This is a genomic window from uncultured Candidatus Kuenenia sp. (genome assembly GCF_900696675.1).
In the GTDB taxonomy this organism is placed as follows: domain Bacteria; phylum Planctomycetota; class Brocadiia; order Brocadiales; family Brocadiaceae; genus Kuenenia; species Kuenenia stuttgartiensis_A.
The window spans coordinates 1-51,583 of record NZ_CAADGZ010000012.1 but is presented as its reverse complement, the minus strand read 5'-3'; the positions used below and the strand labels follow the sequence as shown (position 1 = coordinate 51,583).

Annotated in this window: 44 protein-coding genes; 40 read left to right on the top strand and 4 right to left on the bottom strand. The window is 39.9% G+C overall.

Annotated features, from left to right (window positions below):
• Window positions 1-588 precede the first annotated feature (588 nt).
• A complete protein-coding gene (locus tag QZT26_RS03755) occupies window positions 589-750 on the top strand; it encodes a hypothetical protein (protein ID WP_157820691.1) in 162 nt (53 codons plus the stop codon).
• 187 nt (window positions 751-937) lie between these two features.
• Here the strand turns inward: QZT26_RS03755 and QZT26_RS03750 are convergent, their stop codons facing one another.
• Together QZT26_RS03750 and QZT26_RS03745 are read right to left on the bottom strand one after the other, a co-directional pair.
• Window positions 938-2,239: a multiheme c-type cytochrome gene (locus QZT26_RS03750; RefSeq protein ID WP_164995292.1), complete on the bottom strand. Its 1,302-nt coding sequence runs from the start codon at window positions 2,237-2,239 to the stop codon at window positions 938-940.
• 40 nt (window positions 2,240-2,279) lie between these two features.
• On the bottom strand, window positions 2,280-3,074 hold the full coding sequence (locus tag QZT26_RS03745) for a cyclase family protein (protein WP_164995291.1): 795 nt from the start codon (window positions 3,072-3,074) through the stop codon (window positions 2,280-2,282).
• Window positions 3,075-3,417: 343 nt separating this feature from the next.
• On the opposite strand from QZT26_RS03745, the gene QZT26_RS03740 reads away from it, so the two are divergent.
• The 7 genes from QZT26_RS03740 to glgC all read left to right on the top strand — a co-directional run bounded on the left by QZT26_RS03740 (window position 3,418) and on the right by glgC (window position 12,095).
• Window positions 3,418-4,446, top strand: coding sequence for a DUF1573 domain-containing protein (locus QZT26_RS03740; RefSeq protein ID WP_295100750.1), 1,029 nt, complete (start codon window positions 3,418-3,420; stop codon window positions 4,444-4,446).
• Window positions 4,447-4,592: 146 nt separating this feature from the next.
• Window positions 4,593-5,954 (top strand): multiheme c-type cytochrome, encoded by a 1,362-nt coding sequence (locus QZT26_RS03735; RefSeq protein WP_099326426.1) that lies wholly within the window; start codon window positions 4,593-4,595, stop codon window positions 5,952-5,954.
• A gap of 49 nt (window positions 5,955-6,003) precedes the next feature.
• Entirely contained in the window at window positions 6,004-7,035 is a 1,032-nt protein-coding gene (gene galT, locus QZT26_RS03730; protein WP_099326427.1) for a galactose-1-phosphate uridylyltransferase, read from the top strand.
• Window positions 7,032-8,495: a glycogen synthase GlgA gene (glgA, locus tag QZT26_RS03725; RefSeq protein WP_157820692.1), complete on the top strand. Its 1,464-nt coding sequence runs from the start codon at window positions 7,032-7,034 to the stop codon at window positions 8,493-8,495. Before galT ends, glgA begins: the two co-directional genes overlap by 4 nt.
• Before the next feature lie 267 nt (window positions 8,496-8,762).
• Entirely contained in the window at window positions 8,763-10,472 is a 1,710-nt protein-coding gene (locus QZT26_RS03720) for an ATP-binding protein (RefSeq protein ID WP_099326429.1), read from the top strand.
• 23 nt (window positions 10,473-10,495) lie between these two features.
• Window positions 10,496-10,879 (top strand): response regulator, encoded by a 384-nt coding sequence (locus QZT26_RS03715; RefSeq protein WP_099326430.1) that lies wholly within the window; start codon window positions 10,496-10,498, stop codon window positions 10,877-10,879.
• Complete coding sequence (gene glgC, locus QZT26_RS03710) at window positions 10,863-12,095, top strand: glucose-1-phosphate adenylyltransferase (RefSeq protein ID WP_099326431.1); 1,233 nt, start codon at window positions 10,863-10,865, stop codon at window positions 12,093-12,095. Before QZT26_RS03715 ends, glgC begins: the two co-directional genes overlap by 17 nt.
• A 50-nt stretch (window positions 12,096-12,145) precedes the next feature.
• On the opposite strand, the gene QZT26_RS03705 is transcribed toward glgC, so the two are convergent.
• Window positions 12,146-12,469, bottom strand: a complete 324-nt coding sequence (locus tag QZT26_RS03705) for a hypothetical protein (RefSeq protein ID WP_157820693.1) — start codon at window positions 12,467-12,469, stop codon at window positions 12,146-12,148.
• A gap of 637 nt (window positions 12,470-13,106) precedes the next feature.
• Between QZT26_RS03705 and QZT26_RS03700 the strand changes: the two genes are divergently transcribed.
• The 32 genes from QZT26_RS03700 (at window position 13,107) to QZT26_RS03545 (ending at window position 50,717) form a co-directional block, all read left to right on the top strand.
• Complete coding sequence (locus QZT26_RS03700) at window positions 13,107-14,498, top strand: hypothetical protein (protein ID WP_295100742.1); 1,392 nt, start codon at window positions 13,107-13,109, stop codon at window positions 14,496-14,498.
• Window positions 14,499-14,615: 117 nt separating this feature from the next.
• Complete coding sequence (locus QZT26_RS03695; RefSeq protein ID WP_099326434.1) at window positions 14,616-16,043, top strand: FAD-dependent oxidoreductase; 1,428 nt, start codon at window positions 14,616-14,618, stop codon at window positions 16,041-16,043.
• Window positions 16,044-16,318: 275 nt separating this feature from the next.
• Window positions 16,319-17,986 (top strand): glycosyltransferase family 39 protein, encoded by a 1,668-nt coding sequence (locus QZT26_RS03690; RefSeq protein WP_099326435.1) that lies wholly within the window; start codon window positions 16,319-16,321, stop codon window positions 17,984-17,986.
• A 207-nt stretch (window positions 17,987-18,193) separates the two neighbouring features.
• A complete protein-coding gene (locus QZT26_RS03685; protein ID WP_099326436.1) occupies window positions 18,194-18,613 on the top strand; it encodes a carboxypeptidase-like regulatory domain-containing protein in 420 nt (139 codons plus the stop codon).
• A gap of 130 nt (window positions 18,614-18,743) precedes the next feature.
• Window positions 18,744-20,180, top strand: coding sequence for a carboxypeptidase-like regulatory domain-containing protein (locus tag QZT26_RS03680; RefSeq protein ID WP_197705241.1), 1,437 nt, complete (start codon window positions 18,744-18,746; stop codon window positions 20,178-20,180).
• A 162-nt stretch (window positions 20,181-20,342) separates the two neighbouring features.
• Window positions 20,343-21,329 carry a hypothetical protein gene (locus tag QZT26_RS03675; RefSeq protein WP_099326437.1) on the top strand — a complete coding sequence of 329 codons (987 nt, stop codon included), beginning with the start codon at window positions 20,343-20,345 and terminating at the stop codon, window positions 21,327-21,329.
• Window positions 21,326-21,655: a hypothetical protein gene (locus QZT26_RS03670; protein ID WP_099326438.1), complete on the top strand. Its 330-nt coding sequence runs from the start codon at window positions 21,326-21,328 to the stop codon at window positions 21,653-21,655. Before QZT26_RS03675 ends, QZT26_RS03670 begins: the two co-directional genes overlap by 4 nt.
• Window positions 21,656-22,199: 544 nt before the next feature.
• Window positions 22,200-22,727, top strand: a complete 528-nt coding sequence (locus tag QZT26_RS03665; RefSeq protein WP_295100737.1) for a cation diffusion facilitator family transporter — start codon at window positions 22,200-22,202, stop codon at window positions 22,725-22,727.
• A complete protein-coding gene (locus QZT26_RS03660) occupies window positions 22,687-23,175 on the top strand; it encodes a cation transporter dimerization domain-containing protein (RefSeq protein ID WP_295100735.1) in 489 nt (162 codons plus the stop codon). The genes QZT26_RS03665 and QZT26_RS03660 overlap by 41 nt, the downstream gene beginning before the upstream one ends.
• Before the next feature lie 72 nt (window positions 23,176-23,247).
• Window positions 23,248-24,333 (top strand): family 1 encapsulin nanocompartment shell protein, encoded by a 1,086-nt coding sequence (locus QZT26_RS03655; RefSeq protein WP_157820694.1) that lies wholly within the window; start codon window positions 23,248-23,250, stop codon window positions 24,331-24,333.
• A gap of 3 nt (window positions 24,334-24,336) precedes the next feature.
• Window positions 24,337-26,895, top strand: a complete 2,559-nt coding sequence (locus QZT26_RS03650; protein ID WP_099326442.1) for a multiheme c-type cytochrome — start codon at window positions 24,337-24,339, stop codon at window positions 26,893-26,895.
• A gap of 108 nt (window positions 26,896-27,003) precedes the next feature.
• Window positions 27,004-28,047 carry a lysylphosphatidylglycerol synthase transmembrane domain-containing protein gene (locus QZT26_RS03645; protein WP_157820695.1) on the top strand — a complete coding sequence of 348 codons (1,044 nt, stop codon included), beginning with the start codon at window positions 27,004-27,006 and terminating at the stop codon, window positions 28,045-28,047.
• 74 nt (window positions 28,048-28,121) lie between these two features.
• Window positions 28,122-28,439, top strand: a complete 318-nt coding sequence (locus QZT26_RS03640) for a DUF2325 domain-containing protein (protein WP_099326444.1) — start codon at window positions 28,122-28,124, stop codon at window positions 28,437-28,439.
• A 411-nt stretch (window positions 28,440-28,850) separates the two neighbouring features.
• On the top strand, window positions 28,851-29,513 hold the full coding sequence (locus tag QZT26_RS03635; RefSeq protein ID WP_099326445.1) for an HD-GYP domain-containing protein: 663 nt from the start codon (window positions 28,851-28,853) through the stop codon (window positions 29,511-29,513).
• Window positions 29,514-29,515: 2 nt separating this feature from the next.
• Window positions 29,516-31,807, top strand: a complete 2,292-nt coding sequence (locus QZT26_RS03630) for a hypothetical protein (protein ID WP_099326446.1) — start codon at window positions 29,516-29,518, stop codon at window positions 31,805-31,807.
• A 519-nt stretch (window positions 31,808-32,326) separates the two neighbouring features.
• Window positions 32,327-32,797, top strand: a complete 471-nt coding sequence (locus tag QZT26_RS03625; protein ID WP_295100724.1) for a hypothetical protein — start codon at window positions 32,327-32,329, stop codon at window positions 32,795-32,797.
• A gap of 175 nt (window positions 32,798-32,972) precedes the next feature.
• Window positions 32,973-34,724 (top strand): FAD:protein FMN transferase, encoded by a 1,752-nt coding sequence (locus QZT26_RS03620; protein WP_295100721.1) that lies wholly within the window; start codon window positions 32,973-32,975, stop codon window positions 34,722-34,724.
• Entirely contained in the window at window positions 34,678-35,229 is a 552-nt protein-coding gene (locus QZT26_RS03615; protein ID WP_295100718.1) for a hypothetical protein, read from the top strand. The genes QZT26_RS03620 and QZT26_RS03615 overlap by 47 nt, the downstream gene beginning before the upstream one ends.
• Window positions 35,230-35,929: 700 nt before the next feature.
• The gene (locus tag QZT26_RS03610) at window positions 35,930-36,589 is read left to right on the top strand and encodes an RES family NAD+ phosphorylase (protein WP_295100715.1); all 660 of its coding nucleotides are present in this window, start codon (window positions 35,930-35,932) and stop codon (window positions 36,587-36,589) included.
• A gap of 118 nt (window positions 36,590-36,707) precedes the next feature.
• The gene (locus QZT26_RS03605) at window positions 36,708-38,399 is read left to right on the top strand and encodes a class I SAM-dependent DNA methyltransferase (protein ID WP_295100714.1); all 1,692 of its coding nucleotides are present in this window, start codon (window positions 36,708-36,710) and stop codon (window positions 38,397-38,399) included.
• Window positions 38,396-39,424, top strand: a complete 1,029-nt coding sequence (locus tag QZT26_RS03600; RefSeq protein WP_295100712.1) for a PDDEXK nuclease domain-containing protein — start codon at window positions 38,396-38,398, stop codon at window positions 39,422-39,424. Before QZT26_RS03605 ends, QZT26_RS03600 begins: the two co-directional genes overlap by 4 nt.
• Window positions 39,425-39,427: 3 nt before the next feature.
• Window positions 39,428-39,859 carry an ORF6N domain-containing protein gene (locus QZT26_RS03595; RefSeq protein ID WP_295100710.1) on the top strand — a complete coding sequence of 144 codons (432 nt, stop codon included), beginning with the start codon at window positions 39,428-39,430 and terminating at the stop codon, window positions 39,857-39,859.
• A 12-nt stretch (window positions 39,860-39,871) separates the two neighbouring features.
• Entirely contained in the window at window positions 39,872-40,015 is a 144-nt protein-coding gene (locus QZT26_RS03590) for a hypothetical protein (RefSeq protein WP_295100708.1), read from the top strand.
• A gap of 44 nt (window positions 40,016-40,059) precedes the next feature.
• Window positions 40,060-40,524, top strand: coding sequence for a hypothetical protein (locus QZT26_RS03585; RefSeq protein ID WP_295100705.1), 465 nt, complete (start codon window positions 40,060-40,062; stop codon window positions 40,522-40,524).
• A complete protein-coding gene (locus QZT26_RS03580) occupies window positions 40,517-41,650 on the top strand; it encodes a restriction endonuclease subunit S (protein WP_295100703.1) in 1,134 nt (377 codons plus the stop codon). The genes QZT26_RS03585 and QZT26_RS03580 overlap by 8 nt, the downstream gene beginning before the upstream one ends.
• A complete protein-coding gene (locus tag QZT26_RS03575) occupies window positions 41,647-42,783 on the top strand; it encodes a hypothetical protein (RefSeq protein ID WP_295100700.1) in 1,137 nt (378 codons plus the stop codon). The genes QZT26_RS03580 and QZT26_RS03575 overlap by 4 nt, the downstream gene beginning before the upstream one ends.
• Window positions 42,776-43,237 (top strand): three component ABC system middle component, encoded by a 462-nt coding sequence (locus tag QZT26_RS03570; RefSeq protein WP_295100699.1) that lies wholly within the window; start codon window positions 42,776-42,778, stop codon window positions 43,235-43,237. The genes QZT26_RS03575 and QZT26_RS03570 overlap by 8 nt, the downstream gene beginning before the upstream one ends.
• A complete protein-coding gene (locus QZT26_RS03565; protein WP_295100696.1) occupies window positions 43,234-45,252 on the top strand; it encodes a DUF3732 domain-containing protein in 2,019 nt (672 codons plus the stop codon). Before QZT26_RS03570 ends, QZT26_RS03565 begins: the two co-directional genes overlap by 4 nt.
• A 74-nt stretch (window positions 45,253-45,326) precedes the next feature.
• Window positions 45,327-45,464, top strand: coding sequence for a hypothetical protein (locus QZT26_RS03560; RefSeq protein ID WP_295100693.1), 138 nt, complete (start codon window positions 45,327-45,329; stop codon window positions 45,462-45,464).
• On the top strand, window positions 45,461-45,811 hold the full coding sequence (locus QZT26_RS03555; RefSeq protein WP_295100691.1) for a four helix bundle protein: 351 nt from the start codon (window positions 45,461-45,463) through the stop codon (window positions 45,809-45,811). Before QZT26_RS03560 ends, QZT26_RS03555 begins: the two co-directional genes overlap by 4 nt.
• Window positions 45,812-45,847: 36 nt before the next feature.
• On the top strand, window positions 45,848-49,912 hold the full coding sequence (locus tag QZT26_RS03550) for an HsdR family type I site-specific deoxyribonuclease (RefSeq protein ID WP_295100689.1): 4,065 nt from the start codon (window positions 45,848-45,850) through the stop codon (window positions 49,910-49,912).
• A gap of 619 nt (window positions 49,913-50,531) precedes the next feature.
• Window positions 50,532-50,717: a DUF6722 family protein gene (locus tag QZT26_RS03545; RefSeq protein ID WP_295100686.1), complete on the top strand. Its 186-nt coding sequence runs from the start codon at window positions 50,532-50,534 to the stop codon at window positions 50,715-50,717.
• A gap of 102 nt (window positions 50,718-50,819) precedes the next feature.
• On the opposite strand, the gene QZT26_RS03540 is transcribed toward QZT26_RS03545, so the two are convergent.
• A complete protein-coding gene (locus QZT26_RS03540; protein WP_295100684.1) occupies window positions 50,820-51,026 on the bottom strand; it encodes a hypothetical protein in 207 nt (68 codons plus the stop codon).
• Window positions 51,027-51,583: the final 557 nt, after the last annotated feature.

The window sequence follows — 51,583 nt, the reverse complement described above, 5'->3', positions numbered from 1 at the left end:
TTTCTTGACCTTCCCATCCTCACGGTACGATTCCCGCAGAAGGGTAGATCGATAGATTTTTTTACCGGATTTTGACTTGTTCTCTACAATATGCATGTCCACCATTGTACAGATAACAACCATTATCCGTCAAGTATATTGTCGGATAATAACAATATATTAGTGACTACATATTTATTAAAAATACAGCCTTAACAAACTATGTATTAAGCACTTATGCGTTTTGGCAGGGGTGAACATCCGTTGCATAAGCAGAAATGCTGCGTCTCAGTTTATTTGGTACAAAATCTCACATTATTTGAATTTAGAATTTTTTATTTGTTGTAAACGTCACCCCACCTTTAAAAAATGCATTTAATGATAAATTTATAACTATTCTAATTCAAACACTTTAGAGAAGAATTTTGTGTAGAGGCGCACAGCCGTGCGCCTCTATACAAATTAAATGTTAATTATAATTTCAAATTATTTTGTCATTAGAATCTGCTTCGGATTTCGTAATTTTATCATAGTACATAATTCATGGCATGCTGATTGCTCAAAAGAAAGGCCGTATTAATTATTTTTTTACAATTGTTTGGAGGAATTATGATGGGAAAGCATAAAAAGATTTTTTCAGAATATTATAACGATAATGACAGAGAAGAACTTTATGATACCCTGGATGCCTTACATGTTCTTATGGAAGGAGACAGGGAATTTAGATATGGCGACCTTCTCTCAGAGATGGATCAAATAAACAAGCATTAACGTAGGGGCTAAGCATGTATAAGTTTGGGTATGAACGCATTTGTGACAATTTATAGCAAATGCCTCATCCCTACATAGGGTTATATCGCAAGGTATAATAATTGGACATTACAATGACTTGTTTTGTGAGAAAATACGATACAACGTATTTTGAAACGCAGGTTTTGCATTATTGCGGATACACTCACTACCTGAGCTTGATCTTCATTTTTCGATTAATTTCCGCTTCCTGCCGTAGATTATTTGCCTCATTTTTTAACGCTCGTAAATCATTTAACATTTCCGGCCAACAATGAGAATACGCATAATTTACATTCATATGATGAAGCGCTTTTCCGGCAATAGCCGCATGGCGTTTTGTCAGACGTATAAAAATACCTTCCGCCTTTGAAACAGTGCTGTGCAAGGGGTATTCTCCTGTAAAATATGCATGCTCAGGATAACTGCTATTTAGCGGTATTGTCAATTCCGGTAAGAGTAGTTTCTCCCTGTAAAGATCCAGCATCAATTCTTCTGCCTCCTTTACGATCGGATTCAATAACTTCAGCGCATTTTTTGCGCTCACCAGCGCATCTTTTGAAAAAGCGGGGGAGTGGCATTTATTGCATAGTACCAACATATCATTTTTCTCTTTCCATGAATCTTCTTTATTGAAGCCTTTCTCTTCTTCTTTCTCTGAATAGGGTGATTTGCCGCCCATTTCGCCGGATAGTCCGAAGCGTGTATCATGTGTGCCGTCAGGCATATGGCACGTGACACAAACGGGTGATGATAAGTAAGCGGATTCGGAATAGCCCTCTTTTGCAGATCGAATAGCGGAACTCACCATACCGTGTTTAGAATCCATGTAGATTTCATACTGCGAATGATCAGAACCGGTGTGGCAGACGCCACAAACAGCGGGAGATTTTATGTGAGACTGTCCGGTTACATGCTGGGTATGGCATGAATTGCATTTAAATTGTATGGTATGACATGATTCGCAGGAAGTTAAAAGATCGTCCGATGAGAATGGAACATTTTTTTGAAAATCAACCACTGAATCCCAACTGGATGAGTGGCTGCTTTGCATGAACTCATTGTATTGTTTCATGTGACAGCGTCCACAAATCTGTGGAGATACCATACGTTGAACGCCTTTGTCAGAACAACTGGTTTCTTTTTTTTGAAATGACTCTTTTTCTGTTTCGTCAAATTCAGGAGAAACAGCGTGACAATCCTTGCAGCCGACATTCATTACGGCGTGTTTGTTAGTTTGCCATTCGACATTCAGATGATGAGCAACGTTGGATTTTTTATGACATGAGATGCAGTGTAACGACTCTTCTACGGCAAAGTTTTTTTCTTCTTTTTGTTTAACCACTTCAAGGGTTGGAACATTTGTATGTTCATGCTGTGTGGCGCAGCCCGGAAAGAAGAGCAAACAGGAAATAACAATGAGTGATGTTTGCAGATATATAAAAGTTTTAACAGGGATTGGAGCAGACATTTTTATTCTCCTTACAAATCATTTCGTAAAAATATGAAGATTATTCAGACAGCAATGCCCACATCCGGCATTGTCCTCCCGAACCTCCCTCTATTTTAATCGGTGCGAGGATAAGTATGGTGCCTTTTGGCGGCAATTTGTCGAGGTTTGCTACATTTTCAAGTATGTACTTGCCTGCGCCATTTATTATATGATGCACCTGAAAGTCCGAACACATACCGCAATCTCCGCTTAAGGTATCAATGCCAATGCCCTTTATCTCTCTTTGCTGTATTAAAAAAAGCGCCGCTTCTTTAGAATAACCGGGGAAATGCATCCTGTTGCAGTTGTCCATATTTTTGTATTGTTCATTATTATCCCATCGCTTGCACCATCCGGTATAAAGCAAAACAATGGCCCCCTGAGGAATTGTGCCGTGCTCTTTTTCCCAGTGCAGTATATCTTCGGCAGACAGGGTATAATCCTGGTTTCTTTTTACCTTTTCCTGTATGTTAATCACAATAGCGGGGCCGACTAATTGTTCGAAAGGTATTTGGTCTACGGAAGATTGATTCGGCTCAAAATGATTTGGCGCATCAATATGTGTGCCTAAATGTTCCGGTGTGCTGTATTTTCCCGAAAAGACCTTGTCTTTTCTTAATGAAGCGATTACTTCATATCTGAATGGTTCATATGCCCCTACAGGCCAGTGCGCATTTTTTTCGTTTAGTGGATAAGTTAAATCGATAATTGATGCCTTGCCGTCTATCACCTTCTCCAGAATCCCTGCGAATATGTCTGATGTAATGCAGGACAATGCAATGCTGGTAAAAAGGGGTATTAAAACCATTTTCATAACAAATTTCCTTTCAGGGAGTAAAGAAAATAAAAGCATGGGCGAAGCATTTGCTATAAATTGGCATAAATGCGTTCGTGCCTAAACGGGCAAATGTTTCGCCCATATTTTTTCAAAAAACTAAATTGTTACGAGAAAATTTGCACTATAATTCAATCAAAAACAAAAGTGAAGCATATCTTATCGATTCATACAGGCTGAGTTCAATAATTATCTTTTTTTATTTATTTTATGGTGTATATGTATTTAAATAACAAACAGTAGCCATGATTTTTATGAAAAAGAGATAATTCCCGGCAGATAATTTGTTATTTTTGAGTATTGGTTTTAGAGGATACTAATTATGCGTAAAATGGCAATGTATGGTTTTGTGTTATTATTGGCGCTTGTTGTGGGAAATGCTATTGATGGAATTGCAGATGATAAGATACAGGGTGATGGCAAATTAAAAAATGCTGAAAGCATTGCTCCGGCTATACAATTTGATGCATATACCCATGATTTTGGGAAGATTTATAGTGGTGAAAAAGTTATCCATAAATTTAAATTCAAAAATCATGGCGACGGTGAATTGATAATCGATAAGGTGAAGTCTGCATGCGGTTGTACGGCGGCATTAAGTTCAAAGAAAAATATCAAAAAAAATGAAGAGGGAGAAATCGAGGTAAAATTCAATTCCGGCAAATACGTTGGTAAAATAGCAAAATCAATATTTGTGCATTCAAATGACCCCGTTAATCCAAAGGTTAAATTGGTCATTGAAGTGAATATAATTGAAGAAGTAAGGGTTACTCCTAAGCGAATTAATTTTGGCGTAGTCAGAATGGGTAGTTCTTGTTCAGTAAATCTCGAAATAAAAACATTACCCGGTTCAAGGATAAAAATATTGAATGTTGAAACAAATTTTCCCTATATAAAACTAAAGGAGAAAGAGAAAAGTGTAGATGTTTGGAATTATGAGGTTGCGTTAAGAGGTGTTGAAGAGCTTGGAAAGTTTAACGGTTTTATTTTTGTTCATACAAATAGCGAAAAGAAACCAAAGATTGATATCCCTTTTAACGGCGAGGTGATAGGTGATATTACGTATTACCCGAATAAACTGTCCTTTGGAACAGTCAGGAAAAACCGGGAAGTTAAAAAAACGGTTATTGTTACCTTAGTGGATAAAAGTGTAGAAATTGAAAAAATAGAAATAGAGCCTGCATTTATGACATATAATATTTCTCCGCTGAATGATGATAGCCGGGTAATCAGTGTGCATATGAATCAGGGAGATTTTACCGGAACGGTAAACGGCAGTTTGTTGATCTATTCGAATAGCTCTCTTCAGCCTGAGATTTGTATCCCTATTTCGGCGACAATAAATGATTGAAGTGGTAAATAATTCTTACGGTAGTTTCTCAATAAGTTTTGGTAGGGGTTGTCAAAAAAATAAAAACTGCTCCCGTTTCCAATTAAGCTCCGGTTTCGGATAGAAAAAAGAATGTGTAACACTGTTACAAATGTTACAATATTTTTATGAAAAAATATTATAACGCCATATTTCTCCTTGTTTTCATTTCTCTGATCGCAAAAACCGGCAGTTCTTCCGATAGATTCGTTTTAATATTTTTCGGTGAAGAGCAAGGCGCCCTTGCCCCCTGCGGTTGTTTTGAGGGTCAATTGGGCGGTATCTCGCGAAGGGATACGCTTTTAAAGGATTACGAAACACAAGGCATTTCTGCGATAGCGGTAAGTACGGGCGATCTTATTAAGAGTCCTGAACGCCAGGAAGAGATTAAAATGGAATATTTGCTTGCTGCAATGAAAGAGATGGGGTGTATATTACACAATCTTGGCGAGAAAGATTTTGAAATTGGCCTGCAGGCTCTGAGTTTTGCTTCGCAAACAAATACGATAGACTTTCTTTGCGGCAATATTGAAATAAATTCGCCGTTCCCTTTAAAGTATAAAAAATACCTGTTAAAAGAATTGCCAGGATTCAACATTCCGTTAAAAATCGCATTTTTAAGCATTATTTCAGAGTCGCTGATCAAAGGGCATTTATTGGATTTTATAAGGGTATATGATCCTGTTCAATCATTAACGCCGGTAATAAACCAGATAAAAGGGAAAGCAGATCTTATCGTGCTTATATCGCACGCACCCATGGAGGAATCTGTTGAAATTGCCGAAACATTCCCGGAAATTGGATTAGTAATTACCGGACATGGTATCGAAGACCCAATAGAATCGTTAATGTATGTAAATAATACCCCTCTTCTCTCACATGGAACAAGGGGGAGATACGTAGCGGTTGCTGACTATGTTGTGAAAAGCGGCTCGATACGAAATACATCCGTTGATATAGTTCCCTTAGACGACAAATATGCTGCATCTGAAAAAATGCAGGTATTGCTGAAGCAATATCAGCAAACGTTAAAGGAGGAGGATTTGTTGAGCAACCTCCCGAAATTACCGTTGGAAGATGGAAATTTCTATATTGGGAGTTTGGCTTGCGGAACATGTCACAAGAAAATTCATGCCCATTGGAGTAATACAAGTCATCAAAAAGCATACACTACATTGTCCGATAGCGGACAACAGTATGATCCCGAATGTATACGTTGTCATACGGTTGGATTTGGATACGTCTCTGGTTTTGCAAATTATGATACAAACCGGAATCTTGCGCATGTCGGGTGCGAAAGTTGTCACGGAGCAGGCGGCAATCACATAAAAAATATCACTGATTCATATGGCAAGGTAAACGAAAATCGTTGCCTTGAATGTCACAATTTCGACCATAGTCCAAAATTTCAATACCCAAAATACTGGGAAAAAATTAAACATCCCAAAGAGATTCCTGAGGGCATGCCTGAAAATACACACGGCGGTTGACTAATGACTAACTTCATAATAATTTTGCGAATAACGGGAATTGATAATTATGCCAGACCTTAGAAAAGACCCTGTATCCGGTCGTTGGGTTATTATTGCGACGGAACGGGCTATGCGGCCTAACGATTTTAAGATAGAACCGCATGCCCCATTAAGTGCAGATGTGTTTTGTCCGTTTTGTGAAGGCAATGAAGACAAGACTCCTCCTGAAATTATGGCATATAGGGAAAAAGGCAGCTATGCAAATAAAAAAGGGTGGAGGGTGAGGGTTGTGCCGAATAAATTCCCGGCATTAAAAATTGAGGGGGGATTGAACAAACAAGGTGTGGGAATATACGATACCATGAGTGGCGTAGGCGCTCACGAAGTGATTATTGAAAGTCCCTTGCACATTACATCATTAACGGAAATGTCTATCTGGCAGGTGGAAGAAATATTGTGGACGTACAGGGACAGGATGATTGATTTAAAAAAGGACAAACGTTTCATTTACGGATTGTTGTTTAAAAATGTGGGAAGAGCCGCAGGCGCCTCTCTGGAGCACTCGCATTCCCAGTTAATTGTCACTCCGATTGTGCCTATTACGGTTATCCATGAAATGGAAGGATCGGAGGTATTCTACAAATACAGGGGACGTTGTTTATTTTGTGATATGGTCAGACAGGAATTAGCAACAGACGCCAGAATTGTAATGGAAGGAAAAAATTTTATAGCCTTTACGCCTTATGCCTCCCGTTTCCCCTTTGAGATTTGGATTTTGTCAAAAACGCATGCGTCTCATTTTGAAAACATACAAAAACTTGAGGTTGAGGAATTAGCAAAGATATTACAGAAAACAATATTAAAGCTGGAGGCATGTTTAACATATCCTCCTTATAATTATATTATTCACACAACGCCTTTTACCTATGGAGAAATAGAATACTATCACTGGCATATAGAGATTATTCCACGCCTGACAAACATCGCCGGATTTGAGTGGGGCAGTGGTTTTTATATTAATACGGTTACGCCTGAGACTGCCGCTGAATTTCTCAGGAATGCTAACATCCAAAACAACAATGAGGATATGAAATTGTGAATGTAGTATATTTATCATCTGAGGTCCTTCCCTTTGCAAAATCAGGAGGGCTGGCTGATATCTCGAGTGTAATACCAAAGAATTTAAATAAATTGGGCATCAACGTTATTGTAATAATGCCATTTTATAATATGGTGAAAGAATGTAATTGCACTATAGATAAGACAGATATCACCTTTACGGTAAACATCGGAGACGATGCAAAAACCTGCTGTGTATATAAAAGTTGTCTGCCCGGCACAGATATTCCGATATATTTTTTACACAACGAACACTATTTCGGGAGAAATGGCCTGTATAACTATCCTGGTACCATGCGCAATTATGAAGATAATTGCGAACGTTTTATCTTCTTTGCCCGAAGCGCCCTGGAATTAATGCTGCGTTTAAAACCTTGTCCGGATATTATCCATTGCAACGATTGGCAGACCGGGCTTATTCCTGTTTATTTAAAGACGATATACGGGAATAACGAATGTTTTAAAAAGACACGGACGATAATGACCATTCACAACCTTGCGTTTCAGGGATTATTCCCGGCTGATTGTATGAAATATACGGGGTTAGACTGGGGTCTTTTTCACCCGGCTTATTTAGAGTTCTATGGAATGATAAATTTTCTCAAAGCAGGCATTATCTTTAGTGATAGTATTACCACCGTAAGCGAGACATATGCAGAGGAGATACAGACGCAGGAATTTGGAGAACGTCTGGATGGTGTATTGAGAACGAGGTCAAAGGATATCTATGGCATTCTTAATGGAATAGATTATTCATTATGGAATCCTGAAAGTGATGCGCTTATAGCGGCTAATTATTCGTACAAAGATCTTTCAGGCAAGCATGTCTGTAAAAAGGCCCTGCAAAGAAAGCTGGGACTGCCGGAAAAGGCTGTTCCCATAATTGCAATGATTACACGCCTGACGGATCAAAAGGGTCTGGATTTAGTAATGAATATTTTTAATAAATTGCTTAGATTGGATATACAATTCGTTTTATTAGGTTCCGGAGAATCTGTCTATCAGGATTTTTTTAAACAGTACGCTAAAATTGTCCCTGCAAAGGTTTCAGCAAATATCTCGTTTAATGAGCCACTGGCGCATGAAATTGAAGCCGGGGCAGATATTTTTTTAATGCCGTCGCGCTATGAACCGTGCGGGTTAAATCAATTATATAGCATAAAATATGGAACGGTACCGATTGTAAGACATACCGGAGGTCTTGCGGACACGATTTTTGACGTTCGTCACGAAAAAGTTTATAAAGAAAAAGCAAACGGGTTTTCATTTAAAGAATATAATGCAGATTTATTGTATGCAACAATTATACGGGCGCTTGATTTCTATAAAAATCGTTCAGAGTGGACGAAACTTATGAGAAACGGAATGAAACAGAACTGGCTATGGGAGGAAAGTGCGCGAAAGTATATCTCTCTTTATGAAAAAATTTTGAGAAATTAATCTTATTTCCCCTGTAATTGCTATTTTGCCGGGCGGGATGAGAAAATGCAATTTCCCTGTTAAGTATACTTAGCAGTACTAACTTAACGTTTAGGAATTGCAATATTTATTTTTATTTAAGCAATGAACAAACCCACCCCTAACCCCTTCCAACAGGGAACTTGTCAAATTCCCCTCTCGGGAGGGGATTGAGGGGTGGGTAAAAAATGAACGCCGTTGGGTTTTGTCTTTTGGAAACCCAACTTAACTTAACCTTTGGCCAGATAAATGTTGCCGGATACTATAAAATTAAAACTGGAAGATATTATAAATAATATTTCAGATTCGGGAGTTGCCGGATTGGCATTGCTTGATCACGATCTTAATGTTGCATGGGCGAACCGCTCACTTTCTTCTATTTTAAAATTGAATTATGATCCGGTTGGAAAATCATGCCGTGAGATATTTGACTGTGAATGCAAAGATAAGAATAATTGCACAATACTCAAGGCTCTTTCCAGCGGCAGAAAACAGTACAGCGAGGTTCAGTTAAGCGCTGATAAAGATACAAGAAAATACCTGCAAAATGTATCGGTACCAATTAAAGATGAAAAGGGAAGCATAACACATTTATTAAAAATTACTACTGATATTACGTTAAAAGAAGAGAAGATTCATCAATATGATTTATTGAGAAAATTAGCTGAATTAATGCAGGGAACGCTTCAAATTGACCGGCTTCTTCATTTGATTCTGACGTGTGTGACGGCGGGAACTGCGCTGGGGTTTAACCGTGCAAGGCTTTTTGTTGTGGACCATGACCGCAACATTGTTTTCGGCAAGATGGCGGTAGGTCCGTCAGATGTTGCCGAAGCGAATAAGATATGGAATGAAATAGCACATAAATACAAAATGCTGGAGGATTTAATAAAGGCGTCGGAAGATAATTATCAATATGATTCCCCCTTGCACATGATTACCCGGCTGATGGCATATTCGCTGGATGACGAAAATGAGGTTATTGTTTCATGCATCAGAAAAAAGAAGGTTATCGTGGAAAAAAATGCATTTAACAATCCCAATATCAACAAGAATTTTGTAAATATGATTGGTTCAAACGAATTTGTCTGTGTTCCTTTGATTGTAAGAGATAAAGCGATTGGGGCTATTTGCGCAGATAATATATACAGCAAAAAACCAATAACAGATGAAATGGTAATGCTTTTATCCACATTTGCGAATCATGCAGCGCTGGCGATTGAAAACGCGGATGCGTACAAGAAATTAGAGAAAAAAATTATTCAACTGAAAGACGCACAGGAACGGCTGGTACGTTCTGAAAAGCTTGCGGTTATCGGTAACATGGCGGGTTATATTGCCCATGAAATACGAAATCCTCTGGTGACTATCGGAGGATTTGCCAGATCAATAGCCCGGGAAACAGCGGATAATAAAACAATAAAGAATAGCGCAGAAATTATTATTGATGAGGTAAGCAGGTTAGAAAAAATTCTTGCAGTCGTAATGGATTTTAGCAAAGTCGCTAAACCTGCTAAGGTGAAAACGCAGGTAAATGAAATAGTTGACAATACAATATCACTCATGGAATCATATTTTAAAAATATCGGCATAGATGTAGTAAAAAAATACGAATCAATGATACCGGATATTGTGGTTGATCAGGACCAGATACGGCAGGTATTTTTAAATATCTTTAAAAATGCCGCTGAATCGATGCAAAATGGAGGAAAACTGATTGTCGGAACAACGAAAGAGGATGAATATGTGAGAATAGATATTACTGATACAGGAGTGGGTATGGACGCGGACACTATAGAAAATATTTTTACTCCATTTTATACTAAAAAAAGGGAAGGGACCGGTATTGGTTTGGCGGTATCGCAGAAAATTGTAGATGATCATGAAGGCTTTATAAAAGTAAAAAGCGAATTAAATCAAGGCGCTACATTTTCCATTTTTCTGCCGCTAAAGAAATAATTATATATTGAAGGGAGTTTAAAATGGATACTATATTATTGGTAGAAGATGATAAAAATCAGATTTTGTTATATGAACAGGAACTAGCAATAGAAGGTTATAAAGTTGTTACGGCTACAAATGGGATAGAGGCTATTGAGAACGCGCGGCATTTTAAACCGGACTTAGTGGTAATGGACATAAATATGCCCATGATGGACGGCATTGAGTCTATGTGCAGGATTTTGAGTGAACATAAAAACATTCCTATAATCATTAATACGGCGTATAGCAACTATCAGAACAATTTCATGTCATGGTCGGCTGATGCATACATTGTTAAATCATCTGATCTAAAAGAATTAAAAGACAAGATTAAAGAATTGCTTAATAAAAGGAAGAAAAACGACAATGATAAAACCGTTTGATCATACATTGTATAGAAAAGTCCTTGTAATGCTGCTTGCAGGGGGCAAAGGGGAAAGGTTGTATCCGTTGACAAGAGACAGGGCAAAGCCCGCAGTCCCTTTCGGCGGGATTTACCGCATTATAGATTTCACCTTAAGTAATTGCATTAATTCAGGATTAAGAAAAATATGCGTTTTAACACAGTATAAGTCTTATTCATTAGACAGGCATTTACGGGTAGGTTGGAATATTTTCAATACCGAGCTGGATGAATTTATTGAAAATATCCCTCCTCAAAAGAGAACCAACGAAATGTGGTATCTGGGAACTGCCGATGCGGTATATCAGAATATATATGTTCTGGAAAGTGAACGCCCTGAGATGGTATTGGTTTTAGCAGGCGATCATATATACAAAATGGACTATGCTGAACTGATAAATTACCATATCACAAATGAAGCGGATCTGACGGTTCCCTGTATTGAGGTGCCGTTGGAAGATGCTACTCGGTTTGGCGTAGTAGCCATAGATAATGATTCCCGTATCATTGATTTTGATGAAAAACCTTCGAATCCCAAACCACTTCCCACAAATCAAAATGTCGCCCTTGTTTCCATGGGCATATATTTGTTCAATACCGAGGTGCTTGTAAGGCGCATAATAGAGAATGCAAAAAATGACACTAACAGAGATTTTGGGAAAAATATTATTCCAACTATGATTCAAAAAGACCGGGTGCTTTCATTTGTTTTTAATGGCAATGAGCATAACACGTCTAACTATTGGAGAGATATTGGCACTTTAGATGCATATTGGGAGGCGAATATTGATCTGGTTAAAAAAAACCCCGACTTTGATCTTTTTGATAATAGGTGGCCTATCCGAACATATAATAAGCAATATCCTCCCGCAAAATATATATTCGAAAATGAGAAAAACGGAATGATAAAAGATGCATTGATATCAAATGGATGCCTGATCAATGACGCCAGCATCGTGAAATCCATTATATCTCCCTGCGTTACAATCGGAGCTCAATCATCAGTGATAGGTTCCATTATAATGGAAGGTGTAAGAATCGGGGAAAACGTTAAGATTAAAAATGCAATCATTGATAAACATGTAACAATACCGGATGGGATGAAAATGGGATATGATTTGCAGGATGATGGAAAACAATTTACGGTAACCGAAAAAGGCATCGTTGTTGCGCACAAGGAAATGCATCTGATATGAAACATCCATGCCGGTGTTCGACTGTAATGTTTACGCTGAATAGTTACATTTTATTTTCGGTCTTGATTTTTTTTGTAATGAATGTTGGATGGTGAGTAACCGTTTGCTTGCAGAAAATGGAGAAGTTTTTTACTTGCCTTCTGTTCTCTTGAATAGTCTGGCAGCCAGAATTTTGTGGTATCAATCCCGCTGACGGTTTTGTTCCTGGAATTTATAACGTAAGTTTTTTGTTCAGAAGTAGCACTCTGGTATTTGACAAGGATGATACCGTCATTCGGGTCAAAATCGACTTCAATACGCATACCCTCATCGTCGTATATCTTTCCAATAGCCTTCACTATATCAACTAATTCATCCAAAGAGTTTCTCTTCATATTTTATAATGCAGCAAAAAGCTGCAACCAAAAAGAATTTAACCACGAATCCGCCTTACCTACCCACAAAACATAAAAAATCTTTTAGAACCCAACCTAACTGGCATGGACGGAACCAAACAAGGACGAAATACGAAATTCTAAGTACGAAATACGAAACAAATTCCATAATCCACCCCTGCACCCCCGCCAGCGGGGGACATTCTGCCTCCTTTGTAGGGGATTAGGGGGAGGATATTTAGGATTTCACCAGTAAATATTTTGCCAAAAAATGCAAGGAAATTACCTGCTTAATTCTCATTGCAATTGTACAGGAATCTTCATTTTATGAAAGCGTTTTTATAGTGGTGTTTCCAGAAGTCAAAGATTGAGGCAGGCATCAAAAAATTATAGCAAAAGTCATGCGGAGAAAGCGATGTTACGGTTCTTTACACGATTGGCGTGATTTGAATGCAAAAAATAATAAATAATAATTGACAATATTGTTTTTTATTATACAATCCTAGACGTGTGAGATTGAGTCTCAATATAGTTTTTAGGATGGAGGTGTGATGTGAGGTATGTGTGTTTAATTGTTGTATTTGGAGGTATAGGGGTTTTTACTCCGCAGGCATTTGCCCAATCAGGAGATACGGAAATGTTAAATAACCGTGTGCAGGCGCTTGAAAACCAATTACAAGAGATTAAGGAACTATTGAAAAACCAAGTATCGAGAGACATGCAGAAAGATGAAGAGATTGCTGACTTGAAAAAACAATTAGCTGCGCAAGCGGATGTGGTAAGTAGTAAGGCAGAGAGTGTTCCTGCGGCTTATGCGGGCATGGATGATCAACAAATCACTGCAGGACAGGAAATGGAAAAGGACTTTTATCTGGCAAAAAAGAGTTCTGAAATGGTGGATAAAGACCTTGGGTCTGCATTTGGAGGGGTTTACACAAAGCCCTTTTTGAGACGATTCGGCAGGAATACGTATCTTGGAGGATATATGGATTTTGAATTCAGGGCGCCGGAAGATGAAGACGCCGCACACGGGTTTACCCAGAAAAGATTCATACCGTTTATCTATTCAGACATATCTGACCGTGTAAAACTGGCGACGGAAATTGAGTTTGAGTTCGGCGGCGTTGGCGGCGGCAGATCCGGCGAAGTGATTCTTGAATTTGGAACTATCGATTTCCTGGTAACCGAATGGATCAACTGGAGAGGCGGCTATCTTCTTACGCCTTTAGGAAAGTTTAATCTTGTCCATGATTCTCCGATACAGGACCTCACTGACCGACCACTTGTTAACCAGTTGATTATTCCAACCACGCTTACCGATCTGGGGATGGGCTTTTTTGGCTCGCTCTATCCAACGGAACTGAGCAAGCTCAATTATGAAATTTATGTTACGAATGGTGCGTTCAGGGGGCTGGATAAAGATGGCGATATAAGTATCGGAGAAATGAACGGATTAAGAAGCGCAAAGGGGGGGTATAATAATGATAATTATAATAAAAGTCCCGCCGTTGTCGGGCGTGTTTCTTTTAGTCCGTTCATCGGGCTCGATTTGGGGGGATCTGCGTATACAAGCAGGTATGACGAAAATAACAATAACCAGTTGACCATTTCCGCCCTTGATTTTACCTATCAAAGGGGTGCATTTGAATTCCTGGGTGAGGGCGCATATGCATTTGTTGAGACGGATGATTTTGCAAAGGATTCAGGGATTACTGATGATATGTGGGGATATTACCTTGAGGCTCGTTACCACTTTATGCCGTCTTTCCTGAGAAACATGTCCCCAACACTGTTTGGCGATAATTCAACATTTACCGGAGTAGTGCGATGGGATCAGGTGCAGACGGCAGGCAGGGATGATGATTTTGCAAAAGTCCATTGGCTGAGATCGAGGGTTACGCCGGGCATTAATTACCGGTACACAGAGGACACGGTATTTAAACTGGATTATCAAATCAACATGGAAAATAAAGATATGCCTGACGAAGCAAATAACGCATTTCTGTTTTCTGTGGCAACATATTTTTAATAAAACATTTAAGGAATTTACATGAAACGCTGATGGATACCGTTTTGTTTGAGCAATGAATATTCGATTTGCAAATGTTCAGAAAAACCGGCGTTTTTGTGAGAAGGAGTAAGATTTATGAAAGGAAAAGTGCTTGTTTTAGGGGGAGGCCCATGTGGCTTGTCTGCCGCATGGGAATTATCCAAACATGGATATAACGTTACTGTGCTGGAGAAGGGCTCAAAAGTGGGCGGATTGTGCATTACCAATGAATATAACGGTTATCGGTTTGACCTTGGCGGGCATAGGTTTATTTCTAAAAACAGGGAACTGGTAGAAGATGTTCGCACAATGATGGGAAGTGAACTTTTGACATCGTCGCGGAAAAGTGTGATTTTGCTGAAGGGAAAGGTCTTTGAATATCCCCTTTCCGCAAAGGATATATTCCTGAAAATGGATATGTGGACAAATGCAAAGGCATTTATGTCTTATCTTATCGCTGCATTTTCACGTATGTTCGTTCGCAAAAGGGAGGTGTCGTTTGAGGATTGGATTGTGCGTCGTTTTGGACGTACTCTTTATAATTTGTTTTTTGGCCCTTATACCGAAAAACTGTGGGGCATATCGCCCGGGGAGATTTCCTCCGACTGGGCATCACAAAGAATCTCACTATTGAATCTAAAGGACGTCCTTTTTCATCTCCTTAAACTGAAGAGGAGGACGCCGAGAACCTATGCAAAGGGATATTATTATCCCAAAAAAGGCATCGGGCAGATGTTTGATATTATGGGTGGTGAAATAGAAAGTATGGGTGGCAGGATCGTCCTGAATGCAGAGGTCGTGGGTGTGAATATAAACAACGATGCGATAACCGGCGTGCGGTATCTGAAAGATGGCGTGGAGGAAACGATTGATTGTGATGCGGTGATTTCCACCATATCATTGCCGGATCTGATTAATACGTTTCCGGCACATTTGACTGCTGGCATGGAGAAACATATATCTCTGCTGAAATTCAGGGCGGTTCGTTTCCTTAATATTCTGGTGAATCTTCCGGATATAAGTGAAAACACATGGATGTATGTGTCCGAAGGAAAATACATCATGACACGCATCCAGGAACCAAAGAGAAGAAGTTCCTTCAGCGCCCCGGAGGGAAAAACGTCCATAATGCTTGAAATCCCATGCAATGAGGGTGATGAAATTTGGAGTTGCCCAAAGGTGGATTTGCTGGAGAGATGTTTGAAAGATTTAAAAGACCTTGGCCTCGATATAAGGGATAAGGTCGTCGATTATTTTACCACCGGCGTGACTCACGGATATCCTGTTTATACCCTTGATTACGTGGAGCATCGCCAAAAACTCTTTCAATTTTTAGAAAGATATGAAAATATAATCACGTGCGGCAGGCAGGGGACTTTCAGGTATATCTTTATGGATATTGCAATGGAAATGGGAATTGCCGCTGCCCACCATCTTATGCTGGATACAATGTCGAAGAAGGATGCTATTCATCACATGCGTTCTGAGGATGAGCTTATTGAAGTAAGCTCTGTGACATCCTAGGCGTTTAGCGCCTCGACATCGACAAAATTTTGTCGATATGTCAAAACGTTTAAATTCTAAAATCGAATATCGAAATTCGAAACAATACCGAAACTCAAAATTAAAATGTTCAAAACTAAAACCATGAGGTGTGTCCGTTTGCTGTGACCGTAAAACCAGCCTGTTTCATATTTCGTGCTTCGAATTTCGTATTTTTATTCCTGCTTGTCTGGTTCTGGCTATACCAGCTTGGAGTAATTTAGTTAATGTTAATAGTGCAAGGGTGTATAACGTAAATGGCAGAGCAAAATCTGACAGCTATCAAAAAAAAAGAAAATTTATTAAAGGGAAACATGTTTCCATTATGTGCAGTTGCACTATGTCTTGTGACAAGACTGTTGTTCTTTGGTAGATATGTTGACGAGTGGGATAGTGTTAACTTTGCCTTTGGTTTGTCAAAGGGATACGATATTTTACACGACCAGCCGCATTTCCCGGGGTACCCGGTATACATGTTTTTTAGCTGGATAGGGTATAAGATTATCGGTTCTGACATTAAGGCATTGATTTTTTCAGGTATTTTATTTAGCAGCATGGCGGTATTTCCCCTGTATGAACTGGCAAAACGGATGTTTTCCAAAAATGTGTCAATACTTGCTGTCATTTTATACATAGTAAATCCGCAAATATGGTTGCAGGCGGAAAAACCACTCTCTGACGCCTTTGGCTTATTTTTTGTGATTACTGCTGTTTTGTTTTCTTATCTTGCGTTAGAACGGGTGGCTATTTCAAAGGATATTCCGGAATATCTGGAGAGGAATGAAAATAATGCTTTGACATATCTGGCCTTCAGCGGGTTTCTGCTGGGTTTGGGGATTGGCGTAAGGGTTACATACCTCGCGTTAGCCCCTGTTATGCTTTACGTGGCTTTTCTGTTAAGGAATATCTTTTCTGTCCGAAGGATTGTCGCATGGGGCGGCCTTGGTTTTGCTGCCGGGGTCTCGTCATGGCTGGTCTATCTGATAATACATTTTACCCCTGGCAAGTTCTTTAAAAAATTTTTACGTCATGCTGAGTACCATTTTTATGAAGACGGCAATTCTATTGTTACAACAGACAGTTTTTTTGAAAGGGTGCATGATATCGCTTACCGTTTCATTGCCCATTGTATGGGGCTGTGGTGGCAGGATGCGTTTTTACTGCGCGTAGTGCCTACAATTATTGTGGTAGTCTCTCTGGTGTATTTCTTTAAAAAGGTGAAATGGTCTGAAAAGATACGGTTTTTATCGGTAGTTTTCCTCTTTTATGGTTTATGGGTTCTTTTTATTCAGGATGCTATACGTCAGATCATGGTGCTTGTTCCTTTTCTGGCAATGGTGATAAGCGCCGGATTGCTTTATTTTTATACGTATTATCTGAAGAATAAAAGATACGGAAGAATATCCTTTTATCTTATGACAGGGGTATTTATTTTATCACATGCGGTTGACTCCGTGAGGATTGTATCGATAAACAGGGATATAAAACCTCCCTCTGTTTCGCAAATAGACTATATAAAAGAGAATTATAAAAAAGAAGATACTAAATTCTACTGTCTGAATGACTGGCGGCTGTTCCAGTATTACGCCCCTGAATGGTGTGACAGGAAAAACACTCACGTATATTTTGTCTCACATATGAATGGGGTGAAAAATGACTTAAAACGGCTGAAGAAGAAACCGGAAAATGTGCTTATCTCCTCAAAACTTTTTGGACGCCACAAATATGCAGACAGGTTGAAGGAACTGGCAGTATTTGAAAGAGACGTTTATGGAGTTGCAGATTATAACTTGCTTGCATTGTATCGCTTTGAAAGCAAGGCGAAGATAAAAGAGCCTGTGGAAAGGAGAGATCATTCAAATAGACAAGGTATTGTTGAAGAACAGGAGGGCATGCCGTTGGTAAAATTTGATGAAACAAGATAAGAAATAATTGCTTAGCCGCATCCGTTAAGGGACTAGGTATTTTCTATTATACCGTAGCAGTTTACAGTTTACAGTCGGCTGTAGGCAAATTGCAGATTGAGGGCTGAGGACAGAGCTTCTCAAAAGGGGAATATAAAAAGTTTGACTCTTGGAACGATGCGTTCATAAAAAATGAGATTTTTATTTATTCAGGAAGGAGTGTGAAAGATGGTAAAAACGTTTTATTTGTCGTTGTGTTTTGTATGTGTTACAGGTGTGCTTGCTTCTTTAAGCGAGGTAAAGGCACAGTCCGTGGGTGGCGCGAGCGTCTCCGGCACGGTAACCAGCGAGCAGAATGAACCGGTAAAAGACGCAAATGTAGTATTGAAAAATAAGAAGACAAAATTCAAAGACAAGGGTACTACTGGAACAAACGGTGAATACGAATTTTCCAATCTTGATGCAGGAAAATATAAGCTAACCGTAAAAAAGTCAGGATATTCAAATGGGAAAAAGAGTTTTAAGCTTAAAGATGGACGGGAAAAAACGGTTGACATTACGTTGAAAACAAAAGAGAACGGAGGCGGTAGTGGTTCCGGTAATGGAGGTGGAAGTGGGGGAGGTTCTGGTTCCGGAAGTGGCGGCTGATAAAATGTCTCTCAACATGGCAGTATACTTAAGGGCGGCACAGACAAACAAAGTTTGTCTGTGCTTATCTTAAAAAAATTTTAAATTATCTGTGAGAGTGAGTCTCAGTATTATCAAGGAGGAGTATTTTATGTTGTTTAAGAAAGTATTGTTGTCGTTTGGTTTTATGGGAATTTTGTATGGTGTGCAGTCATTGCCGCAGGATCACTCAATGGTTTTGGCGGCATCTATCAACGGTATTATAGTAGATGAAAATGGCGTTGGGATAGAGAAGGCCGAGGTGACGATTAAAGGGAAAAAAGGGCATGATAAGAAGCAAAAAATAAAAACAGATTCCGATGGGCTTTATGAGTTTACTGGACTGAAAAAAGGAAAATACACGATTAAGGTGACGTCTGTTGGATATAAAAACGGGAAGGAAAAAGTAAAGATTGGAAATAACGCAGATGATGTCGAGGGTGATTTTACATTGAATTTTGATGAATACGTGAAGACAAACGACACTGAAACGATGGATGATGCCGTATCGGCTTTTCAGCAAATTGGCACATTGAGAAAAGAAGACCCTGTCAATATAGAAGAGATTGTATCTCTATATGAGGAATATTTACAGGATTTAACGCAGCAATTGGATAGTGAATATAGTCTGACCATGGACGAAGACCTGATTTCTGCAATGGGTGATATTGAAAATGATATTGACCCAAAGCTGGCAGGGCAGGTAATCGACAAAACGCTGCAACGGGTATTTTACCTGGCGATTTATGACAGAATTACAGAGGTCAACAATGATTTTGATGACGAAAGTACTTCATATCTGGGAACATTATGGGATGAGGCATATGCTGCTTATCAGGCATTGTTTAGTACGGCAGACAGGGAAAATAAGGTGCTGACGGAGGACCGTTTGTCCATAGAAACAGGGAGTAATCCGAATCTTGAGGATGGGGTTACTGTTGCATTTATACGGGGAAAAGCAGCGTTAAATAAAAAAGATTTAGACGAAGACGAGATTACCGTAGGGGTCCAGAGGCAGGTTATCCGGTTATCCCTTATCAGGTCTTTCTATATTGCAGTATTGAGGGAAGTGGAGAGCATTATCAATAATCGCGATACAGACCTTGAGAAGGCATTGGAATATCAGAAAGAAGGAGAAGTTTATTACAGAATCATCGAAGAATATGTTTCCCGTGATAATCCTTCCGGAAATGAGACGATAAAAAGCCAACTGACTGGCGATGTGTCGGAGGTAGATGCCGATACCATTGTAAGTGAAATGAGCAGGGGTTTTATTGGCCGGGTAGAAGGGGAGTTGGATGCTGCCGAATCCAACATAAGCGAAGGTGACCGTAAAGATGCCATGATTGTAGCTGAAGAGGCATTGCTTTATTCAGAAGTATTTCTGGAAGATTTGGGATTACGGTTGGGTGATGATGCTATGGATGATATGGAAGATGCGCTCCATGATTTGAGGAATGCCAGCGATAAAATGAAAGCATCATCTGCCGCATCCGCCATAGAAACAATCAGTTCACTTATTGAGAGTTACGAAAACGAATTGCTGTAGTTTAGGTTTTTAATCTGAACCCGCTTTATGTATTGTCAATGTAGCGTTGATTATCTCAGGCGTTATTATCCAAATAAACCACGTGGAAGCCCGCCAGGAAAATGGAAGTATGTTGTGAGTTTGGATTTTATTTAACGGTCTTTCGTGTAGCAAGGAGATTCTATGAACAGAAATAAAAAGATTTATTCGATACTTTTTTTTTTGATACTGGCAACAGGGATTTCTGTAACGGCTTATTACAGGTCCGGAAATGCAGAAGAGCATTCTCAATATGAACATGCAAAATCGGATGTAAAAAACAAGTTAGGTAAAAAAAGCAAAAAGATTAGCTTTACCAATGATATATTGCCGCTCTTTACTGAGCCACAAAAAAGAGGCGGTGAGGAATCGGTTGTATGCGTCAGATGCCATTTTACGAGTCTTACCATAGAAAGCAGCGGAATTCAGGAAAACGCCTTTGCAGAATTTAGCCTGGGGTCATATGCGGATATTATGGCAGGGGCTGACGCAGGTACAGAACCTATTATTGATATTGAAGATCCTGATATAAGCTTGTTGTTGCAAAGGCTGGAGGGAAAGGGCGATGATATGGCGGCGGGCGACGCGCGCATGCCATACGGCGGCCCGTTTTTTAAAAAAAATAAAATCAAAAAAATCCGCACCTGGATAGAACAGGGGGCAATTGATGATACTCCGGAACCTGATTTTAATCGTGATGTACTTCCACTGTTGACTAAATCGGTAAATGGCAATATTCCTTGCAGTCTATGTCACTATAATAATAATGATGCTAGTTCCAAAGAACGTTCGCCTGCTCAGGCATGCATGGATTTGACAAGTTGGGAGGGGATAATATCAGGTGCTGACGGGATTGAACACGAGGAACTTGTGGATAGAGAAAACCCATCGAATAGTTTACTAGTACGACGGCTGCGCGGTCAGGTAACGGAAGAGGAAAAAGAAAATGATCACAGAATGCCTTACGGAGGCCCCTATTTTAGCGAATATGAAATCCAGAAGATAGAGCGCTGGATAGCCAGCGGGGCAAAGGGGCCTAATGGTGAGGATCCCAGTGAGGCAGACATCAGCGATGCAGGGGTATGTCCCGAAGGAAGTGGCAGCGGCAGCGGAAGTGGAAACGATAAATGAATAGTGTACTTTCCGGGAAAACCGGCGGCAAAAAAAAAGAATGGAGGTGTGTTGTGTCAGCAATGGTAATAAGTAGTGCAGAGGGCTTTGCCGGTATGGCGAAACCACTCGAAGATTACGGTATTACAAATATTCATTTTTGTAGTGTTAAGGAGAGAACGGATTTGGACGCTACCGCAATTGCATTTGTGCCGTTTGTTGATTTTATCATAGTAGGGAGAGATGCCGGTGGTTCTCCCTACCTCAATACTATACTGAAAGAAGCAAAAGAACTTCAGATACCAGTATTGCAAGAGAGCTGCATAGCGGAGCAGGGGAAAAAATGAGCCCTGAATAAAACGGGGAGCAATTACCCTTTTCCTTGCTGCTATTGAATGGTGAAATCCGAAGTCATCAACACTCAATCTACAATCTACAGTCGGCAAATTGCAGATTGAGGACTGAGGACTAATGACTGTTTTTTTGCTTGTTTACTTCTGGCTATGCCAGCTTAGGAGGGAAAATAAAAAATGAGAAGGTTTGCATATTGGTATCTCTTTTCTTTGACGGGTTTGTTGGTTATAAGTATGTTGTACGCATTAGTTTGATTGTATAGAAATTATTACGGAGTTATTCATCATGTATTATGTTTTTAAATTGTGTAAGGTGCTCTTTGTAGTAACGATGTAGTTTTTTGAAAAATTCCAATAATAGCGCTGCTTGCCGCATAGTGTAGGGGAGAAGCATTTGTTATAATCGGTTGCTGCTCGTTCCTCACTTGATATCTACGCCCACTAAATTCATGTAGTGCGACGAACCTCGTCGCACTACAAATGACAATTTCCAGTTTCAAAAGACTAAAGTGTTACTCTTTGTAAGTAATAACAAACAATGACTTCCATTGAATCAGGCATTAAGGCCTCTGTGCTTGGTATAATTATTAATACAGCGCTGGCAATAATTAAAATCATTACCGGCATCATCGGGCATTCGTATGCATTAATTGCAGACGGCATTGAATCCACTACGGATGTCATCAGTTCTGTTATCGTATGGAGCGGCCTGAGAATAGCATCAGAACCTCCGGATGAAAAACACCCTTACGGGCATGGAAAGGCAGACTCTATTGCAGGACTGTTTGTTTCCATGTTATTATTTGGGGCAGCCTTGTTTATTGCAGTTCATAGTATTAAAGATATTCTGGTTCCCCATAAAACACCTGAATGGTTTACGCTTATCGTATTAGTGTTTGTCATTGTAACAAAAGAAATACTCTTTCGGTTTGTTATTTCCATCGGAGATTCAATAGACAGTACCGCATTGCAAGGTGACGCATGGCATCATCGGGCTGACGCACTTACTTCAGCCGCTGCATTAATTGGTATTTTCAATTGCTCTTATAGGCGGCAAAGGCTATGAAAGCGCAGACAGTTGGGCGGCTTTATTTGCATGTGTGATTATAACTTTTAACGGTATGAAACTTTTCAGGACAGCGCTCAATGAGGTAATGGATGCCTCAGCTCCGCAAACAATAAAAGATGAAACCATTAGAATGGCAAAACAGGTAGAGGGTGTTTTATCGATCGGGAAATGCAGGATTAGAAAAAGCGGAATTACGCTGCTGGTAGATATTCATGTGCAGGTTGAAGGTGAGATGAGTGTAATGGAAAGCCATGCGATTGCACACCTGGTAAAAGACGAGCTGATTAATAAAAATGTAAATATCCGCGATGTGGTAGTGCATATAGAACCGTACCATTCTGATAAAATAAATGTAAAAGAATACAATGGACTTTCATTTTTTTCATATGTAAGCTCAATTTGGTTTTTATTACTTTTATTTGACAAAAAGGAGAATACCATATGACTAATAATGCAGTATTTTATTGGTGGATTTTTTAAATAAACATTTATAAGAGGAAATTCGGGAGGGATGGTTATGGGTATTTTAAATACATTTAAAAAAGTATATGCAGTGACGGGTTTTTTTGCCTTGTTAGCAGTATTTTCTCTATCGCAGGTGGGGTCCTCTGCTTTTGCCGCGTGTGCAAAAGTAGATGATTGCTTTTCGTGTCATACCACACAAGAATTAAATGCAGTCCATAAAAATACTCCATACCAGGGACAAAGCTGTATTGTGTGTCACAAAGCTTTTGCTGCAGATGATACATGCTCAGACGCAAAAGATGGTAGATTCGCAAAAATTTCATCTGAAATAAACATCAACAAAGAAGATTGGAACAAAATTCAACGTGCAGTCCATGAGACAACAGAAAAGCATCTTGTAGGGAGAAAATTCTTAAACATTTACGGACCACTTGGAACAGGCGCCCAGAGTGTGCCACTTGATACGTATGGCCTGCCATCATGGGCAAGCATTGATATGCTGGGCGAGGGCAATGAGGCGATACATCCCCTTAAGAGGGAAATTGCTCAAATATACCTTATTTACAAAGACTTTTGGCTTTTCCGGAGAGATATTGAGTTCAGCAAAAAGTGTGAGACGCCCATTGATATAAGTGCTGCAATAGGAGCTGCGGTGTCTGTTTCCAGGAAAGAGGACGACATGGTTTTTAACGGTTTGTCTGAGATGGGCATTCCGGGGCTTTTGACTGCAAGCGGCAGGAATATAATGAAACTCAGTGATTGGTCAGTTATTGGAAACGGCTTTCAGGATGTTGTATTGGCAGTAGAGAAACTGACAAGCAGGGGTTTTAATGGCCCGTTTGCTTTGGTAGTGAGTCCAAAGTTGTATGCATATCTCCACAGGGTTTATGAGCGTACAGGACAATTAGAGATACAGGGGGTAAAAGAGTTGGTAAACGGGGGTGTTTATCAGAGCTACGTTTTTAATAAAGATGTGGCGCTCGTAATTGCAACGGGCAGTCTGAATATGGACCTTGCCGTAGGGAGCAATTATAAAGTAGAGTACTGGGGCCCTCAGGATCTGAACCACCGGTTCAGGGTTGTGGGGAGTTCTGTGCTCAGGATTAAATGTCCGCAGGCAATTTGTACATTGGAGTAGGTTATGCTTAACAAATCAGCGGCTTTAGTGCCTGTGGTGCTGGCTTTCCTTTTCCTTTTTCTGTGTTTTCAATGTTTATACGCTGACATCCGCTGTCTTACCGGTAAGGATGGTGCTGTGCATTTGGAGATGGAGGCCAAACCCTTAACAATAGAGCCAAGGCCCGGCGTGTTCTTTGATGCCTGGGGGTATTGCCTGAAAGGTGACGTACCCACCGTACCCGGCCCTGTCATAAAGGTAAGGGAAGGAACTAAGGTTAAGATTCTCTTCAGGAATAAACTGACAGTTCCTGCCTCTATCCACCCTCACGGAGTTAAATATACCACCGCCAATGTCGGCGTTAATATTGCCGGGAATCCAGCAAGTATTGTAGCGCCTGGGGATTCAAGGATTTTTGAGTGGGATACTGCCGGCACGCCAGGCACGTGGTTTTACCACTCCTACGTATTTGAGAGAGGCGGCGAAGAGGGATTATCCAGAGGATTATGGGGAGCGCTTATTGTGGAACCGGTTGGCGGTGATCCAAATCCTCCGGATAAAGAGTTTGTGGTATTTATGCATGCATTTAATGTAAACGGACAGGAATACTATGCCTTTAACAATAAATCAGGCGATATTGAGCTTATGAGGGGAGACAGTTCCGCATTTCCAGGAGAAACATGGAAGGCAAAAATGGGGGACAAGGTAAGGTTTCATCTCATAAATATTACGGAGGAAGCACACACTTTTCATACCCACGGGCATCGCTGGCTGGATAAATCTTGTGATAAGCTTATTGATACTATCGGGTTGAATCCATTTGACTCTTATGTCCTGGATTTCGTTGCCGGTGAAGGTGTGGGGAAGGGTAACTGGGCTTTTCACTGCCAGTCACAGGAACATATGATGAACGGCATGTTCGGTATTTTTATGGTTGAGGAAGGGAAAAGGGTCAATGCTGTGATTGCATCGTGCGATGAAGGTAGGAAAACACTCAGTGCGCCTGGCCAGGATAGACAGCCTCCAACGCTTGAGGGTTTTTCAGGTGCTTACATGTATCCGGAAATTACAGAGAAAAACATGTATGAATCATTTGCAGGCTTAGAAAAGGGTGACGGCATTTGGGGTGATTATTATAGCCCTATTCCGCTTTATACCTATTTTAATCCTTCACGGCATTATGTTCCTCCGGAAAGCGACGCTTATACAAATCTACTGGTGAAATACAGGCCGGATCAGTGCGTAGAATGCCATGAGGAAACAACACCTGGTATTGTTGCCGAATGGAAAATGTCCAACCATGCAAATCCAAAGAAAAACCCGCATGTATCCGCTGAGACGCAGGAGATAGAGGCATTAATCGGGAAAGAGCTGAACAACTGGCGGCCTGGCACAAAGGACGGTGTGTATTGTTCTTACTGCCATGGTTCCGATCATGAAAAACTCTTTATGCCCACAGTTGACAATTCATGCGGAGCCTGTCATCCAAAACAAGCAGCGGAATTTATAAAAGGGAGAGATCATGGAAGGCCAAACCACCCTCAAAGCTGGGAAGGGAATGTATCTACTCCATGGTATGCTGAATACTATCGGCGAGGCGAGGGATATTCTATGGTGGGGTGCGATCAATGCCACCAAAACATGTCTTCATGTGATGATTGCCATTCACGCCACCGTTTTTCCGCGGCTGAAGCCCGAAGGCCCGAAGCATGTTCAATTTGTCATATGGGACCTGACCACCCCGATTGGGAGAGTTATTCACGTTCCAAATGGGGGGTAATTTATGAGACTACAAAAGAGCGGTGGAATTGGGACAAAAACCTTGCGGAGGTTATTCCCGGGGAAGATTATCTGGCGCCGACTTGTCAATATTGTCATATGTACGTTGGAAATAATAAATGGGAAATGAATGTGGAAACAAAGGGTATATGGCGCATGGGAGTCATTCCCCCAAAGGAAGTGGAATTTAAATCAGGACTAAAAGACTTCCCCTATGGAATAAAAATACCGCCCATGGATAAAAAACTTGAAATCTATTCTGCTGAAAGCCAGGAAAAACGCCGCAAATGGGTGGAGCTTTGTTCAAAATGCCATAGCAGCCGCTTTGCCGGCATGTGGCTTGATTCGTTAGACCAATATATGTTTGAATCATGGCGGCGGATAGACGAAGCGCAGCTTATTATAGAAAAACTTTTTAGTGAGAATGCAATTGAACCTCCTCCGGAGAAAAGGCCTCCCTTTCCCCTCAGTGATTTGATTATTAAGGTGCTTGGCGCTGAAAAACTGGGGGCTGAAATGTACAGGCTATTTAAACAAACCAACGGACATTTACCGGTGATAGGCCCCATTCTTGGCGCTTATTCTATTTTTACCCAAAATGAAGGGAATCCTGGCGGCATAGAAAGGGAATATGCGGAGATGTGGTTCTGGAGCCATTTGCAAGGTTATAAAGGCGCTGCTCACGCCCAGCCGGATATAAGCTGGTGGTGGGGTACTGCTCAGGGAGTCGGGAATCTGACTCGTATACGGGATGAGGCTGAAAAATTAAGACGTTTAAAATCCGGTAGCAGTTCAGGCTTTTGAAAAAGCAAAGGCATTCGTTGGCAAGATTTTAAGTTTTTTATATGTATGAGCGTGTTAAGAGTGTTGAACCGTCGTTACAAAAATCGATATTTTCAGATGAATAATTGTGTGAATTACAAAAAAGAGATAGTTAAAAATAGCATAAAATGGCTCTTCCCCATAGCATTGCCGTTTGTTATTTATTGGGTTTTATTTTCGAAAATGAGGCCGGAAGATTTTCTCGTTACGATAAAAAATGCGTCTGTTCTCTGGTTAGCATTAGGGTTTATTGCCTATAGCGCAAACCAGGCATTTCGCACATTACGTTTTCAATGCCTTATCCACACAAAAAAGACATTGAGAAAACAATTGTTCCGGGTGCAGTCATTATACATTTTTTATAACTACTTGCTGCCTTTTAGGACCGGAGAGGCTACGTATATATATCTTGCGCGAAAGCATTTGAACATTCCTGTGGCGAACGGTATCTCTTCCCTTGTGGTTGCAAGGATGTTTGATTACTCACTTCTTATTGTATGTTGCGGGATAATAGCATTATGTATGAAATTGCGCATGACACCCTGGATAAGCATGCTAATGAAAGGCGGGGCAGTATTGTTTTTTGCGATTACCGCATTGTTTATTTTGTGCATGTTAAGGAAGAATACCTATGTGGTATGGATAGGGGAAAAAAGTAATTTTTTCGCTTTGTGGCAGGAAAATAAATTAATCCAAAAATTTTCAGGAGAGTTTCAGAAAATTGTACAGAGCTTCAGGGAAATCAGTAATATCAGGACAGGCCTTCAAACCGTTTTTTATACACTATGTACCTGGTTGTGCATATTCCTGGCTTTTTATATGATTACCAGGGGATTAGGGTATTCTGTAAGCTTTTTGCAGATGACAGCCGTATCGGTTATCGCCGTAATGTCAAGGGCGTTTCAGGGGGTCGCGGATTTTGGTTCACACGAGATGGGATGGTTCGGAGGACTGGTGCTTATCGGGTTTTCAGGGAAAGACGCCAGTATCGTATCTTTTTCATCACACATAATTATACTGTGTTATATGCTGGTTGTTACCATTTATTCAAAAATTACTTTGAGAAAATACGATGCTATCGCAGCGGCGCCATGTATTTTGAAAGAAAGATATGGAAGGAGCGTCGGAGAATAATTTTATTGACAATCAGATTTTTTTTAGTATTATATTGCGAATGAGTCTCAATAACAATATTTGGAGGATTGAAAATGTCTGTATTGATAGTGGGCGGCGATCATCTGGGGAGTATTCCAAAGGAGCTTGATAAAATAGGGGTGAATGATATAAAACATCTGGCTGGGAGAAGCAATCAAAAGATGCGAAACAGCATTCCTGAGTCAATGGATTTTATTATTGTATTGTGTGATTACGTGAACCATAACCTTTCACACAAAATTAAAGAGTATGCAAGTTTGAAGGAAATACCTGTTGTTTATGCAAAAAGATCATGGTCGTCCATTTATCAAAAGATAAAGGATAACCAGTGTCAGCTTAAAAAGAAGGGGTTGCTGTTCCCACTTAATTAAACGTATAGGAATTTTCAATATTTTTGTAGAGACGCATTACATGCGTCTCTACAAAAAATGTTATGGAATTTCAAAGTTGTAGAACGAAGCGATTGCTTCGTTACGAGCGAAGTGGTGCTTTGCTTTGCATTGATGTATTGGAGTTTCAAATTTTTAGTCAAGCAATGAACAAACTCACCCATTAATCCCCTCCCAAGAAGGGACTTGTCGAATTCCCCTCTTGGGAGGGGCCAGGGGGTGAGTAAAATTGAATGCCGTTGGTTTTTGTCTTTTAAAAACTCAACTTAAAAGAAACAATTCTCATTTTCTCGCTAAAAAGAGGGGATAAAGAGGGGGCAGTGGGTTAAATAGTTATAAAAATTACTAATGTTTGGTGAACCATGAGGAGCAGTTATTGATTAAAGTAATATTATGACAAGACAAAAGGCAAATATCCATGAAGTAATTGATATTGTCGTAAATATTTTAAATGCAAGGGATCCATACACCTCTATTCATTCATGGCGCGTTGCTGAATTGTCAGTGATGATTGCAAATGAAATGGCATTGCCGGAGAATGAAAAAGAAATAATACATATAGCAGCACATTTGCACGATATAGGCAAGATAGGTATATGCGATAAGATATTAAATAAACCTGGAAAACTGACCATTGAAGAAAAAAAAGAAATACAGGCACATCCACGGATAGGTTGTAATATTCTGAAAAGATTGCCGTTGTTTGGGGATATATCATGGATAGTGCTTCACCATCATGAACGTTTTGACGGACTGGGTTATCCGGAAGGCATTAAAGGGGGAGGCATTCCTCTGGCCTCGAGAATAATTTCTGTGGCAGACGCCGTTGATGCAATAATTGCAGGCCGTTCCTATAGAAGGGCAAAAAACATAGAGGAATGTTTCGGGGAGATTGAGCTTCATACCGGGAGCCAGTTTTGTCCAACAGTAATAAGCCACATGATGAAGATACAAAATGAAATAGAAGTGGTATTAAATAAATTAAAAACAGAAGAAATAAAACATTATGCCTTTGTGGGGCATGAAGAATTAATGCACTCAAGGAGATTGATTTAGTTATGAAATATAATACTACTCTAAAGATAACCATTGTGTTTTTCATTGTATCTGTTTTTCTTTGCAAGGGCGCCTTTGCCGGTGTTTCATATACGTTGAGCAGAAATGCGGACTTTTCTACGGATGACAGGGCTTTTCTCGCCACGGATACCCTCTTTGTGAAGATATCACAAAATAAGTATGACTATCATGACGTTACAAAATCTGTTTTTACTTTAAAAGAAAAGGGTAAAAACTCAAAAAATGAATTTGAATTAACCTGGAATACGGCTCAAAGCGCGTTCACAGGTTCAGTTTCGTTCGGTGATTATGAGGTTGGCAAAAAAATAACAATCAAGATACTACTGGAATGGAAAGATTATAAAATCAGAAAAAAAGCGCGTCTTGTGGTAGGTACGTATGAAACGTGGGAGATTGCCGGAACCGTTTATGATAAATATTCAGGTAATATAAAAGATGCCCGGGTAAGGATACAGGGGATGGCGGATATTAATAAAAATGATGAGAGCTATTATCCGGAAGATGAAGCACACTATGTGCTCTCTGACGAAGACGGAAGTTTTTTAATTACATACGAGGGCATTTCCGGACAGGAAGTCATAGTTGCCGCAGGCAAAGAAGGATTTAAAAATGCGGGTAAAGAAATAATTTTGGGGGAGGATGATTTTGCAGAGATTGCCCTTTCAACGTTTCCGGAGAAAGACCATTCTGATTATGAATACCGGACGAGTAAAAATTGTAAAAAGTGTCACAGTAATATTTATAATGAATGGAATGACAGCGAGATGGCAGCCTCGGCGATGAATCCGATAAATCAACTGAACTTTCTTTTATATACCGCATGGTACGTGACGGGTGACCGCTCAAATTTTGAAGATGATTCAATCTTTAACGATCCGAATCCTGAATTTGTAGGCGATAAGGGGAAAATATTTGAAGACGACACCGGCAGATATAAGATTCTCGGAGACGCGGGGAATCTTCACGATTGCGCTGATTGTCATTCTCCTTCGTTTGCATCCGGTTTACAGGGCGACGGTAAGACACCAAAATGGGATATGAGGGCAGGTGTTTTGACTGATGTTGATAATTTATCTTCAATAGACAAACAGGGTGTTCATTGTGATTTTTGTCATAAGATTCAAAATGTGCATGATGGGGAAGAGTATTGGACGGAACCAGGCGTGAATTATAAAGTTGACCTTTTACGTCCCGATCCTTCCCTGGAATCCTCAAAAGAGGGGAAGGTGATGTTTGGGCCTTTTGACGATGTTACATATAAAAGTATGCAGGCATCGTACGTTCCTCTGTTTAAAAAGAGTGAAATATGCACCTCCTGCCATCAGGATGCACGGAAATTATATTTACAACCGGTAGACGAAAATGATCAACCTACGGGTGAAGAAACCATTGAGAGAATATTATGGAGTGAAGATACATATCGCGAATGGAGATTTAGCGGTTATAGCGGATTAGAAGAAGATTATCCGGTAAACAATTATGCAGGGCGGGCGCTGCAGTGTCAGGATTGCCATATGAAAGACCCACCCCCTGACCCCGCAACGGGCAAATCTATTGCAAATTATAAAGAGGTCACAGATTCATTTTATATGTTGTCCGAAGACAAAAAGCAGTCGGGGACCAGCCGCGACCCCAGAACCATATATCCTCACCATTTTGAAGGAACCAATCAAAACCTTCCGGTTGGCGAAAAGAAACGATATCTTGATTGGGCGGTGGATCTTTCAGTTTCGAATGCCAGTGTCACTGATGGTATTGTCAGTTTTGATGTGGATGTGAAAAATTCACATACGGGTCATGCTTACCCATCCGGTGTTACGCAACGAAATGTCGTTTTATATGTGGAAGTAACGCAAACAGGAAATTCTCTTAGTCAAACCAATGATCAAGTCGTTGATACCCCGGGAGGAAATTTCCCGAATGGCTATTATAATGGTGAAGGAGACTATGCAGGGAAGTCGGGCAAAATATTCATAAAACATAACAGGATGCTTGAAGATAACAAGGATCTGGATCCTTTTTTCAATGATATATTGTATGCCTTTGCCGTTGAGGAATTGTACGATACGCGCATCAAGGCGAATGAGACAGACACCACACACTATGAGTTCCAAACACTGGACAACAGCACAATAACCATCACTGCAAGGCTTATTTACCGCTTTTATCCGAAAGGAACGCTTGAATTTGCGGCGCAAAACGGATATGTGATTTCTTCCCTGGAGGAAAATGATTATGAATCGCATAAAGTGGAAATAACCGTAGAGCCGTAAAATGGATATCCGTGAAGGCGCGTTACTGAACAAAAAAATTAAGAACAAATTCGAATGTCGAATCACGAAATTCAAGACAAATACTAAATTAAAATGTTTGAATGCCCAAAAAATTCCAAATATCGTAGTGTAGGGGGCGAATCATTTGCCAGTTTGAGTATGAACGCATTTATGGCAATTTACAGCAAATGCTTTACCCCTCCTTTTTCAAAAAACTAAAGTGTTACGGTAATTGTCATTTGTAGTGCGACGAGGTTCGTCGCACTATATGAGTTTAGTGTGCCCGGCATCCCTAACCTGCAGAGCCGTTTCTAATGGTTGGTTCAATCGTCCAAAATTGAACCGAAACTTTTTGCACTGTTTATGGTTTTTTTCACGGCTTTTTACCATTCACAGCCAATGGTACTGCAAAAAACATCCGGTTCAATCTGAAAACAGGAAGGATACAAAGTGTTTGTAAAAGATGGATATATCTGTTACTATTTTTACTTTTCAACGAAGACAAAGGGATTGTCGTAAATGAAACGGAATGTTGCCTTATTAATGATCACTTTTTTTGCTTTCATAGCACTTGCCGGTTGTGCTACAGGACAATGGGGACGAAGGAATTTAACCAATGTTTCACGGTATGTCAACGGCGATGCCGCATCGGTTTGGGAGGCGGTTGATCAGGCGCTTATTGGAATACGCGTGAAAGAGAAGAATGTGGAAAAAGGATTCCTGGTAACTGACTGGGTGACGGGCTATTCCACAACACAGAACATGGGAGTGCTTTTGGAGGGGAGATGGCACGAACGTTACCGTTTATTCATTACCGTTGTGCCGGAGCAAAACAAAACCTATCTTTCGATAGGATCTCAGGTGGAACAGAAGGCTCCTGGCGGAACGCGCGCGTATCGCTGGGACCGCATTCCGTCAAATGGACTCCCCGAACAAATGATCCTTGATAGGGTTGAACAGATTCTTAGTGCAATGGAGCAGGCGCCTTGAAACATTTAATTGCAATGTAGGGGCGAAGCATTTGTTGTAAATTGTCATAAATGCGTTCATACCCAAACGGGCAAATGCTTCACCGCTACCGTGCTCTACAATGTGTCAATATTAGCTTTTTTAAATCGGTTTGAGGCCCCGCTTCGCCGGATATTTTCCGATAGGATAGTTTATCATGAATAAAAATGTATTTTTTCAGTTCAGCTTTTACGTTTCACTGAGCTTGTTGGTGTTGTTTGCCGGCAAGGTTTTTTCTCAGGAAGGGGAAGCGGAACCTGCAGAAAATTTTCAAATGGACGTGTATCTTACCCAGGAAGAGGCGCTTAAACTGGTTTTCCCGAAGAGCGATGAAATAGTAACCGACGAATTTATTATGACTCCGGAAGAAAAACAGCATCTGGAACAGTTATTAAAAAGGCGTATCTTTGAGGATGGTTTTATCGTATATATTGGAAAGAAAAATAATGAAATCCAGGGATATGCGATCATAACAGAAGAGATAGGCAAGTTTCACCCGTTTACCTTTATTGTTGGAGTAAAACCAAACGGGAAGATAAGCGAGGTCGCCGTGCTTGTCTATCGGGAGAGCCGCGGGGGAGAGATTGCAAGGAAACGTTTTCTCCACCAGTTTTCAGGCAAATCATTCAAAAATTCAATCAGGACCAACAAAGACATCATTAATATCACCGGTGCTACCATGTCAGTTCAATATATGTGCGCCGGTGTAAGGAAGGTGCTGGGAGTGATAAATGAATATTATCTGAACGGCAAGAGGGAGGTAAACGTTAAGAAACAGGGCAATACCCTGGTAAAACTTAATGGAGATAGCACGTTTAATGATAAAAAAATGCAATCGTCTGAGGGCGTGGCGCATCGCAATTTCAATGAAGAACAGAGCAAAAGAGGGGATGAAGCTTCCGGGAAAAAACTCGTAAAAGAAACGAGAATGATTATGGGTACTTTCGCCGAGATATCCACCTATTCCAATGATGTGAAGAATGCAGGTGCAGCAATTGACGCCGCGCTGAATGAAATGGAGCGAATGGACGCACTTTTAAGCAATTACAAAAAAGACAGCGAACTTTCCAGGGTGAATAGGGAAGCGGCAAAGGCTCCTGTTCCATGCTCTGAGGAATTCCTGGAATTTATTGAACAATCACTTTTTTTTAGCGAGTTAAGCGGCGGGGCGTTTGATATTACCGTTTCTCCCATAGTTTCGTTATGGGGGTTCTTTAATGAGAAGGGACATATTCCCTCTGATGAAGAAATTAACAGGCTTTTGCCGTCTGTATCGTATAAAAATATAGAGATAAAAAGAAACGGAGATAAGAAAAAACCAGGCACGGTGTTTTTTAAACATATATCAACGCAAATAGACCCGGGCGCTATTGGGAAAGGATATGCCGTAGACAAGGCGTTGAACGTATTAAAGAAATATGGCATTGACAATGCCTGTATTAATCTGGGCGGCAATATATATGTATTGGGGGTTTCTGACGGGAAAGACGCCTGGAGGGTTGGCATACAGCATCCTAGATATAAAAATGAAATACTGGGATATTTGGAGCTTAAGGATGAAGCAACTGCGACGTCGGGCGATTATGAACGATTCTTTGAAATTAATGGCGTCCGGTATTCACACATAATTGATCCACGGACAGGGAAGCCTGTAAACGGAACAATTGCTGTGACAATAATTGCTCCATCCGGAACGGATGTTGATGCGCTTTCTACAAGTGTATATGTTTTGGGACAAGAAAAAGGACTGAAATATTTACGTGAGATTCCCGGTGCTGAGGCATTGATTGCGTGTGAGAAGGGCGGGAAAATTGTATTGTATGCAACCCGTGGTTTTAATGAAAAATTTACAAGAGTTGAAAATGAAGGAAAAACCGATGTCACGTGGCATGTGGTCTCTGCCAATTAGCAATAAGATATTTTTTACATTTTTCCTGGCCATAATTACCGTCGCCATTGGGGTAGGTTTTTGGATAGCGTATGACAAGACGGGTTTTTCTCCGGCGAAAACGGTGCGCTATTATTGTGGCGATGAAGGGGGAGAATTTGATCCGAATCAATCTCAGGAAGAATACATGGAGAGCTTAAAGGAAGGTATTTATTTCCCCAAGTCGTACAGAGAACTTTTAGGAGTAACCCACGCCCATATCTTCTCAATACCCATTGTCGTTTTTATCCTTTCCAGGATGCTTGCAATGACGCAATTGCGTGATTGGTTAAAGATTGCCGTTTACAGCGGCTCTTTAGCAGGGATCATCATGAACCTCTGTGCGCCATGGCTTATACGCTATACGTCACACCATTTTGTCATACTGTTAACCATTTCCAACATCCTCTTTATCCTTACCTTCGGCGCATACATCTTTTTCCCCCTCTACGATATGTGGTTTTATCGTGGACAAACAAAAAAGTAACAGGCAAATAAGGCAAAACAGGCAGACAAACAGCTACGGCACGACAATACCTGAGACAGTTTGTAAGTTTTGATAATTTGTTAAATCAAATCCCACTAATGTTCCGGAAACAGCGTTTCCGGTGCAATAAGGCGCCCCCCGACTAATAGTTAGCTATACTGGTACCTGGATTTTCCTGAATATTAACAATTCCAACATATCCTTGTAATTAAAACTGTCAAATGTATAATCTTCTCAGGGAAAAATACATTATTGTCAATAGGTTAGGTTTGACCCCATTATTTTGACCCCATTATTACTTTGACCCCATTATTACTCCCTTATTAGGTTTAAATCAAATCCCCCCTTAATGACCCCATTAGGTTTTTAGCGATGTAAAAACGACGAGGATTAATCGCTGATCGGCAGGGGTCCATAGCCTGTTAGACAGGCTTTGAAATGGAATAAGGGGATTTTTATACTGATCCGTATAAGACGACATGATAACAAGTGCAAAGAGACACTGGTGGCAGTGTCTGAAGTGATTATCACGATAGTCTTTACCATATCAAAGGCATGTTATGTGGACAAAAAACCTGTATTCCGCATATTATGCGGATCAATCTAAGTCAATGTTATACGGAATAAATAAAAATATTCAATTATGGATAACTCGAATACCTCAGACGGTTTAACAGATAATTGGTGGCATCTTAAACAGTTGATAGATATTATAAAATATGAATCTCGCTTTATCATGCAAGAGCCATACAAATCATTCGTTGATTCAATAATTCAAATGGTTTGTGAACAATTCAACTCGATTATTCCCGCTGATTCAAAGCTTTATCGTGCTAGAATTAACAAAATTAAATTTGAAAAGAGAGAGGATGAGAAAAAACCATTTCCTCCGGAAGAAATGGGTCCTCCACCTCGGCATCTTGCTATATCAGGAAGAATTAATCCCGAGGGGATTCCATATCTTTACTGTGCTGGAGAATTAGATACAGCAGGGGCGGAACTCAGGCCGTGGAAAGGAGCATATCTGACTATAGGTGAAGTCGAAATAAAGCGGACTATTAGTATTGCTGATCTAACACTGGAATGTAAAGACGATAGCTGGAAATTGTTTTTTTACGATTTTGCGGACATGTTTTCAATGCAGTGGCCGCTCGAATTAAAATTGAACTATTTGGTGACACAATATTTTTCGGAGCACTTTAAATCAGTAGGGTTCAGAGGAATAAAATATAAAAGTGAATTTAATGTTGGCGGGAATAACTATTCATTATTTTATAAAGAGGACTATGATATTATTAAAACATACAGCGTGGAGACGTCTGACATAAGCTACTTTTTTTATGAAAATAAAAACGTATAACAATACGCTCAAGAAGAACGTGGAGATACGGCCACCACGCCTCTTAGCTTTATAGTTATCCCTATGAATAAAACAAAACCTCTACGTAAGAGAAGTTAATAACTGACTGGAGATGAAGATGGCAAAGACCAAAGAGAATAGCACAAAAGAACCTGTCCGCGTGCAACGCACAGGCGGGGAACCGATTGAAAAGCAGCTTTGGAAGGCAGCAGACAAGCTCCGTAAGAACATTGACGCAGCAGAATACAAGCACATTGTGCTCGGTTTGATTTTCCTGAGATACATTTCCGATGCCTTTGAAGACTTACATACCAGACTGAAAAACGGCAAGGGTGAATACACCGGGGCAGACCCCGAAGATAAAGACGAATACAAAGCAGAGAATGTCTTCTTTGTCCCGGAGATTGCCCGTTGGTCATATCTACAATCCAAAGCAAAGCTCCCCACCATAGGCAAAGAAGTTGATAATGCGATGGATGCCATCGAGAAGGATAATCCCTCACTCAAAGATGTGCTGCCGAAGGTCTTTGCGCGCGGAAATCTCGACCCGACAAGCCTTGGCGGTTTAATAGACCTTATTGCTAACATTGCCCTTGGCGATGCAAAAGCCCGCAGCGCCGATGTGCTTGGTCATGTGTTTGAGTATTTTCTTGGTGAATTTGCACTTGCTGAGGGTAAAAAGGGCGGGCAATTCTATACTCCGCGAAGTGTTGTTGAGTTACTGGTGGAGATGCTTGAACCGCATAAAGGCCGGGTGTTTGACCCCTGTTGCGGCTCAGGCGGTATGTTCGTTCAGTCGGAAAAGTTTGTTGCTAACCATCATGGCAAGGTAAACGATATTTCCATTTACGGACAAGAAAGCAACCAGACCACCTGGCGGCTGGCAAAGATGAACCTTGCCATCCGAAGCATTGACAGTTCACAGGTCAAATGGAACAACGAAGGCTCATTCCTGAATGACGTTCACAAAGATTTAAAAGCAGATTTCGTTATCGCCAATCCCCCCTTTAATGACAGCGACTGGAGCGGCGATTTACTCCGCAAAGACGGGAGATGGAAATACGGCGTGCCTCCGGCAGGCAATGCAAATTACGCATGGATACAACAATTCATTTATCATCTTAGCCCCAGCGGTATTGCCGGTTTTGTGCTGGCAAAAGGTTCGCTCACCTCCAAGACTTCTGGTGAAGGCGAAATCCGCAAACAATTGATTGAAGCAAGGTTGGTGGATTGCATTGTGAATCTGCCAGCTAAGCTGTTTTTAAATACGCAGATCCCCGCCTGCCTCTGGTTTTTAAGCAGGAATAAAGCCAATGGTAAATTCCGAAACCGTACCGATGAAATCCTGTTTATTGATGCCAGAAATGAAGGACGCCTGATTAACCGCAGAACCCGCGAATTATCTCAGGAGGATATTGCCCGCATATCAGAAACCTATCATAAATGGAGAAATTCACCCACCCCTAACCCCTCCCAGGAGGGGAATATATCTCCTGGTTTATCCCTTAAGAGAGGTAAAGTTGCATCGGGAAAAGGAAAAAAGTCCCTCCTTGGGGAGGGTGGCTCGAAGAGCCGGGAGGGGTACAGGGACATCCCCGGCTTTTGCTGCTCCGCATCCATTGAACGCGTGCGAGAACTGGATTATGTGCTTACGCCGGGACGATACGTAGGTTTGCCTGATGACGAAGACGATTTTGATTTTAAGGAGCGGTTTACCAGTTTGAAGAAGGAATTTGAAGAACAGTTGAAGGAGGAAGAGAAGCTCAATGCACTAATCAAGGAAAATCTTAAAAAGGTAAAGCTGGTATGAGAGGCAACATCATCAAAACCAATGATTACAAGCGGTTTATTCAGGAGATAAAACAATGTATTCAATCAGCGCAGATCAAAGCGGCGGTTGCGGTCAATCAGGGGCTTTTGCGTCTATACTGGGATTTGGCTGAGCAGATGGTTACCAAACAAAAAGAGACCGCATGGGGAGATGGCTTTATCAAGCAAATGAGTCGGGATCTGCAGTCTGAATTTCCTGATATGAAAGGATTTTCTGAACGGAACCTGAAATATATCCGTCAGTGGTATATGTTTTTCAAACGGTGTGATACAATTGGGCAACAGCTTGTTGCCCAAATTCCCTGGGGACATAATATCGTCATAATATCCAAATGTAAAAGCACTTTAGAGGCCGTTTTCTATGTTCAAAAAACAATTCAAAATAACTGGTCAAGGGCGGTACTGACGCATTACATCGAAAGCGGTTTATATGCAAGAGAAGGAAAGGCTATTACCAATTTTAAAACTACCCTTCCCGAACCCCAATCGGATTTAGCACGCCAAACCCTCAAAGACCCTTACAACTTTGATTTTTTGATGTTGCGGGAAAAGCACGATGAAAAAGAACTGGAAGATGCCCTGATCAATCATGTCACCAGATTTTTGTTGGAATTAGGAGCAGGCTTTTCTTATATCGGAAGACAGTTCAGATTGGAAGTTGACGGCGACGAATTTTTTATTGACCTGCTATTCTACCATGTCCGATTACATTGTTATGTAGTAATTGAACTCAAGACAGCGAAATTTAAGCCTGAGTATGCAGGGAAACTCAATTTCTATATTTCGGCAGTTGATGGTATTTTGAAGACAGAACCGGACAATCCCACTATCGGCATTTTGATCTGCAAATCAAAAAATGATACGGTAGTGGAATATGCTCTGAAGGATGTCCACAAGCCTATTGGCGTGAGCGAATATATCATCACCAGAAGCCTGCCAGATGAGTTTAAGTCCTCTCTGCCAAGTATTGAAGAGTTCGAAGCAGAATTGGGAGGCGATGTCTGAATCATGATTAAAGAATCAAGAAAATCAAGGTTCAGGCAATGGAAAGGAGAAGCCGGTATGAGTAACATAGGAGCTAATGAAAAAGGTATCACAAAATGCGATACCATAAATTCCGACAGAATTCAATCATGCATCTATACAATCAGAGGCCTTCAGGTGATGCTTGATAGCGATCTGGCGGAACTGTACCGGATAGAGGTAAAAGCACTGAATCAGGCGGTAAGACGCAACATCGAAAGATTTCCGGTAGAATTTATGTTTCAATTGACTGATGATGAGCATAACTTTTTAAGGTCGCAATTTGTGACCTTAGAAACCAAAAAATCTTTGAGGTCACAAATTGTGACCTCAAACCAGAGAGGCGGAAGAAGATATCTGCCCTATGTTTTCACCGAACAGGGTGTTGCCATGATTTCGGCAGTGCTTAAAAGTTAAACTGTCGTAAAAATGAGCATTCAGATTATTTCTATAAAAGAATTTACTAAGGCACACGATAGATTTTCAATCATCGACGACAGAGATGTTTATCACTTCGGCGCTTCAATAAAAGATGTAAGCAAGAAATGGTTTTGCTTTATCCAAAATGGATAAATCTGCACTTGAACTTTTAGAAAATCTTAAAAAGGTTGCGGCTAATGAGTGAGAAAAAAGAAAATTTAGTTAAACTTGTTAAGCAAGCATTAAAAAAAGTATATGATGAACAAAAGTATCTTATAGATAATAAAGTACACGAACGAAGTATTGTTTTTTGGTTTGGTATTTATCTCTATGAACTTGTTAAAGATACCAAATTTTCTGAATACAATTTGGATTTTGAATACAATAGAAATTACAAACAACCTAAAAGCACAAAAAATTTTAGGGCCGGTACTTATCCAGATATTATTTTACATAAAAGAGGTTCAAACGAAGATAACCTATTAATTATAGAATTTAAACCTTATTGGGAAAATGACATTAACATAGATTTGAGAAAATTAAAAGACTTTACGGATAACAAAGGAAAGTATAAATACCTAATGGGTTTTTTGATAGTAATTGAAAAAGACCAACCTATTATAAAAAGTGTGATTAACGGTGAAGTTATTGATTATGAGTGAGTGGAAGAAATGCAAACTTGGTGATGAGTTAGAGCTTATTTATGGAAAAGGATTAAAGGAATCCGAACGTAAAAAGGGGAATTTTCCAGTTTATGGCTCAAATGGAATTGTTGGCTATCATAATGAATATTTAGTGAAGGCACCAGGGATTATTATCGGTCGTAAAGGTAGTGTTGGCGAAATTAAGTTTTCAAAAAAAGATTTCTTTCCAATTGATACAACATATTACGTAATTCTTAAAAATGATAATGACATTATTTTTTTCTACTACTTCCTTCAGACTTTACAATTAAATGAAATGAATTCGCACAGTGCAGTTCCAGGTCTAAACAGAAATGATGTATACGCAATAGATGTTGCAGTCCCCCCGCTCCCCGAACAATGCGCCATCGCCTCAGTCCTTTCCAGTCTCGACGACAAAATAGACCTGCTCCACCGCCAGAACAAAACCCTCGAAGCCATGGCCGAAACGCTTTTCAGGCAGTGGTTCATAGAACCCTCCCTTAATCCCTCCCAAAAGGAGGGAAATGCGGATGAAGGGTGGGAGGAAGATAGTCTTCTCAGACTTGTACAATTAGTTGGTGGCGGTACTCCAAAAACATCAATTACCGACTATTGGGATGGTAATATTCCATGGTTAGCTGGTGGGGATATAGCTTCAAACCATAAATCTTTCGTACTCAATACAGAGAAAAGAATAACAGAAAACGGCTTAAATAACAGTTCCGCCAAACTCTTGCCAAAATATGCAACAGTAATTTCCGCAAGAGGGACAGTTGGGAAATATTGTCTACTTGCTCAACCGATGGCCTTCAGCCAATCCAATTATGGGATTCTGCCACTAATTGATAATTGCTACTTCTTCACATACCTGCTCATAAATCATGTGGTAGAGGAATTACAGGCTTCGGCATATGGTAGTGTTTTTGATACGATAACAACTACAACCTTCAAAGAAAACAAAGTCTCAATTCCGAACGAATTAGAAATACGGTCTTTCGAAAATTTAGTTTCGTTGTATTTTCATAAAATTTTCCAGAACAAAGCTCAAATCGGTACCCTTGAAAAACTGCGGGATGTGCTGCTGCCGAAGTTGATGTGCGGGGAAGTGAGGTTGAAGATATGAGTATTAAACTAAAACACGATGCTTCATCGTCTATTGATGGAACAATTTATCAGTTTTATATTGCTATTGACAAATGCTTTGAGCTACTTGACGGTGAAAAAGTGATCATTGAAAAATATGGAGATGTGACTGTCTCCGATAAGTATCAAATAGAAGTTAAACATTATCAGGAAGACTTAACAGATTTGCATGAAAATATTTGGAAGACAATTGATAACTGGCTACAAAATGCTTTTGATGTAAGCCATTATAAAAATCTAATACTTTTGACAACTCAAAGATTCGGAGTAAGTTCGTCATTCAAAGAATGGAATAGCAAAAATAAAGATGAAAAAAAGCAAATATTGGATGATATTTTTCAGAAATATAATCAACAAAGTAAAAAAAGTGAAAGCACAGAAAAGTTGCTTAATTCAGTCTTGGATGGTAATAAAACAGTTAAGCTCCTTGATCTATTAGAAAAGTTCATAATCCTTGATTCTTCGGCAGAAGACGGTGCGTGTTATGAACAGATAAAACAAAAGCATGGCAAATCTGTTTTGTCTTCAAATACAGATGATTATATAAACTCATTAATGGGCTATTTGCTTTCACCGACAGTTAGAATTGGTGAGATATGGGAAATTACATATCAAGATTTTACTTCCAAAGTAGGATCATTAGTAAATCAATTTAGATCGGGAACCATTGTTTTTCCAAAAAAATATGCAAATCTAAAAGTTGGCGATGTTGAAGTTAATCAACATAACGAACATTTATTTGTTAAAAAGATTGAAGATATAGATTACCACGAGGTAAAAAGTAAAGCTATTTCAGAATATGTGCGAACCAATCATACTATTTCTCAAGAATTAGGAAGGTATGCAATAGGCAGAGACCACTATAATAGCTATGAGCAAGAAATAATAGATACCTATAATCCTGCTTATAGTAAAGCTTCAAGAAATACAGACAAAACAAACTGCATTAAAGATTCAAAAAACTTTTATGATTCAATAACTGGTTCAGAGTCTCCGCAATTTATACATTTTAACGATACTCCAAAGTATTTTCGAAATGGTCTTTTGCATAGTATGGCAAACGATGAGGAGAAAAATATCGTTTGGAAATTAAGGGTGGATGAAAATGAGTAAATTTGCAGATAGCATATATCAAATACATAATAATCCATTTGTTTTAGCCCCATTATTTGTTGAGTTTTTCCGATATATACGGCCAAAACCCCAAAATATACTTTTAGCTTATTTAGTGTTGCCATTGGTTTTGCACGAGGACAGCAAGCAATGGCTTGTTGGTGCAAAAATTACAAGTTCAATACATACATTCTGTAATAAAAAAAAGAATATTTTTGGACTCCAAGAGCGAGTGAGACTATATAAATATTTAACAAATCAGTGTCTCCAATATGCAATGGATAATCAAATGATAAAAATAAATGAAAATCTAATTGTTGAAGTCTTGATACCAGAAAATAAAACAGTAGAAAATTTGAGAGAATCTCTAAAAGCAGCATCAAATTTATATAAAGTTTTTAGAGAGTTAGATGTTGTTGCCATTTATAGATTATTGGGAGTAAAAGAGCTATGAAAAGCTATCTAAAATACATTGGAGTTATTGATAAATCCGACAAAGTACATTTTGTTAAGTTTAGCTCTGGTGTAAATGTAATCACTGGCAAATCATCTACCGGTAAAAGTGCGATGATTGAGGTATTTGATTATTGTTTTGGGAGTTCTGAATTTACTATCCCTGCAAGAATTATTACTGATAATGCTCAGATCTATTTTATTGTATTGTCAGTCAAAGAAACCAATATTATTTTGGCAAGAAGCCCAAACAAAAAAAAAGCGTTTTTAAAAGAAGAGACATCTTTACCAGATATAGAAAATTTATCAATGGAATATTTTGAAGATAGTTTTTTCATTGCTATTGATAATTTCAAATTAGCACTTGGGCGATATTTTGGACTCGAAATAGTTGATACTGACGAAGATTTGCAAGATAGAGAATACAGAAAGAATAAGAAGAAGAAAGAAAGGCCATCTATAAGAAATATGACACCTTTTATGTTGCAACATCAAAACTTAATTGCCAATAAACACGCAATTTTTTATAGGTTTGATGAAAAAGAAAAAAGAGAGCAGACTATAGAGCAATTTAAAATATTTGCTGGGTTTGTTACTCAGGAATATTTTACAGTTAAACAAAAATTAGCCGATGAATATAGAAATTTAAAAAGGTTGGAAAATCAGCAGAAAAATATCAAAGAACAACATGAACAAAACAGTAAAGAACTTGAAGGGATGTTAAAAGAATTTGTTGCTATCACTGGAAATGAGTTGTTTGACGTGAAAGCAAAAGCTGTTTTGTTAAACCCCGCAAACTATTTAAACCAAATACGAATTAAAAAAGTTGTGTCCAACTATGAATCACAGGAAGCTTTAAGGCAGTTGCAAAAATTGAAAGAACAAAAAAATACTTTATATGCACAACAAAGAACTCTCCAAATAAAACTCAATGACATAACCTCATCGGTAGAGTATGCGAATAAGTACAGAGAACATTTAAGTAGTCTTCCAGAAATAGGAGATGCAAAAATTCATTTGTCAGAATGCCCATTTTGTAAAACTTCAAATGAAATTATTTCTATTGAAGCCAATTTGTTATCAAATGCAATTGAGTGGCTTAATAATGAGTTAGGCAAATCAACTTACTTATTAGACTCTTTCGAAGCGGATAGAAAGAGCTTAGAAGAGGAAATTAAAGGAATCAAGAGCCAAATATCAAATGTCTATATTGAAATCAACATGCTTGAGAATATCACAAAAGATTTACAAGCAAATCGTGATTTAGATGAACAAGGATTAAAAGTAAAATTGAAAATTGAAAATCTTTTAGAAAACCTAATTGATAAAAATATTTCAAATCTTGAAGAAAGTATCAAAAATTCAAAAGGTGAAATAAAAAAACTCCAAGGAATACTTAGAGATAAATTTAATGTCGAACAAAAGCTCAAAGATGCCAAATCTTATATTGACGATGCAATGAAGCAAATTGGTGAGAATTTCGATTTTGAAGATTCATACAAGCCAATTAATTTAAAATTTTCATTGGAAAGTTTTGAGCTTTGGCATGAAGAAGGCCAAGGCGAAAAAATTTATCTTCGTTCCATGGGAAGTGGTGCAAATTGGTTGTATAGCCACCTTACGCTTTTTATGGCACTTCATAAATATTTCTGCTCATTAGGTAATAAAGCTTTAATTCCACCAATTTTGTTTTTAGACCAACCTAGTCAAGTATATTTTCCAACATCTATAGATAACGATGAAAACTTTGATGCTAAAAAATTAAAAGAAAAAGAAGGTGCGCAAGAAAAAACTGATGAAGATTTAAGCGCAGTTGTAAACTTGTTTAATCAAGTGGTTAAATTTTGTTCTGACACACTCAAAGAAACTGGCATTGAACCTCAAATCATTATCACAGATCATGCAGATAATTTAAATTTGGATACTGTTGAATTTGAATCATTGGTGAATAATCGAAGATGGAGAAAAAGAGGTTTCATTCTGTTATCTGAAGAAAAGGAAGATAAGCTACAATAAAACTCTTGAAAATAATTTGACGAAGATAAGTGTAATAATATTGGGTAACGATGGGACAGTTGCCGAAGATATTTATGATAGAGATTATTCTAATGAACAAAATCACCGAATCCGCCATCGAACAATTCACCATCAAATTTTTCGAAAAATCCAGCTATCAATATGCCTACTTAAGTAATGAAAAATTGAAAATGGATAATGAAGAATTATGAAAGAAAATGTCGTAGAAGACAAAAGCTTTGCTTTTGCTGTACGGATTATCAATTTATACAAATTCTTGACAGAAACCAAGAAAGAGTTTGTGTTGTCGAAACAGTTGTTACGTTTTGGAACATCAATTGGGGCATTAATACGGGAAGCTGAACATGCCGAAAGTAAAGCTGATTTTATCCATAAACTATCCATTGCATTAAAAGAAGCAAACGAAACGGACTATTGGATTGAATTGTTATTCAAAACGAATTTTCTATCAGAGAACGAATACAACACAATTAAAGGAGATGTTTTGGAATTAATAAAGCTACTTGTATCAATAATAAAATCAAGTAAAACAAAATAGTAATTATCAATTTTCCATTATACATTACCAATTATTATGTACGAATTCGCCATCGAACAATTCGCCATCGAGCTGCTCGAAAAATCAGGCTATCAATACGTCTACGGCCCCGATATTGCGCCCGACAGCCAGACGCCTGAACGACAGTCCTTCGAGGACATCCTGCTCATTGGGAGGCTTACGGCTGCCGTGTCCCGTATCAATCCGAACATCCCTGCGGATGCAAGGGAAGACGCGGTAAAACAACTGCTCCGTCTTAATTCGCCCGAACTTATATCAAATAACGAATCCTTTCACCGGATGCTTACCGAAGGCATTAATGTAAGCTACCAGAAAGATGGCAACCGCCGCGGCGACCTCGTATGGCTTGTTGATTTCAGCGACCCGGAGAACAACGACTTTTTGGTGTTGAATCAGTACACTGTAATAGAGAACCACGTCAATAAAAGGCCCGACGTTGTGCTTTTCGTGAATGGATTGCCGCTGGTAGTTATCGAACTAAAAAATCCTGCCGATGAAAATGCTACCGTCCACTCCGCCTTTCAGCAGATACAAACCTACAAGCAGGCGATTCCCGGATTGTTTACATACAATGGTTTCATCGTTATTTCAGATGGGCTGGAGGCCAGGGCAGGGACAATTGCCTCCGCTTTCAACCGTTTTATGGCGTGGAAGACGGCTGACGGCAAGGTTGAGGCCTCGCCTCTTATCGGACAGTTGGAAACGTTGATTAAGGGGATGCTTTGCAAGAGTACACTCTTAGACCTTGTCCGGCATTTTATTGTTTTTGAAAAATCAAAAAGAGAGGACAGAGAAACCGGTATTATCACTATACAGACAGTAAAGATACTTGCAGCGTATCATCAGTATTATGCGGTGAACAGGGCCGTTGAATCAACGATTAGGGCGGCTGGGTATGTACCCACCCCTTGCCCCTCCCAGGAGGGGAATATAATTTTAAGCCCCTCCCGAGAGGGGAATATAATTTTAGACCCCTTCCAGGGGTGGAACATAATCTCTGATCCTTCTCAGGAGGGGAACATAATTTCCGGCCTTTCCAGGGTGGGGAATATAGATTCTCGATCCTCCCATGAAAACGACAAAACAAAAAGTCTCCTTTGTGTTGAGGGAAGAACAAAAAGTCCCCTCCCGGGAGAAACAATAAAAAGTCCCCTCCTGGGAGGGGATTCAGGGGTGGGTGGAAAGAGAAAAATCCTTCCCTATAATCCAAAACTCAAGGAGTTGGCAAGAAAACTGAGAAAAAATATGACGCTTTCAGAAACTTTGCTATGGAACCATTTAAAGCAAAAGAAAATGCTCGGTTTTGATTTTGACCGTCAACGGCCTATTGACGAATATATCGTTGATTTCTATTGCAAGGATTTGATGCTGGCAATCGAAATCGACGGTAGTAGCCATAGTTTTGAAGAAGTTTATAAGAATGACAAAAAAAGACAGGAAAGACTTGAATCATTGGGTGTGCGTTTCTTGCGCTTTCATGATTTGGATGTAAAGAAGAATTTGAGCGATGTTTATAATGCTATAGTACGATGGATTAAAGAGCATCAAGATGATTTAGTAGGAAGAATACCCACCCCTAACCCCTCCCAGGAGGGGAATATTGTTTCAAATCCCTCCCAGGAGGGGAATATTGTTTCAAATCCCTCTCAGGAGGGGAATATAATTTCTAAGCACTCTCAGGAGGTGAATAAATACACCGATTCCTCTGAGAAGACGAATAAGCCCCGCCCTGGGGAGGGTGGCTCGGAGAGACGGGAGGGGTGCATAGTGGAATCGCCTGAAAGTTATGGCGTACCGGGTGTAATATCCCAACCAATCGGCGACCGAAAAGGCGGAGTTGTCTGGCATACACAGGGCAGCGGTAAATCTCTTTCCATGGTTTTTTATACGGGAAAAATTGTCCTTGCAATGGACAACCCCACGATATTGGTCATTACCGACAGAAACGATTTGGACGACCAGCTTTTTGATACGTTTGCATCTTCAAAACAACTCTTGCGTCAGGAGCCGGTGCAGGCTGAAAACCGGGAACATTTGAAAGAACTCCTGAAGGTTGCTTCCGGCGGTATTGTTTTCACCACCATTCAGAAATTCCAACCCGATGAAGGCAATGTTTACGAAAGGCTTTCAGACAGAAAGAACATCATTGTTATTGCAGACGAAGCCCACCGCACGCAGTATGGTTTTAAGGCTAAAACCTTAGACGCAAAAGACAAAAACGGAAGCATTGTCGGCAAGAAGATTGTTTACGGCTTTGCCAAATACATGCGCGATGCCCTTCCCAATGCTACCTATCTTGGGTTTACCGGTACGCCGATCGAAAATACCGACGTCAACACCCCCGCGGTGTTCGGAAATTACGTTGACGTCTACGATATATTGCAGGCCGTGACCGATGGCGCAACGGTGCGGATTTACTACGAAAGCCGTCTGGCAAAGATTACCTTGAGCGAAGAAGGAAGGAAACTGATTTCATCTCTTGATGAAGAATTAGAACAGGATGAATTAACGGAAACCCAGAAAGCCAAAGTGAAATGGACACAGTTTGAAGCCCTTATCGGGAGCGCAGACAGGATACGGCAGGTTGCGCAGGATATCGTTACTCATTTCGAACAACGGCTGGAAGTATTCGAAGGCAAGGCAATGATTGTCACCATGTCGCGCCGGATTGCCGCCGAACTTTATGCTGGAATAATAAAAATACGGCCACAGTGGCACAATGACGACTTGCGAAAAGGTGTCATAAAAGTGGTTATGACCTCCGCCTCATCCGATGGCCCGGAAATTTCAAAACACCACACCACAAAAGAGCAGCGGAGGACTTTGGCCGACAGGATGAAAAATCCGGAAGACGAACTCAAACTTGTTATCGTCCGGGATATGTGGCTTACCGGTTTTGATGTGCCATGTCTGCATACCCTTTACATTGATAAGCCGATGAGGGGGCATAACCTGATGCAGGCAATTGCGCGTGTAAATCGTGTGTATAAAGATAAGACCGGCGGTCTCATTGTTGATTATCTCGGTATTGCCGCTGACCTTAAAAAAGCCTTGTCGTTCTACTCGGATAGCGGCGGCAAAGGTGACCCGGCCGTTGCGCAGGAAAAAGCTGTTCAGCTTATGCTTGAGAAGCTTGAAATCGTTTCGCAGATGTTTCATTCATTTGCTTATGAGGAATACTTTGAAGCCGACACAGGCAAAAAACTGTCTCTTATTCTTGCCGCTGAAGACCACATTCTTGGATTAGATAACGGGAAAAAGAGGTTTGTTGATGAAGTAACGGCGCTGTCCCAAGCCTTTTCAATTGCAATCCCGCATGAACAGGCAATGGACGTTAAGGATGAGGTCGCGTTTTTTCAGGCGGTAAAATCCCGGCTGGCGAAATTCGATAGCTCCTCTACCTTTGGGAGAGGCGGGGGTGAGGGTTTAGAAACGGCGATACGGCAAGTCATCGATAAGGCGCTCGTTACGGAGCAGGTCATAGACGTTTTTGACGCGGCGGGTATTAAGAAACCGGATATATCGATTCTTTCCGAGGATTTTCTTGTCGAAGTTCAAAACATGGAACACAAGAATATTGCCCTTGAGGTGCTCAAGAAACTTCTGAATGATGAAATCAAGGCGCGGGTTAAAAAGAATTTGATACAGGGTAAGTCATTAATGGAGATGCTTGAGAATTCCATCAGGAAATATCACAACAAGATTCTGACAGCAGCCGAGGTAATTGAGGAACTCATTAAACTGAGTAAAGAAATCAAGGAAATGGATAAAGAACCTCAGGAAATGGGGATGTCGGATTTCGAATATGCCTTCTATACGGCAATCGCTAATAATGATAGCGCACGGCAATTAATGAAAAAAGACAAATTGCGGGAATTGGCCGTTGTCCTGTTTGAAAAGGTAAGGGAAAATGCATCAATAGACTGGACAATCAAGGAGAGTGTAAAGGCTAAATTGAAGGTGATTGTAAAAAGGATATTGAGGCAATATGGTTATCCACCGGACATGCAAATGCTGGCAACCGAAACAGTGTTGAAACAAGCAGAATTGATAGCGGATGAAATAACAAAAGGAAAATAAGAGCCGTCTGTGCCATCACCTGAGGTGAGCTTGGCGAACCAATGACTCCGACGGGTAAGAGTGCTAACAAGGCGCTGGTTTGGGATTTTAAAAGATCCGGCTTCGCCTCCACTTTTAAAATCCGCACATTGCGACGTTAGGCTAAAATAAAGAAGGAGGAAAACGATGTACACGCTTTATAAAATAAATGCAAATGAACCAGATAGTGTTTCCTAAAAGGTTTGAAAGCGATGTTTAAAAATAAAGAGATTGAATAAGTTTTACTGTATGCTGTCAATGTAGGAATAGCTTTTTTATTTGGAAGGGAAAGCTTCCCCGCTCCCTATCCATGTAATAGTTCTGCCGTTTCTGTGTTATACAATTTGCCATTAATTACTTGTTTCATTTCCCACTCCCTTCAATAAAAAAGGCAAACTAAACATCCCTGTATGACGGTACAAAAATGCCGTTCGCCTTTGGTTGCCTGTTTTATCAGGCATATTCTCTATGGCGTCCGTCAACGCCAGTATTTGCGTACGATTACCGTACTTTCAAACTATTGTCAATTCCATTTTCTTATGTGTTCTTATCTGCTTTATTTTGCATTGACGTGATTTGTTCTAATTGTTAGTATGAATTCGTGAATGATAAGCAAAGAGAAAATATATCAAAACTTTTGTTTGATTTAGTTAAGCTTACTTATACCGGCATTATTATCGGCGGTATCATATTGCCAAAAGGTCTTAACCTAACCCATATAATACTTGGTGTTATGCTTTCCACTGCTTTCTTTGGTGTAGGTTATTGGTTTACCAGAAAGGAATAAAACTATGGATTCCCTAAGTTTGTTTTTTATACTTGTTCTTGCTGTTTTACTTATCGGCTTTGGCATTGCGTATTATCAGGAACGTAAAAAGAAACACAGTCATTAAAACCGTTCAAGGTGAGTTATGCCCGCTTCTTTCAGGATGGATGTTTTTGTTTTTGGTGGCTCTACATCGTGTGAAGCCACCACTTTCTTATGTTGATTGCTACCCTCATGGTATTCATTTTTCGGCAATTCCTTGGAAAACTCCCCGATCCGCCTTTCTGCACGTAGCTTTATTTCGGCTATATCGTTCCTGCAACTGTTCAAACTTCTTTGCGTCGTGTTTTTCGTGTTCAATATGTCCAAATGATATTGTGAAATTTCGTAACTATTCAGCGTAATCTATTAAACTACCGAAGCACAACTCGTTCTCAAACCTTGTACTGAACATAGTGAAGTATCTGTTTGGGAACGTAATGGCAATGGAAACTACATTCGCGGGTTCAGGTTTGTAACCTGAACCAAACGTTTTATACTTTCAATCCAGCCTTCTATTAGCAGAACAAATGACAAATAAATTCCAGATTCCAAACAGGGATTTTGTGATTTGGGCATTGGAATTTTACCGCAGTACATGGCCCCATTATACGCATAAACTCATAGGTTCAGGTTGCAAACCAATGTCATTAAGTTAAGCAAACGGCCGCAAAAGTCCCCCTTAATAAAGGGGGAAAAAGGGGGTTGTTTTTAATAAAATAATTCTTAACACCTTAGTTATTTGAAAAATCCAAGGGGACATAAAAAACAATGTAGCCCCTTTAGGGGCGGTCTGTTTGTAGCGCAATAAAATTCAACAGGTAAATAGCTCCGTAGGAGCGGCCTGT

Bases quoted from the DNA above. Each gene is read 5' to 3' on its own strand.
- QZT26_RS03735 (WP_099326426.1), top strand. From the start codon at position 4,593: ATGAAAAAATATTATAACGCCATATTTCTCCTTGTTTTCATTTCTCTG.
- QZT26_RS03555 (WP_295100691.1), top strand. From the start codon at position 45,461: ATGAAAGAAAATGTCGTAGAAGACAAAAGCTTTGCTTTTGCTGTACGG.
- QZT26_RS03675 (WP_099326437.1), top strand. From the start codon at position 20,343: ATGAACAGAAATAAAAAGATTTATTCGATACTTTTTTTTTTGATACTG.
- QZT26_RS03750 (WP_164995292.1), bottom strand. From the start codon at position 2,239: ATGTCTGCTCCAATCCCTGTTAAAACTTTTATATATCTGCAAACATCA.
- QZT26_RS03630 (WP_099326446.1), top strand. From the start codon at position 29,516: ATGAAATATAATACTACTCTAAAGATAACCATTGTGTTTTTCATTGTA.
- QZT26_RS03640 (WP_099326444.1), top strand. From the start codon at position 28,122: ATGTCTGTATTGATAGTGGGCGGCGATCATCTGGGGAGTATTCCAAAG.
- QZT26_RS03745 (WP_164995291.1), bottom strand. From the start codon at position 3,074: ATGAAAATGGTTTTAATACCCCTTTTTACCAGCATTGCATTGTCCTGC.
- QZT26_RS03635 (WP_099326445.1), top strand. From the start codon at position 28,851: ATGACAAGACAAAAGGCAAATATCCATGAAGTAATTGATATTGTCGTA.
- QZT26_RS03680 (WP_197705241.1), top strand. From the start codon at position 18,744: ATGTTGTTTAAGAAAGTATTGTTGTCGTTTGGTTTTATGGGAATTTTG.
- galT (WP_099326427.1), top strand. From the start codon at position 6,004: ATGCCAGACCTTAGAAAAGACCCTGTATCCGGTCGTTGGGTTATTATT.
- QZT26_RS03615 (WP_295100718.1), top strand. From the start codon at position 34,678: ATGAAGGAAAAACCGATGTCACGTGGCATGTGGTCTCTGCCAATTAGC.
- QZT26_RS03650 (WP_099326442.1), top strand. From the start codon at position 24,337: ATGCTTAACAAATCAGCGGCTTTAGTGCCTGTGGTGCTGGCTTTCCTT.
- QZT26_RS03600 (WP_295100712.1), top strand. From the start codon at position 38,396: ATGAGAGGCAACATCATCAAAACCAATGATTACAAGCGGTTTATTCAG.
- QZT26_RS03620 (WP_295100721.1), top strand. From the start codon at position 32,973: ATGAATAAAAATGTATTTTTTCAGTTCAGCTTTTACGTTTCACTGAGC.
- QZT26_RS03740 (WP_295100750.1), top strand. From the start codon at position 3,418: ATGCGTAAAATGGCAATGTATGGTTTTGTGTTATTATTGGCGCTTGTT.
- QZT26_RS03690 (WP_099326435.1), top strand. From the start codon at position 16,319: ATGGCAGAGCAAAATCTGACAGCTATCAAAAAAAAAGAAAATTTATTA.
- QZT26_RS03625 (WP_295100724.1), top strand. From the start codon at position 32,327: ATGAAACGGAATGTTGCCTTATTAATGATCACTTTTTTTGCTTTCATA.
- QZT26_RS03700 (WP_295100742.1), top strand. From the start codon at position 13,107: ATGTTAAATAACCGTGTGCAGGCGCTTGAAAACCAATTACAAGAGATT.
- QZT26_RS03560 (WP_295100693.1), top strand. From the start codon at position 45,327: ATGATAGAGATTATTCTAATGAACAAAATCACCGAATCCGCCATCGAA.
- QZT26_RS03585 (WP_295100705.1), top strand. From the start codon at position 40,060: ATGAGTGAGAAAAAAGAAAATTTAGTTAAACTTGTTAAGCAAGCATTA.
- QZT26_RS03570 (WP_295100699.1), top strand. From the start codon at position 42,776: ATGAGTAAATTTGCAGATAGCATATATCAAATACATAATAATCCATTT.
- QZT26_RS03665 (WP_295100737.1), top strand. From the start codon at position 22,200: ATGACTTCCATTGAATCAGGCATTAAGGCCTCTGTGCTTGGTATAATT.
- QZT26_RS03685 (WP_099326436.1), top strand. From the start codon at position 18,194: ATGGTAAAAACGTTTTATTTGTCGTTGTGTTTTGTATGTGTTACAGGT.
- QZT26_RS03655 (WP_157820694.1), top strand. From the start codon at position 23,248: ATGGGTATTTTAAATACATTTAAAAAAGTATATGCAGTGACGGGTTTT.
- QZT26_RS03720 (WP_099326429.1), top strand. From the start codon at position 8,763: ATGTTGCCGGATACTATAAAATTAAAACTGGAAGATATTATAAATAAT.
- QZT26_RS03695 (WP_099326434.1), top strand. From the start codon at position 14,616: ATGAAAGGAAAAGTGCTTGTTTTAGGGGGAGGCCCATGTGGCTTGTCT.
- QZT26_RS03705 (WP_157820693.1), bottom strand. From the start codon at position 12,469: ATGAAGAGAAACTCTTTGGATGAATTAGTTGATATAGTGAAGGCTATT.
- QZT26_RS03595 (WP_295100710.1), top strand. From the start codon at position 39,428: ATGATTAAAGAATCAAGAAAATCAAGGTTCAGGCAATGGAAAGGAGAA.
- QZT26_RS03755 (WP_157820691.1), top strand. From the start codon at position 589: ATGATGGGAAAGCATAAAAAGATTTTTTCAGAATATTATAACGATAAT.
- QZT26_RS03565 (WP_295100696.1), top strand. From the start codon at position 43,234: ATGAAAAGCTATCTAAAATACATTGGAGTTATTGATAAATCCGACAAA.
- glgC (WP_099326431.1), top strand. From the start codon at position 10,863: ATGATAAAACCGTTTGATCATACATTGTATAGAAAAGTCCTTGTAATG.
- QZT26_RS03605 (WP_295100714.1), top strand. From the start codon at position 36,708: ATGGCAAAGACCAAAGAGAATAGCACAAAAGAACCTGTCCGCGTGCAA.
- QZT26_RS03715 (WP_099326430.1), top strand. From the start codon at position 10,496: ATGGATACTATATTATTGGTAGAAGATGATAAAAATCAGATTTTGTTA.
- QZT26_RS03590 (WP_295100708.1), top strand. From the start codon at position 39,872: ATGAGCATTCAGATTATTTCTATAAAAGAATTTACTAAGGCACACGAT.
- QZT26_RS03575 (WP_295100700.1), top strand. From the start codon at position 41,647: ATGAGTATTAAACTAAAACACGATGCTTCATCGTCTATTGATGGAACA.
- QZT26_RS03670 (WP_099326438.1), top strand. From the start codon at position 21,326: ATGAATAGTGTACTTTCCGGGAAAACCGGCGGCAAAAAAAAAGAATGG.
- QZT26_RS03580 (WP_295100703.1), top strand. From the start codon at position 40,517: ATGAGTGAGTGGAAGAAATGCAAACTTGGTGATGAGTTAGAGCTTATT.
- QZT26_RS03550 (WP_295100689.1), top strand. From the start codon at position 45,848: ATGTACGAATTCGCCATCGAACAATTCGCCATCGAGCTGCTCGAAAAA.